The organism is Pseudomonas endophytica (genome assembly GCF_001411475.1).
In the GTDB taxonomy this organism is placed as follows: Bacteria; Pseudomonadota; Gammaproteobacteria; order Pseudomonadales; family Pseudomonadaceae; genus Aquipseudomonas; species Aquipseudomonas endophytica.
In genome coordinates this window covers 1-56,192 of sequence record NZ_LLWH01000046.1, presented here as the reverse complement: position 1 = coordinate 56,192, position 56,192 = coordinate 1, and the positions used below count along the sequence as shown (strand labels likewise).

Annotated in this window: 50 protein-coding genes, 2 tRNA genes and 3 pseudogenes (1 of these 55 running past the window's edge); 32 read left to right on the top strand and 23 right to left on the bottom strand. The window is 54.7% G+C overall.

Translation table 11 applies throughout. The features are described 5' to 3' along the window. Window positions 1-1,021, bottom strand: the 5' portion of a protein-coding gene (locus tag AQS70_RS04940) for a C4-dicarboxylate transporter DctA (protein WP_055101794.1). 293 nt of this gene lie to the left of the window's left edge; only the first 1,021 of its 1,314 coding nucleotides appear in the window; the start codon lies at window positions 1,019-1,021; the stop codon falls past the left edge of the window. A gap of 769 nt (window positions 1,022-1,790) precedes the next feature. Between AQS70_RS04940 and AQS70_RS04935 the strand changes: the two genes are divergently transcribed. Further along, window positions 1,791-2,042, top strand: coding sequence for a hypothetical protein (locus tag AQS70_RS04935; protein WP_055101793.1), 252 nt, complete (start codon window positions 1,791-1,793; stop codon window positions 2,040-2,042). A gap of 145 nt (window positions 2,043-2,187) precedes the next feature. Here AQS70_RS04935 and glyA read toward each other — a convergent pair whose 3' ends face one another. Next, window positions 2,188-3,441, bottom strand: coding sequence for a serine hydroxymethyltransferase (gene glyA, locus AQS70_RS04930; RefSeq protein ID WP_055101792.1), 1,254 nt, complete (start codon window positions 3,439-3,441; stop codon window positions 2,188-2,190). A 92-nt stretch (window positions 3,442-3,533) separates the two neighbouring features. Beyond that, window positions 3,534-6,518 (bottom strand): annotated as a pseudogene (locus tag AQS70_RS04925) (sensor domain-containing protein); the annotation flags it as partial. A gap of 1,164 nt (window positions 6,519-7,682) precedes the next feature. Here AQS70_RS04925 and ettA point away from each other — a divergent pair. Then, window positions 7,683-9,350 (top strand): energy-dependent translational throttle protein EttA, encoded by a 1,668-nt coding sequence (ettA, locus tag AQS70_RS04920; RefSeq protein WP_055101790.1) that lies wholly within the window; start codon window positions 7,683-7,685, stop codon window positions 9,348-9,350. Between the two features lie 386 nt (window positions 9,351-9,736). On the opposite strand, the gene AQS70_RS23560 is transcribed toward ettA, so the two are convergent. Beyond that, window positions 9,737-10,072 (bottom strand): hypothetical protein, encoded by a 336-nt coding sequence (locus tag AQS70_RS23560; protein WP_156355010.1) that lies wholly within the window; start codon window positions 10,070-10,072, stop codon window positions 9,737-9,739. Between AQS70_RS23560 and gdhA the strand changes: the two genes are divergently transcribed. After that, the gene (gene gdhA / locus AQS70_RS04915) at window positions 10,052-11,389 is read left to right on the top strand and encodes an NADP-specific glutamate dehydrogenase (protein ID WP_055101789.1); all 1,338 of its coding nucleotides are present in this window, start codon (window positions 10,052-10,054) and stop codon (window positions 11,387-11,389) included. The genes AQS70_RS23560 and gdhA overlap by 21 nt on opposite strands. Here gdhA and AQS70_RS04910 read toward each other — a convergent pair. The 4 genes from AQS70_RS04910 to AQS70_RS04895 all read right to left on the bottom strand — a co-directional run bounded on the left by AQS70_RS04910 (window position 11,374) and on the right by AQS70_RS04895 (window position 14,771). After that, window positions 11,374-11,880, bottom strand: coding sequence for a GreA/GreB family elongation factor (locus AQS70_RS04910; RefSeq protein ID WP_055101788.1), 507 nt, complete (start codon window positions 11,878-11,880; stop codon window positions 11,374-11,376). The genes gdhA and AQS70_RS04910 overlap by 16 nt on opposite strands. Before the next feature lie 161 nt (window positions 11,881-12,041). Beyond that, window positions 12,042-12,335: a chorismate mutase gene (locus AQS70_RS04905; protein WP_055101787.1), complete on the bottom strand. Its 294-nt coding sequence runs from the start codon at window positions 12,333-12,335 to the stop codon at window positions 12,042-12,044. Between the two features lie 15 nt (window positions 12,336-12,350). Next, the gene (locus AQS70_RS04900) at window positions 12,351-14,204 is read right to left on the bottom strand and encodes an Lnb N-terminal periplasmic domain-containing protein (RefSeq protein WP_055101786.1); all 1,854 of its coding nucleotides are present in this window, start codon (window positions 14,202-14,204) and stop codon (window positions 12,351-12,353) included. Between the two features lie 78 nt (window positions 14,205-14,282). Beyond that, entirely contained in the window at window positions 14,283-14,771 is a 489-nt protein-coding gene (locus tag AQS70_RS04895; RefSeq protein ID WP_055101785.1) for a DUF3015 domain-containing protein, read from the bottom strand. A 270-nt stretch (window positions 14,772-15,041) separates the two neighbouring features. Between AQS70_RS04895 and AQS70_RS04890 the strand changes: the two genes are divergently transcribed. Further along, on the top strand, window positions 15,042-17,480 hold the full coding sequence (locus AQS70_RS04890) for a Lon protease family protein (RefSeq protein WP_055101784.1): 2,439 nt from the start codon (window positions 15,042-15,044) through the stop codon (window positions 17,478-17,480). A gap of 233 nt (window positions 17,481-17,713) precedes the next feature. Further along, the gene (locus AQS70_RS04885) at window positions 17,714-18,031 is read left to right on the top strand and encodes a PA4575 family protein (protein WP_055101783.1); all 318 of its coding nucleotides are present in this window, start codon (window positions 17,714-17,716) and stop codon (window positions 18,029-18,031) included. Between the two features lie 8 nt (window positions 18,032-18,039). On the opposite strand, the gene AQS70_RS04880 is transcribed toward AQS70_RS04885, so the two are convergent. Next, window positions 18,040-19,872 carry a hypothetical protein gene (locus tag AQS70_RS04880; protein WP_055101782.1) on the bottom strand — a complete coding sequence of 611 codons (1,833 nt, stop codon included), beginning with the start codon at window positions 19,870-19,872 and terminating at the stop codon, window positions 18,040-18,042. Window positions 19,873-20,013: 141 nt separating this feature from the next. Between AQS70_RS04880 and AQS70_RS04875 the strand changes: the two genes are divergently transcribed. Both AQS70_RS04875 and AQS70_RS04870 read left to right on the top strand, forming a co-directional pair. Then, complete coding sequence (locus tag AQS70_RS04875) at window positions 20,014-20,502, top strand: TIGR00645 family protein (RefSeq protein ID WP_055101781.1); 489 nt, start codon at window positions 20,014-20,016, stop codon at window positions 20,500-20,502. A gap of 145 nt (window positions 20,503-20,647) precedes the next feature. Further along, window positions 20,648-21,265, top strand: a complete 618-nt coding sequence (locus tag AQS70_RS04870; RefSeq protein ID WP_055101780.1) for a BamJ family beta-barrel-assembly machinery protein — start codon at window positions 20,648-20,650, stop codon at window positions 21,263-21,265. A 96-nt stretch (window positions 21,266-21,361) separates the two neighbouring features. On the opposite strand, the gene AQS70_RS04865 is transcribed toward AQS70_RS04870, so the two are convergent. The 3 genes from AQS70_RS04865 to AQS70_RS04855 form a co-directional block, all read right to left on the bottom strand. Continuing rightward, window positions 21,362-21,634 carry a PA4570 family protein gene (locus tag AQS70_RS04865; protein ID WP_055101779.1) on the bottom strand — a complete coding sequence of 91 codons (273 nt, stop codon included), beginning with the start codon at window positions 21,632-21,634 and terminating at the stop codon, window positions 21,362-21,364. Window positions 21,635-21,812: 178 nt separating this feature from the next. After that, the gene (locus AQS70_RS04860; RefSeq protein WP_055101778.1) at window positions 21,813-22,154 is read right to left on the bottom strand and encodes a zinc ribbon domain-containing protein YjdM; all 342 of its coding nucleotides are present in this window, start codon (window positions 22,152-22,154) and stop codon (window positions 21,813-21,815) included. Window positions 22,155-22,417: 263 nt separating this feature from the next. Beyond that, window positions 22,418-23,386: a polyprenyl synthetase family protein gene (locus tag AQS70_RS04855; protein ID WP_055101777.1), complete on the bottom strand. Its 969-nt coding sequence runs from the start codon at window positions 23,384-23,386 to the stop codon at window positions 22,418-22,420. Between the two features lie 241 nt (window positions 23,387-23,627). Between AQS70_RS04855 and rplU the strand changes: the two genes are divergently transcribed. The 5 genes from rplU to AQS70_RS04830 all read left to right on the top strand — a co-directional run bounded on the left by rplU (window position 23,628) and on the right by AQS70_RS04830 (window position 27,395). Further along, the gene (gene rplU / locus AQS70_RS04850; RefSeq protein WP_003176051.1) at window positions 23,628-23,942 is read left to right on the top strand and encodes a 50S ribosomal protein L21; all 315 of its coding nucleotides are present in this window, start codon (window positions 23,628-23,630) and stop codon (window positions 23,940-23,942) included. A 34-nt stretch (window positions 23,943-23,976) separates the two neighbouring features. Beyond that, the gene (rpmA, locus tag AQS70_RS04845; protein ID WP_055101776.1) at window positions 23,977-24,252 is read left to right on the top strand and encodes a 50S ribosomal protein L27; all 276 of its coding nucleotides are present in this window, start codon (window positions 23,977-23,979) and stop codon (window positions 24,250-24,252) included. Window positions 24,253-24,449: 197 nt separating this feature from the next. Further along, entirely contained in the window at window positions 24,450-25,676 is a 1,227-nt protein-coding gene (cgtA, locus tag AQS70_RS04840; protein ID WP_055101775.1) for an Obg family GTPase CgtA, read from the top strand. 124 nt (window positions 25,677-25,800) lie between these two features. Next, entirely contained in the window at window positions 25,801-26,919 is a 1,119-nt protein-coding gene (gene proB / locus AQS70_RS04835; RefSeq protein WP_055101806.1) for a glutamate 5-kinase, read from the top strand. Between the two features lie 14 nt (window positions 26,920-26,933). Beyond that, window positions 26,934-27,395 (top strand): CreA family protein, encoded by a 462-nt coding sequence (locus tag AQS70_RS04830; protein WP_055101774.1) that lies wholly within the window; start codon window positions 26,934-26,936, stop codon window positions 27,393-27,395. A gap of 161 nt (window positions 27,396-27,556) precedes the next feature. Here AQS70_RS04830 and rpsT read toward each other — a convergent pair whose 3' ends face one another. Then, the gene (gene rpsT, locus AQS70_RS04825) at window positions 27,557-27,832 is read right to left on the bottom strand and encodes a 30S ribosomal protein S20 (protein ID WP_055101773.1); all 276 of its coding nucleotides are present in this window, start codon (window positions 27,830-27,832) and stop codon (window positions 27,557-27,559) included. Window positions 27,833-28,082: 250 nt separating this feature from the next. Between rpsT and murJ the strand changes: the two genes are divergently transcribed. The 6 genes from murJ (at window position 28,083) to ispH (ending at window position 35,471) form a co-directional block, all read left to right on the top strand. After that, window positions 28,083-29,621, top strand: a complete 1,539-nt coding sequence (gene murJ, locus AQS70_RS04820; RefSeq protein ID WP_055101772.1) for a murein biosynthesis integral membrane protein MurJ — start codon at window positions 28,083-28,085, stop codon at window positions 29,619-29,621. A gap of 118 nt (window positions 29,622-29,739) precedes the next feature. Further along, a complete protein-coding gene (gene ribF, locus AQS70_RS04815; protein ID WP_055101771.1) occupies window positions 29,740-30,690 on the top strand; it encodes a bifunctional riboflavin kinase/FAD synthetase in 951 nt (316 codons plus the stop codon). After that, window positions 30,687-33,518 carry an isoleucine--tRNA ligase gene (gene ileS, locus AQS70_RS04810; RefSeq protein ID WP_055101770.1) on the top strand — a complete coding sequence of 944 codons (2,832 nt, stop codon included), beginning with the start codon at window positions 30,687-30,689 and terminating at the stop codon, window positions 33,516-33,518. Before ribF ends, ileS begins: the two co-directional genes overlap by 4 nt. Then, window positions 33,511-34,029 (top strand): signal peptidase II, encoded by a 519-nt coding sequence (gene lspA / locus AQS70_RS04805; RefSeq protein ID WP_055101769.1) that lies wholly within the window; start codon window positions 33,511-33,513, stop codon window positions 34,027-34,029. Before ileS ends, lspA begins: the two co-directional genes overlap by 8 nt. Then, the gene (fkpB, locus tag AQS70_RS04800; RefSeq protein WP_055101768.1) at window positions 34,022-34,459 is read left to right on the top strand and encodes an FKBP-type peptidyl-prolyl cis-trans isomerase; all 438 of its coding nucleotides are present in this window, start codon (window positions 34,022-34,024) and stop codon (window positions 34,457-34,459) included. Before lspA ends, fkpB begins: the two co-directional genes overlap by 8 nt. Window positions 34,460-34,523: 64 nt before the next feature. Continuing rightward, window positions 34,524-35,471 (top strand): 4-hydroxy-3-methylbut-2-enyl diphosphate reductase, encoded by a 948-nt coding sequence (gene ispH, locus AQS70_RS04795; RefSeq protein WP_055101767.1) that lies wholly within the window; start codon window positions 34,524-34,526, stop codon window positions 35,469-35,471. On the opposite strand, the gene AQS70_RS04790 is transcribed toward ispH, so the two are convergent. Next, window positions 35,468-36,001 carry a GspH/FimT family pseudopilin gene (locus AQS70_RS04790; RefSeq protein WP_055101766.1) on the bottom strand — a complete coding sequence of 178 codons (534 nt, stop codon included), beginning with the start codon at window positions 35,999-36,001 and terminating at the stop codon, window positions 35,468-35,470. The genes ispH and AQS70_RS04790 overlap by 4 nt on opposite strands. A 238-nt stretch (window positions 36,002-36,239) precedes the next feature. On the opposite strand from AQS70_RS04790, the gene pilV reads away from it, so the two are divergent. The 5 genes from pilV to thiO are packed head-to-tail and all read left to right on the top strand — an operon-like array spanning window position 36,240 to window position 39,480. Beyond that, window positions 36,240-36,689, top strand: a complete 450-nt coding sequence (gene pilV / locus AQS70_RS04785; RefSeq protein ID WP_187331776.1) for a type IV pilus modification protein PilV — start codon at window positions 36,240-36,242, stop codon at window positions 36,687-36,689. Beyond that, window positions 36,686-37,381 (top strand): PilW family protein, encoded by a 696-nt coding sequence (locus AQS70_RS04780; RefSeq protein ID WP_082428032.1) that lies wholly within the window; start codon window positions 36,686-36,688, stop codon window positions 37,379-37,381. The genes pilV and AQS70_RS04780 overlap by 4 nt, the downstream gene beginning before the upstream one ends. A gap of 7 nt (window positions 37,382-37,388) precedes the next feature. Further along, window positions 37,389-37,931 carry a pilus assembly PilX family protein gene (locus AQS70_RS04775; RefSeq protein WP_055101764.1) on the top strand — a complete coding sequence of 181 codons (543 nt, stop codon included), beginning with the start codon at window positions 37,389-37,391 and terminating at the stop codon, window positions 37,929-37,931. A gap of 10 nt (window positions 37,932-37,941) precedes the next feature. Next, window positions 37,942-38,343 carry a type IV pilin protein gene (locus AQS70_RS04770; RefSeq protein WP_055101763.1) on the top strand — a complete coding sequence of 134 codons (402 nt, stop codon included), beginning with the start codon at window positions 37,942-37,944 and terminating at the stop codon, window positions 38,341-38,343. 33 nt (window positions 38,344-38,376) lie between these two features. Then, entirely contained in the window at window positions 38,377-39,480 is a 1,104-nt protein-coding gene (gene thiO, locus AQS70_RS04765) for a glycine oxidase ThiO (RefSeq protein WP_055101762.1), read from the top strand. 82 nt (window positions 39,481-39,562) lie between these two features. Here thiO and AQS70_RS04760 read toward each other — a convergent pair whose 3' ends face one another. Next, a complete protein-coding gene (locus AQS70_RS04760) occupies window positions 39,563-39,793 on the bottom strand; it encodes a PP0621 family protein (RefSeq protein WP_055101761.1) in 231 nt (76 codons plus the stop codon). A 117-nt stretch (window positions 39,794-39,910) separates the two neighbouring features. Next, window positions 39,911-40,924 (bottom strand): outer membrane protein assembly factor BamD, encoded by a 1,014-nt coding sequence (locus AQS70_RS04755; protein ID WP_055101760.1) that lies wholly within the window; start codon window positions 40,922-40,924, stop codon window positions 39,911-39,913. A 148-nt stretch (window positions 40,925-41,072) separates the two neighbouring features. Between AQS70_RS04755 and rluD the strand changes: the two genes are divergently transcribed. The 5 genes from rluD (at window position 41,073) to AQS70_RS04730 (ending at window position 45,923) form a co-directional block, all read left to right on the top strand. Beyond that, on the top strand, window positions 41,073-42,035 hold the full coding sequence (gene rluD / locus AQS70_RS04750) for a 23S rRNA pseudouridine(1911/1915/1917) synthase RluD (protein WP_055101804.1): 963 nt from the start codon (window positions 41,073-41,075) through the stop codon (window positions 42,033-42,035). Then, window positions 42,032-42,763 carry a peptidoglycan editing factor PgeF gene (gene pgeF / locus AQS70_RS04745; RefSeq protein WP_055101759.1) on the top strand — a complete coding sequence of 244 codons (732 nt, stop codon included), beginning with the start codon at window positions 42,032-42,034 and terminating at the stop codon, window positions 42,761-42,763. The genes rluD and pgeF overlap by 4 nt, the downstream gene beginning before the upstream one ends. Before the next feature lie 124 nt (window positions 42,764-42,887). Further along, on the top strand, window positions 42,888-45,455 hold the full coding sequence (gene clpB / locus AQS70_RS04740) for an ATP-dependent chaperone ClpB (RefSeq protein ID WP_055101758.1): 2,568 nt from the start codon (window positions 42,888-42,890) through the stop codon (window positions 45,453-45,455). Window positions 45,456-45,761: 306 nt separating this feature from the next. Then, window positions 45,762-45,837: transfer RNA gene (locus AQS70_RS04735), tRNA-Asn, on the top strand. Window positions 45,838-45,846: 9 nt separating this feature from the next. Then, window positions 45,847-45,923, top strand: a tRNA-Pro gene (locus AQS70_RS04730). A gap of 217 nt (window positions 45,924-46,140) precedes the next feature. Here the strand turns inward: AQS70_RS04730 and AQS70_RS23095 are convergent. Next, a pseudogene (locus AQS70_RS23095) lies at window positions 46,141-46,466 on the bottom strand (glutaminase). A gap of 320 nt (window positions 46,467-46,786) precedes the next feature. Between AQS70_RS23095 and gad the strand changes: the two are divergent. After that, window positions 46,787-48,184, top strand: a complete 1,398-nt coding sequence (gad, locus tag AQS70_RS04725) for a glutamate decarboxylase (RefSeq protein ID WP_055101757.1) — start codon at window positions 46,787-46,789, stop codon at window positions 48,182-48,184. A 64-nt stretch (window positions 48,185-48,248) separates the two neighbouring features. On the opposite strand, the gene AQS70_RS04720 is transcribed toward gad, so the two are convergent. The 6 genes from AQS70_RS04720 to AQS70_RS04695 all read right to left on the bottom strand — a co-directional run bounded on the left by AQS70_RS04720 (window position 48,249) and on the right by AQS70_RS04695 (window position 53,642). After that, complete coding sequence (locus AQS70_RS04720; protein ID WP_055101756.1) at window positions 48,249-49,550, bottom strand: NAD(P)/FAD-dependent oxidoreductase; 1,302 nt, start codon at window positions 49,548-49,550, stop codon at window positions 48,249-48,251. Window positions 49,551-49,834: 284 nt separating this feature from the next. Beyond that, window positions 49,835-50,464, bottom strand: coding sequence for a DUF1780 domain-containing protein (locus AQS70_RS04715; RefSeq protein ID WP_055101755.1), 630 nt, complete (start codon window positions 50,462-50,464; stop codon window positions 49,835-49,837). A 272-nt stretch (window positions 50,465-50,736) separates the two neighbouring features. After that, window positions 50,737-50,940, bottom strand: a complete 204-nt coding sequence (gene yacG, locus AQS70_RS04710; protein ID WP_055101754.1) for a DNA gyrase inhibitor YacG — start codon at window positions 50,938-50,940, stop codon at window positions 50,737-50,739. After that, window positions 50,937-51,560 carry a dephospho-CoA kinase gene (gene coaE / locus AQS70_RS04705; RefSeq protein WP_055101753.1) on the bottom strand — a complete coding sequence of 208 codons (624 nt, stop codon included), beginning with the start codon at window positions 51,558-51,560 and terminating at the stop codon, window positions 50,937-50,939. Before coaE ends, yacG begins: the two co-directional genes overlap by 4 nt. A 1-nt stretch (window position 51,561) precedes the next feature. Then, on the bottom strand, window positions 51,562-52,428 hold the full coding sequence (locus AQS70_RS04700; protein ID WP_156355006.1) for a prepilin peptidase: 867 nt from the start codon (window positions 52,426-52,428) through the stop codon (window positions 51,562-51,564). Next, a complete protein-coding gene (locus AQS70_RS04695; protein ID WP_055101752.1) occupies window positions 52,425-53,642 on the bottom strand; it encodes a type II secretion system F family protein in 1,218 nt (405 codons plus the stop codon). Before AQS70_RS04695 ends, AQS70_RS04700 begins: the two co-directional genes overlap by 4 nt. Window positions 53,643-53,863: 221 nt before the next feature. On the opposite strand from AQS70_RS04695, the gene AQS70_RS04690 reads away from it, so the two are divergent. From AQS70_RS04690 to AQS70_RS04680, 3 genes and pseudogenes are all read left to right on the top strand, one after another. Next, the gene (locus AQS70_RS04690) at window positions 53,864-54,271 is read left to right on the top strand and encodes a pilin (RefSeq protein WP_055101751.1); all 408 of its coding nucleotides are present in this window, start codon (window positions 53,864-53,866) and stop codon (window positions 54,269-54,271) included. Window positions 54,272-54,501: 230 nt separating this feature from the next. Further along, window positions 54,502-56,001 (top strand): DNA-3-methyladenine glycosylase 2, encoded by a 1,500-nt coding sequence (locus AQS70_RS04685; protein ID WP_055101750.1) that lies wholly within the window; start codon window positions 54,502-54,504, stop codon window positions 55,999-56,001. After that, window positions 55,998-56,192, top strand: a pseudogene (locus AQS70_RS04680) (methylated-DNA--[protein]-cysteine S-methyltransferase); the annotation flags it as partial. The gene AQS70_RS04685 and the pseudogene AQS70_RS04680, both read left to right, overlap by 4 nt.

Sequence of the window (56,192 nt, the reverse complement as noted above, 5' to 3'; positions counted from 1 at the left end):
AGGTGATTAAGGACACCAGCAAAATAGTCAGCAAATCGGTCATGGCCAAGGGCGTTCCCGTCGCGTTGGCGATAAACACGATGGCCAGCGTCAGGTAAATCGAGAAACCATCGAGGTTAAATGAGTAACCTGTGGGAATCACCAACCCTACGGTAGAACTGCCGATGCCTAAATGTTCCAGCTTGCGCATGATTTGTGGCAATACGGCGTCGGACGAGGCGGTGCCCAATACAATCGTCAGTTCTTCACGCAGGTACTTGAGCAGCGGCCAGAGACGCAGACCTGACGCACGCATCACCACGCCCAGAATCACCGAGACAAACCCGATGCAGGTCAAATAAAACAAAGCCACTAAGCTACCTAGATGTTGCAGTGAGTCTAAGCCGTAGGTGCTGGTCGTGAAGGCGATGGCACCAAAAACTCCAATGGGCGCCAAGCGCACAATCATACCCATGATGCGGAAAATCACATGGCTTAACTCGTCAATGAGTCGTGCGATACCTGACGCGGCCTCACCGACCAAATTGAGCGCGCTGCCAAACAGCACAGAAAACAACAGCACTTGCAGAATGTTGTTGTCTGCAAAGGCGCCTACCACTGAGGTCGGGATCAGATCCATTAAAAACTGAGCCGTGGTGTGCATATGTTCACTGCGCTGGGCGATGTCGCTGACGCCGGAATTAGGCAGTTGATCTAGATGAATATTGGCGCCTGTACCGATCCCCGTGCTGAATGCGAATATCAGCCCCACGACCAACGCAATAGTGGTCAATATTTCAAAGTAAATCACCGACTTAAGACCGATCCTCCCGACCTTCTTCAAGTCGCCTGCACCGCTGATGCCACTGACGACTACACAGAACACAATCAAACCGATCAACATTTTGATCAACTTGATAAAGCCGTCGCCCAAAGGTTTGAGGTGTGCAGAGTATTCGGGGAGCATTAGGCCGCAAGCGGCGCCTAAAAGAAGGCCGAGAACGACCTGGAAGAAGATTGACCGCGAGCACCATCTGATCATGGGAGGAATCCTGGTAGTGTCCTGGCAGGCGTACGCTGAGCGAATCGACTTCAGGACTTAATTATTGTGGTCTTACCGGTATGTCCAGTTCGCGTGCAGTTTAGGAGGCTTTTTTCGAGATAATCAAGTAAATATTATGGCTTTCAGTCGTCCGGTCTTACCGGTTGAGCGCAACCGTGCGGGCTAAAGCCTTTCTCGAATATTGGCTGGCGCTTACAGCCGGCCTGACCTCAGGCCAAATCCGCGCCAGCATCAGCAAGATGAGCTGTAGGAGCTGCCGCAGGCTGCGATCTTTGTTTTTAACGATCAAAAGATCGCAGCCTGCGGCAGCTCCTACCAAAAACAGAAGCAGCGCCGGTTGTAGCGCAGCAATGCAGGTGACACAAAAGAGATCAAAAGATCGCGAGCAAGCTCGCTCCTACATCGGGTGTGTGCGCTCACAAAATTGCGAGATGTTTCGTACAGCTTTGCTAATTGCTGCGGTTGTGGCCCGGCGCCTATAGTCAGCGCTCGCCCAAATGGGTGACCGGGTTTGGCGACTTGGCTTAATAATTTTTGCAGCAAGGTTGTTGTATTTGGCTAAGCGTGTATTTTGCTCGCTGTGCTTTATGGCAGCTGTGCGTGGGAGATCTTCGGGTCTGCCGGGTTTTGCTTAAATTTACCGGTTCGCCAACCCGCGTACAGCGGCCACCTGTTTTTGTTTGGCGACGAAAATGGGTGGCTTAAATCGTGAAATTTAAGAGATTCATTTATGACTCATTCACCGTAGATCCCGCTCACTGCCATCGACTGCACCATCCCCGCCTTACTCATCGACCGCAACGCCCCACTCGACGTCTTGCACGCCAACGCCACGGCTCGCGTACTGGCGGTGACGCAACTGATGGAAACCTTCTCCAGCCGCGACGTCCAGGACGCCGATGCTGTCGACCTCAAACAACTCGCGACCACCGCCATGATCTTGCTGCGTGACGGCTGCGATTTGCTCAACGTCTTGGGCTGGCGCTTACAGCCAACCTAACCCGGACTTATCACTATTTTTAGGAGCGAGCTTGCTCGCGAGCTTTTAAAATCAAAAGATCGCGAGCAAGCTCGCTCCTAAAATGGAACATCACCCACAAAAAAGCCCGACTCAAGAGCCGGGCTTTTTGTTCAACTATTTACTCTCAGTTGCCGTAAACAGGCAGCTTTTTGCAGATGGCTTTTACTTTTTCACGAACGGCATCAATCACAGCTTCGTTGTTGATGTCGTCCAGGATGTCGCAGATCCAGCCAGCCAGTTCACGGCATTCTTCAACTTTGAAGCCGCGGGTGGTCACAGCCGGAGTACCGAAACGCAGGCCCGAAGTGACGAACGGGGAGCGTGGGTCGTTAGGCACGGAGTTTTTGTTCACGGTGATGAACGCTTTGCCCAGTGCGGCGTCAGCGTCTTTACCAGAGATGTCTTGCTTGATCAGTGACAGCAGGAACAGGTGGTTTTCAGTACCGCCCGAAACCACGTCATAGCCACGCTCGATGAATACCGATGCCATGGCTTGGGCGTTTTTCACGACTTGCTGCTGGTAAACCTTGAACTCGGGTTGCAGTGCTTCTTTGAAGCACACAGCTTTACCCGCGATGACGTGTTCCAGCGGGCCGCCTTGACCACCCGGGAATACAGCCGAGTTCAGCTTTTTCTCGATCTCTGGGTTGGCTTTGGCCAAGATCAGGCCGCCACGTGGGCCGCGAAGGGTTTTGTGAGTGGTGGTGGTGACCACGTCAGCGAAAGGGACTGGGTTCGGGTATACACCCGCAGCCACCAGACCGGCGACGTGAGCCATGTCGACGAACAGGTAAGCGCCGACTTTGTCAGCAATAGCGCGGAAACGTGGGAAGTCTAGGATCTGCGAATAAGCAGAGAAGCCCGCCACGATCATTTTTGGCTTGTGCTCAACGGCCAGACGCTCAACTTCGTCGTAGTCGATCAAGCCGTTAGCGTCGATACCGTACTGAACGGCGTTATACAGTTTGCCCGAGGACGAAACGCTGGCACCGTGAGTCAGGTGGCCACCGTGAGCCAAGCTCATACCCAAGATGGTGTCGCCAGCCGACAGCAGAGCCAAGTAAACAGCGCTGTTGGCTTGGGAACCGGCGTGCGGTTGAACGTTGGCGTAATCGGCGCCGAACAGTTCTTTTGCACGGTCGATAGCCAATTGCTCAACCACATCGACGTATTCACAGCCGCCGTAGTAACGCTTGCCTGGGTAGCCTTCAGCGTATTTGTTGGTCAAGACCGAGCCTTGAGCTTCCATCACCGCTGGGCTGGTGTAGTTTTCCGAAGCGATCAGCTCAATGTGTTCTTCTTGGCGCTGAGCTTCTTGCTCCATAGCGGCAAAAAGGTCGGCGTCGAACTTGGCAAGTGTCAAATCACGGCTGAACATGGCGGTCCTCAAGGAGCGGGGGGCAGAAAAGGAGGGCATTCTAACCCAATGGGTATTAACTGGCATATGAAAGCGATTCACGGTGTCCGTGATTAGGTTGCAAGCTTGAAGCCGTACGCCTGCAATTGCTTGACCAGCAGGTGCGCGGGCATGGGGCGACCAAACAGGTAGCCCTGTACTTCATCGCAACCGTGCTCGCGCAGGAATTCAAGTTGATCTTGCGTTTCAACGCCTTCTGCGATGACCGCCAGATTCAGGCTGTGGGCCATTGCGATAATTGCACGGGCAATTTGCGCATCTTGCTCGCCAGAGGGTAGGCCGTCGACAAAAGTACGGTCGATTTTGAGCACGTCGATCGGGAACTGTTTGAGGTAGTTGAGCGACGAGTAGCCGGTGCCAAAGTCGTCAACAGCAATGCTCAATCCGAGGTTTTTAAGGCTGGCGAGAATTTGCAGCGCTTCGCTGACTTCGCGCATTAGGATGCTTTCAGTCAGCTCCAGTTCGAGGCACGCCGGTGATACCCCTGTTTCTTTGAGGATGCTGGCGATGCGGGTGCCAAGCTGGCCGTCCGAGAACTGCCGCGCCGAGATGTTGACTGAGATTTTAGGCACGCGCACTCGGTCTTGATGCCAACGCTTGAGCTGACGGCAAGACTCCGCCAGCACCCAATCGCCGACATCCACCACTAACCCCAACTCTTCCAGTACCGGAATGAAGTCGCCTGGCGGCACCAATCCGCGACGTGGATGGTTCCAACGCAGTAGCGCTTCAACCCCGGTCAGGCGTTTACCATCGCCACTGAATTGCGGTTGGTAATAAAGGATAAATTCTTGCTGCTCTAAGGCGTGACGCAGGTCGCTTTCTAGCTCCAAACGTTCCAAGGCGCTGGCGTTCATGTCGGCTTGGTAGAACTGGAAGTTGTTTTTGCCGCGCTCTTTGGCGTGGTACATCGCGGTATCAGCGTTTTTCATCAGTTGGCTGAGTTCATTGCCGTCCTGCGGGCTCAGTGCGATGCCGATACTGGCGGTGACGAAAAACTCGCGGCTTTCGAGGACGAACGGTTGCACCAAGCTGGCGAGTATCTGCTCAGCGACACCGACCGCACGGTTCAGCGCCATGACGCGGGTCGCGCGTGGTTGTAAGAGCAAGGTGAATTCGTCGCCCCCCATGCGCGCTACGGTGTCGTCTTCATCCACACAGCCTAATAGGCGCGTGGCCATGTCTTTGAGCATGCGATCGCCCGCCGCGTGGCCCAGCGAGTCGTTAATCGGTTTGAAGCGATCGAGGTCAAGGAACATCAGCACCACCCACGATTTGTTCCGCTCGGCCTGTTGCAGTGCAGTGTGCAGACGGTCTTGGAACAATGTGCGGTTGGGTAAGTGGGTCAGGGCGTCATAGTAGGCCAGCCGGTGGATACGCTGCTCGCTGGCCTTGCGCTCGCTGATGTCGCTGAAGAAGCACACGTAGCTGGCCAAGTCGCCATCATCGTCAAACACCGCCGTAATCCCGACCCACGCAGGGTAATGCTCGCCGTTACGACGTTTGAGCCACACTTCACCTTCCCACGTGTTGTGCTGGTTCAATTGTTTAATCACGTATTTCAAGTGCGCTTGTTGCTGTTCATCGACGGTCAGCAGATTGGGCAGTTGGTCGAGTACCTGCGACACCGAGTATCCACTGACCCGACTAAAGGCTTCGTTGGCTTGCACGATATAGCCAGCCGGGTCGGTGATTAGAATCGCGGAGGTTGAGTGCTCGAATACGGTCGCCGCCATGCGTAGGTCTTTTTCAGCACTGCGTTGCTGACTGATGTCACGGGCCACACCGAGAATACCTTCGAATTTATCGTGTTCGTTCCATACCAAGACCAAGCGCAACTCAATCGGAATTTTGCGACCGTCAGAGCGTTCACAGTCAAAGGTGAATAACTGGGTGGGTACTTGAGTGCGCAGGGCGGCCAACTGCTGAGGCTTGTCGAGTGCAGCTTTTATACGTTTTATCAGGTTGTAAACACCTGTTAGTTGTTGCGGGTTGGCAAGCGTGGTTTGCCAGCCATTGTTAAGGATCCAAGAGGGGTCATACCCCAGTACGGTTTCTATCGAAGGGCTCACGTAGTTAAGTTTGAGCACGCTGTTGGTGGAGAAAATCACGTCACTGATGCTTTCGGCCAGCATTCGGTAGCGGTGCTCACTGTCTCGCAGGGATTCGCTGGCTTCGATTTGTTGGGTGATGTCTTTGGCGACCCCCACAATGCGTTTGACTTGATCCCCCGTGCCAAGGGCCAAAGCCTGTTCGCGTATATCAAAGCAGCGCCATACGCCGCTCTGATGACGAAAGCGCAGTTGGCACTCCAACCGCTGTACATAACCGCCGTCACGCTGTTGCGGGCGCAGGCGCTGATAGTGGAGGGCGTCTTCGGGATGCAGCACCAGTTCCCAGAAGTAAGACCCCATTTGTTGCAGCTCGGAGCTGTTGTAGCCCAGGGTTTGCCCCAGATTATGGTTGCTGAAGATCATCCGTTGATTGATGACATCCTGCACATAGAGATGGTCGGGCACAGTACGAACGACGTCTGACCAAAAGCTTTCACGCTCTTGAAGCGATAATTCGATCAGTTTGCGACTCGTGATGTCGCTGATGCTCAGAATGACCGCGTGATAATCCTGCTGGTTCTCAGGCATTCGCAGCACCAGCCAAAAGTGCTGAGCGTTACCCTGCGCGTCAGTCAGTGTTATTTCCAGTTCAAGCTGTTGCAGTTTGAGGATCAGGGCTTTCACGACTTGATAGCCAATGGCCGAGCTATTATTCGGGCAGCTCCCGATCAGCTTCTGCCACGCCTCATTGCCGGATCTGATAGCCAGTAGCTGTAACGCCACTTGGTTCACTTCAGTGATGCGCAGATGTTCAAGTAATGCGCATTGGCGCTCGCCGTCGTTGTGCAGCCAATGTTTAAGTGCGTCGATGCGGTGTAGTTTTTCGCGTTCCAGAAAACCCGGCAAGCTGGACAGATCGAGCACGCACAAGGCTACGCCTGTGCCTTCGAAAATATCCTGGTAACGACGGCGACCTTCATGCAGTTGGCGTTGGCGGCGGCGCATATTGATTAGCGCCAGAATCGGCAGCGAGGAGAACAACAAGCCCAGCAAGCATTTGGCGATTAACCCCGGTAACAGGCTTGCAATAGCCTTATTACGATCAAACAGGCCGCGCAACTGCCAGCCGCTATGGCTTAGGGGCACTAGCAGTACCGTACAGTCTTGGTCTTCAGGGCTGAGGGTAGGGGACGATGAGCGGGTATCCATACGGCGCAGGACCGTGTCCGTTTGGCTGTTTTCGATCAGCCATTGCGCACGGTTCTTCTCAGCGGTTCGCCGCGTCAACTTTTGCAAGACGTCGGGGCTCAGGCGCAGCAGCCAATAACCAGTGTGAGTCCCTTGGGGTGGGCGCAACCGCAGGTATATAACGCTGGCATCACTGTTGTTGCCGTAGCGGTAGGGGGCGGATTGATCGTGCAGCGGATTGCTTAGAACCCAGTCTTTCAAGAAGGCTGCGTCAGGGCTGGCGCCGGTGCTGTCGAGCAAAATATCGCCCGCAGGGCTCAGCAAGGCCAAGCTTTGTAACGCTGGCAGGGTTGTGCGCAGTTGATTAGCCAACGCTTGTTGCTGGCTTTGATTACGCGGGAGTGGGTTGCTTTGCAGTTGATTGAGGGCTGTTTCGGCCTTCAACGCCAGACTCAAACTCAAGTAGTCGGCTAGATCAGCACTGTAATGAATGCTGGTTAAGCGTTCATGCTCAAGGGTTTCTTGAAACTGCTCGATAAGTAACCAAAACAGCAACCCGAGCAATAACAACACCAGCGACGCCAATGCACCTTTTAACGTTCCGCGCACGGGTGAACCAAGGGTTTGGCCTGGTACATGAGCAGGAGGGGGCGGGGCTGCGTAGGACAAGCTGTGATCCTGGGGTTGGCGGCGAGTATGCGGTGCCTATTATCAGCTGGACGGCTGTAGATCGGCTAGCATGCCTTGGGTCGTGGCAAAGTGCCAGTGTTGTGATGTGCGCTGGTTTGCCCTGTTACGCGCATTCAGGTAGCTTTGCCGGTTACGCGAGGGCATTTTAGCCCCTACACTCAGGCTTTTTCTGCGAGCAGGCATTGATTCGGTCAATTTCTGTCTTTGTGCTATGGCCTGATCCGGGCAACGCTCGCGCCTTATTCATCAGTCACTGACGCTAGGTTATCCATGGCTCAATACGTTTTCACCATGCATCGGCTGAGTAAGGTTGTTCCGCCGAAGCGGGAAATCCTGAAAAACATCTCCTTGTCGTTCTTCCCAGGCGCCAAAATTGGCGTGCTCGGCCTGAACGGTTCGGGTAAATCTACTCTGTTGAAAATCATGGCTGGCGTCGACACCGAGTTCGACGGTGAAGCCCGTCCAATGCCAGAGCTCAATGTTGGCTACTTGCCACAAGAGCCGCAACTGGACCCAAGCAAAACCGTTCGTGAAGTGGTCGAAGAAGCCGTGAGCGTGATCAAGGATGCGCAAGCGCGTCTGGATCAGGTTTACGCTGAATACGCCGACCCTGATGCTGACTTCGACAAGCTGGCCGCAGAACAAGCCAAGCTCGAAGCCATCTTGCAAGCTTCTGACGGCCACAACCTTGAGCGCCAGCTCGAAGTTGCAGCCGATGCCCTGCGCCTGCCTGCATGGGATGCCAAAATCGAACACCTGTCGGGTGGTGAAAAACGTCGTGTGGCTTTGTGCCGCCTGCTGCTGTCGGCTCCCGACATGCTGCTGCTCGACGAACCCACCAACCACTTGGACGCCGACTCGGTGGCCTGGCTGGAGCACTTCCTGCACGATTTCCCAGGGACCGTGGTGGCGATTACGCACGACCGTTACTTCTTGGATAACGTTGCTGGCTGGATTCTGGAACTCGACCGCGGCGCCGGAATTCCTTACGAGGGCAACTACTCGGGTTGGCTTGAGGCCAAGTCCGACCGTCTGGCCCAGGAATCCAAACAGCAGTCGGCCCATGAAAAGGCCATGAAAGACGAGCTGGAATGGGTTCGTAAAGGGGCCAAGGCGCGTCAGTCCAAGTCCAAGGCGCGTCTGCAACGCTTCGAAGAACTGCAATCGCAGGAGTTCCAAAAGCGTAGCGAAACGAACGAAATCTACATCCCGGCCGGTCCGCGCCTAGGTGACAAGGTTATCGAGTTCAAAAACGTGTCCAAAGGTTATGGCGATCGCGTGCTGATCGACAACCTGTCGTTCGCCATGCCTAAAGGCGCCATTGTGGGCGTGATTGGCGGTAACGGTGCCGGTAAGTCGACCTTGTTCCGCATGTTGATGGGCAAAGAGCAGCCGGATTCGGGGACCATCGAGGTCGGTGAAACCGTGCAGTTGGCGTGTGTTGATCAGAGCCGTGACGATCTGGATGGCAGCAAAACTGTATTCCAGGCCATTTCTGACGGTTCCGATGTTATCCGCATTGGTAACTATGAGATCCCATCGCGTACCTACGTAGGTCGTTTTAACTTCAAGGGCGGCGATCAACAGAAGTTCGTTAAGGATTTGTCCGGTGGTGAGCGTGGTCGCTTGCACTTGGCTCTGACCTTGAAAGAGGGCGCTAACGTACTGCTACTCGACGAACCGTCCAACGACCTTGACGTTGAGACTTTACGTTCCCTTGAAGAAGCGCTGCTGGACTTCCCGGGCGCTGCCATTGTGATCTCTCACGATCGGTGGTTCCTTGACCGCGTCGCGACTCACATCTTGGCGTACGAAGATGACTCGCAAGCGATCTTCTTTGAAGGTAACTATACCGAGTACGAAGCTGACCGTAAGAAGCGCCTCGGCGAAGCGGCCACCCAGCCGCACCGTGTGCGTCACAAAAAACTGGCCCAGTAAGGCTGGTGCTACAAAAAACGGAGCCCTCAGTGGCTCCGTTTTTTTTTGCTCGCCAAACACCACTCCCTCTGTGAGAGCGAGCTTGGCTCGCGGTCTTTTGATTGTTTAAAAGATCGCGAGCAAGCTCGCTCCTACAGGTTATGTTTGTGATTTTTTTTGTGTCATGGCGGCCTAGCGCGGCGCTGCTTCTGCTTTGGAGCTGCCGTGGGCTGCGATCTTTTGATTGTTTAAAAGATCGCGAGCAAGCTCGCTTCTACAGGTCATATTTGTGATTTTTTTTGTGTCATGGCGGCCTAACGCGGCGCTGCTTCTGCTTTGGTAGGAGCTGCCGTAGGCTGCGATCTTTTGATCGTTTAAAAGATCGCGAGCAAGCTCGCTCCTACAGGTTATGTTTGTGATTTTTTTGTGTCATGGCGGCCTAACGCGGCGCTGCTTCTGCTTTGGTAGGAGCTGCCGCAGGCTGCGATCTTTTGATTGTTTAAAAGATCGCTCGCTACAGTTAATGGATGTGTTGGTGGTGCAAGCGTGGACACAAGAATCACTTTTTTGGTGCGCAAAAACCCCTGAAAATCAGGTCTATTTATATAAAAGCACCATTTAAATTCATAACTGCGACATTTTGCGCTGTTGCGGTGCGCAATGAATTGATAGAGTTCCGGCCAATCTCCGTTTAACGACAACAAATTTGCCGAGACTTTTCTATGATCGAATCCGTCGACCACTTCCTTGCCCGCCTGAAAAAACGCGATCCTGACCAGCCAGAATTCCATCAAGCTGTAGAGGAAGTCCTGCGCAGTCTGTGGCCGTTTCTTGAAGCCAATCCGCACTATTTAACCTCGGGCATTCTTGAGCGCATCTGTGAACCTGAGCGCGCCATTGTGTTCCGTGTGTCGTGGGTCGACGACGAAGGTAAAGTGCGCGTTAACCGTGGTTTCCGCATCCAGATGAACAGCGCGATCGGCCCATACAAGGGCGGTCTGCGCTTCCATCCTTCGGTGAATCTGGGGGTTCTGAAGTTCTTGGCGTTTGAGCAGACCTTCAAAAACTCCCTGACCTCGTTGCCGATGGGCGGTGGTAAAGGCGGTTCGGACTTCAACCCTAAGGGCAAGAGCGATGCCGAAGTCATGCGTTTCTGCCAAGCCTTTATGAGCGAGCTGTATCGCCATATCGGTTCGGACGTGGACGTACCGGCTGGCGATATCGGCGTAGGTGCGCGCGAAATCGGCTTTATGTTTGGTCAGTACAAACGCCTTAGCAACCAGTTCACGTCGGTGTTGACCGGTAAAGGCATGAGCTACGGCGGCAGCCTGATTCGCCCGGAAGCCACCGGTTTTGGCTGCGTGTATTTTGCTCAAGAAATGCTCAAGCGCAGCGGTCAGCGCATTGATGGCAAGCGTGTGGCCATCTCCGGTTCAGGCAACGTGGCGCAGTATGCGGCGCGCAAGGTCATGGACCTGGGCGGTAAGGTGATCTCGCTGTCCGACTCCGAAGGCACGCTGTACTGCGAAGCGGGTATGGACGAGGCGCAGTGGGAAGCGCTTATGGAGCTCAAAAACGTCAAGCGTGGGCGTATCAGTGAACTGGCCAGCCAATTTGGTCTGGAGTTTCTGGCCGATCAGCACCCGTGGGGCTTGGCTTGCGATATCGCCTTGCCATGCGCCACCCAAAACGAACTGGACGCTGACGCGGCCCGTACGCTGCTGAGCAATGGCTGCGTGTGCGTAGCTGAAGGGGCGAACATGCCGACCACCCTTGAGGCGGTTGATCTGTTCATCGACGCCGGCATTTTGTTTGCGCCGGGCAAGGCTTCGAACGCGGGCGGTGTGGCCGTAAGCGGCCTTGAGATGTCGCAAAATGCTATGCGTCTGTTATGGACGGCGGGTGAAGTAGACAACAAATTGCACAACATCATGCAGTCGATCCACCATGCATGCGTGCACTACGGCGAAGAAAACGGTCGTATCAACTACGTCAAAGGCGCCAACATTGCAGGCTTCGTCAAAGTCGCTGACGCCATGCTGGCTCAGGGCGTGGTGTAAGCCGATTCAATGCTGAGGATCTCGATCTGCAGGTCACCTGCGGGTCGGATCCACAGCACGTCATCACCCCGTTGCGCCCCCAACAGCGCGCGACCCAGTGGTGAGCCCCAATTAATCAAGCCCTGCGCCGCATCGGCCTGATCCTCGCCCACCAATTGCACACGTTTTTGCGTATTGTGCTCATCGACGTACGTCACCCAACTTCCAATCTGTACCTTCTGCGTTGAGGTTGCGGGCGCTACCACGTGCGCGCTTTGCAGGCGCTGATTGAAGTAGCGCAAGTCGCGCTCTATATCGGCCAAATGCTGCGGGTCGGCGGAGTCTTTGCGCGCGGCTTCTTCACTGTGCTGGCGTTGCAACTCACTGACTTTGGCGTGTAGTTGCTCAAAGCCCGCCGCGGTCACGTAATTGGGTTGTTCGCTAACGTGGCGCTCAATTGTCGCAGTGGCCTGATTAGCGGCACTGTCTTCGTTTACAAACGCACGGCTCATGGTTGTTACCCCCAGTGATCGACAGGCGTTGGAGTCCTCGCAAGGATGAGGGTTCACTCCTCAGGTAGCAGTTGCGGCGGCCCGCAAGGCTAAGCTCGATGGCGCTGCAACATAAGTGCTGTGTGCCTGCCTTATCTGGAAAGCCATACAGTCGATTCGGACTATCGGGTAAGCGCCGAATGCTCAGCCAGTTCTTGTTGAATAAACCCAGCTATCATTGCGCGGTATACCGCTTCGGCGACCTCCGGGTTTGCCCCCAGTTCGTCTGCCAAGCCTCTCACTTTGTTGATTACTTGCTCAACCCGCTGCGGTGCCCGCACCGCGTTGCTGTCTTTTTTGAAGCGCGCTGCTTGTGAAACGTATACACCGCGCTCGGCTAACAGGCTGATGATTTGTCGGTCTAGACCGTCGATTTGCTCGCGTACGTGCTCAAGAGACTCACAGTTAACAGCCATGTTTTAAAACTCCATTCAGTACTGATACCACTTAAGTTCGAGCATCACTTCGTTGACCGGCGAACTTAGATGGCTGAACTCACGTTGAGCGGTTAATCGCAGGCCCAGATTACGCGAGATTTCCCATTGCTGGTTCAGGCTCAGGCTACGACGGACTTCTCCGTTGGTGAAGTAATCCGCCTTGGTTTCGAGGCTCAGGTTGCCTACCGGGTTACGCCAAAGTACGCCGGTGTTATAGCCTGCGGCGGGCGATACAAATGCAGCAAAGTCGTTGTTGTGCTCGACCCGCACGGTGCCTAATGCAAAGCCCAGTAGGTTGTCGCCTAACTGCCAAGTGCCACCTGCGCCGCCGTTGACGTGGGTCACCAGTCGCTCGTTACCATGTTTACCCAGTACTCGCTCAAGCCCGCCACCTACTTGCCATGACCACGGTTTTAGCAGTGCATTACGCGGGGTCAGGGAGCGGATGTTGGCCAAGTCCAGTTGTTGGACCTGCCATTTATTGCCCTCGTATTGGCGCAGCTTGAGTTGCAAGATTTCAATTTGTGCGCCCAGCGGGAAGCCCGGGGCGTTGTCGTTCAAGTCGTGATAAGCCATGCGCAGGCCATATTCGGCAAAGGCTTTGTCATCCCGGCTGCCGGCACCCAGTTGCCAAGTACGAGATTCGTGGCCGTTTTCTGGCAGTTCGGGGGTGTCGATTTGCAAGGTTGGCGCCGGGTTTTGGTTGATGGCACGCAGCAGTTCAAAGCTACGTTGCGAACGTCCGGTATCGCGCTCTAAGCCATTGGCGCGGTAGCGTTCCAAGCGATAGGCCGCGTCGATAATCAGGGCTTGACGCTCTTTTGGCAGTGCCTTGAAGGCTGGTTTTTGCAACTGGGTTTGATCAGCACTGACTTGAAGTACCCATTGCTGTTCTTCGGGGTCTAGAACTTTGGCGCGGTCTAGCAACTCACGTTCACGAGACGGGCGGTATTCGATACTCTCGACCAAGCCAGCTTCTTTGACCGCTTTCACGGTGTCAGTGGGGATCGCGGTCAGCGGGAATTGGGTGGTCAATTGTAAGCCGGGGCGTGCCACTTGCAGCAGTTCAAGCAGGCGATACGAGCAGTTTTCATCGAAGAAAAAGTAGTCAAACTGGATTTGTTTCAACTCCCACACATGTTCGACCATGCGCTGGGTTTCTTCAGGAGTTAGATTGAGTCGGTATTCCCACAGGTCACGGTTCTCAAGACTGCGGTACTCCGAGAGTTTTTCTTGGTAGGGCACCAAGGCGAATAAACCGGGGTAGCCACCGGCCAAGCCTTTCCAAGCATACAGAATGCTGTTGTCTGAACCTTCAATATAGGCGCCAAAGTTGATCGCATAGCTGAGCAACGAGGTTTTGTTGCTCTGTACATCGGCCTGGTCAATGCGCAACAAGGTGTGGCCAAACATTGATGACGGGCTATTGAGGTACGCGGCCGGAAAGATCATCACCGTGCTGTGCGGCGCAACGTCTGTGAACCATTGAGTGAACTCGGCGCACTCAACCTTGGGCAGATCGTTCAGGTTCAGTTGGGCTTTAAGCCAGCGGGTGCGGGCCGGGTACGCGCATTGCGGGTGTTTGTCGCCCAAGTTAGCTGGGGCGTACAGCGCCTGGACGGTGGCGCGCAGTTCGGCGTCGGGGTGCTGTGCACCGTCAGGGGCTAGAAAAAACTTATCGTCGCTGACATAGCTTCGCCAGCCACCTAGCTTGCGGGCTTCGTAATGCCCCAAAGAGATCCAGAATGGATCGTTGGCTAACTGCTGAACACGTTGATTATCAATATTGGGCGCGGCGTACAACGGGGCGCAGGCACAGAGCGCCAGATAGGCAAGGCGTTTGAGCATGGTGGGCAACTGTTGTCAGACGAAGAAAGATGAAACGCAAGCATACCCGCTCCGAGCGGAGCGGGCATGTCTCATGGGTTACGCAGCAGTCGCGTACTTGGACAGGCGTGCATCACTTTTCAGAACAGCCAGTGTGTTGGTGTGCACATCTTCAGCGGTTACGTCAGCTTTGCTGAAGATTTGCTGGAAGTGCTCGTGAGTGACGGCAGCGAAATGCTCGCGGTCTTCAGGGGCGACGCCGAGTACCACGGCATAGGTGGTCAGTGCTTCACCGTTACCTTTAGCCATGTCTTCAGACAGCTCGTTCATCATGCCATTCATGGCAATCCACGATTTGCCGCCGTAAGTCAGGGAGTCTTTAGTTGTACAGCCGTTGGTGCCGGAGGTCATACCGAACGTGGCATTACCCGAGGTGCCGTTGGTGGTTGAGGCCAGGAAGTGAGCCGGTGTTCCGCGCTGGCCTTCAAACAACATGTTGCCCCAACCGCAGTTTGGGCCGCCCGGTGCTTGTGCCATTGCATTGAGGGAAACAACTGTGAAGAGAGTACCAAGAAGAATCCGTTTCATAATCATTGTTCTCTTTGTGTGCAACCTATGGACAAGGGTGTCTGGCCCCGAAGCGCCAGAACGGGCCGGTTATTAATCCAGCCTCGTAACATTTAGGAGTCTAGGCACGATCAACAGGTTCCGTGGTTTTTTGTAAAACAATTGTTGGATGAGGGTATTTTTCACCCGTAAACATTGGGCTTTGAGAATTCGCGTGTTGCGCGCCTTGCCAGTGGTGTGCAGCCAGCGCCAGAATGCGGGCATCTGCCCTGCCCGATGTAAGGAAGCCCGATGCCTGATTCTGTTGCTGCCAGCTTGCGTCTAGCGCCTGACGCGCTAACCCGTCCGTTCTCCGCTGAACAGTTCAGCTTCTCGACCACCAATGATTTAGAACCTTTTCGCGGCATTCTCGGCCAGGAGCGTGCGGTCGAAGCCTTGCAGTTTGGTGTGGCTATGCCACGTCCGGGTTACAACGTATTTGTTATGGGCGAGCCGGGTACGGGGCGTTTTTCGTTTGTGAAGCGCTACCTCAAGGCTGAAGGCAAGCGCCTTACGTCACCCAGTGATTGGGTGTACGTCAATAATTTTGACGAGCCACGTGAGCCTCGCGCTCTAGAGCTGCCTGCGAGCACGGCTGGAGCTTTTATCGCTGACATAAATGGCTTGATCGACAACCTGCTGGCGACGTTTCCGGCGGTGTTTGAGCATCCGACTTACCAGCAGCGCAAAAGCGCCATCGACCGTGGTTTCAATCAGCGTTACGACCGTGCGCTGGATGTGATCGAGCGTTTGGCGCTGGAAAAGGGTGTAGCGCTTTACCGCGACAGCAGTAACGTGGCTTTTACTCCGATGAGTGAAGGCAAGGCGCTGGATGAGGCCGAGTTTTCACAATTGCCTGAGGAGGAGCGTGAGCGATTCCATGAAGATATTTCCGGGCTTGAGGAACGCCTTAACGAGGAATTGGCAAGCTTGCCGCAGTGGAAGCGCGAGTCCAACAATCAACTGCGTCAGTTGAACGAAGAAACCATCACCCTAGCCTTGCAGCCTTTATTGTCGCCTTTGTCGCAGAAGTACGCCGAAAACGGCGAAGTTTGCGGGTATTTGCAGGCGGTACAGGTGTACCTGCTTAAAACGGTGGTCGAGCAACTGGTCGATGACAGTAAGACCGATGCGCAGGCGCGCAAGCTGCTTGAAGAGCAGTACCTGCCAAGCCTGGTGGTCGGTCAGCCCATGAGCGGCGGCGCGCCTGTGGTGTTTGAGCCGCATCCGACTTACGACAATTTGTTCGGCCGCATTGAATACAGCACTGATCAAGGGGCGCTTTACACCACCTATCGGCAGCTGCGTCCTGGCGCCTTGCACCGTGCCAATGGCGGCTTTTTGATTCTTGAAGCCGAGAAGATGCTCAGCGAGCCGTTTGTCTGGGATGCGCTGAAGCGTGCGTTGCAATCGCGCAAGCTGAAAATGGAGTCGCCGCTGGGTGACTTGGGGCGTATGGCCACCGTGACCCTGAGCCCGCAAATGATTCCTTTGCAGGTCAAGGTCATCATCATTGGCGCTCGCCAGTTGTACTACACGCTGCAAGACCTGGATCCGGACTTCCAAGAGATGTTCCGGGTACTGGTGGACTTCGATGAAGACATCCCCATGGTCGACGAGAGCCTTGAGCAGTTTGCTCAGTTGCTGACCACTCGCACCTCGGAAGAGGGCATGGCGCCGCTGACGGCAGACGCGGTGGCACGTTTGGCGACTTACAGTGCGCGGCTGGCTGAGCATCAGGGACGTTTGTCAGCGCGTATCGGCGACTTGTTTCAACTGGTCAGTGAGGCGGACTTTATCCGCCATTTGGCTAACGATGAGATGACCGATGCGGGGCATATCGAACGTGCGCTCAAAGCCAAGGCGACTCGTACTGGCCGTGTTTCGGCACGTATTTTGGACGACATGTTGGCGGGGATCATTCTGATAGACACCGACGGTGCAGCGGTCGGCAAGTGCAATGGGTTAACCGTACTGGAAGTCGGTGATTCGGCGTTTGGCGTGCCAGCGCGTATTTCCGCCACGGTTTATCCGGGCGGGAGCGGAATTGTCGATATCGAACGTGAGGTTAATCTGGGGCAGCCGATTCACTCCAAAGGGGTGATGATTCTGACCGGCTACCTGGGTAGCCGTTATGCCCAAGAATTTCCGCTGGCGATTTCGGCGAGTATTGCGCTTGAGCAATCGTACGGTTACGTCGATGGCGACAGTGCGTCGCTGGGTGAGGCGTGTACGTTGATTTCTGCACTGTCTAAAACGCCGTTGAAACAGTGCTTTGCCATCACGGGCTCGATCAATCAGTTCGGTGAAGTGCAGGCGGTCGGCGGTGTTAACGAGAAGATCGAAGGCTTTTTCCGGCTTTGTGAGGCTCGTGGTCTGACAGGAGAGCAGGGAGCGATCATCCCGCAGGCCAACGTCGCGACCTTGATGCTGGATGAGAAAGTGCTGAAGGCGGTACGCGAAGGTATGTTCCACGTATACGCGGTGCGCCAAGCGGATGAGGCACTAAGCCTGCTGGTAGGAGAGCCTGCCGGTGAACCGGACGAAGAAGGTCAATTTCCAGAAGGCAGCGTCAATGCACGTGTGGTCGAGCGCTTGCGAGTGATCGCAGAAATGATCAACGACGATGACCTCAAAGAAGCGGAAAAAGAGCTGTTGGCGCAAGCCCTGGAGGCTAAAAAGCCTGCTTGATAGAAAGAGAAAAGATCGCAGCCTGCGGCAGCTCCGGGGCTGCGTTTCGCTTAGTTTCAGCTTTTTGTAGGAGCTGCCGAAGGCTGCGATCTTTTGCTGTTAAGGATCATAAGCTCGTAGCCTGCGGCAGCTCCGGTTTGGCCATCGGTCTGCAGGGCGTAGCGGGGGCGGGGTTTTCTTCTATGCTCAGGGTGAGCATGTTACCCCTGTGGTTTCTTACGAGGGTCGCCGCCATGTCGCGCAACCTTTGCCTTACCCGTCAATGCTTGGGCTTGGAAACGCGCATTGAATGCAGTATTCGACCCTTGGCAGGTAATAACGGGATGTGGACGTTGTTATTTGCGGCCGGCTTGTCCGGCGAGCAGCCTACGACGATCAAGTCCCAAGGCCCTTTCCCCGGCCCGTTCGTGGCTGAAACCATTCTCGATGCCATTGTTGAAAGCCTGACGTTGCACGGCTATCGGTTGGCTGATGCGCCGCAAATCTGGTGCCTGCATGTGCAGGCCCAGTTGCGTCAGATCAATGGTCAGCGCTGTCACGCCTCGCACTAGGCCATTTGTCAGTGCGGTGGTGCCACTTCCGGGACTTTGTCTAGCTTGACCTCAAAGCCGTATTCGACAGGCGTCAATGCTGTGCGTGCATAGCTTTCTAGGTGCGTTGGCTGCCCGTAAAAGTAATGCACGTTAAATAGCGTCGGGCCATAGAGCTTGGCACTGTGGCTGACAGCAAGAACTTCCTTGAGGTAGTTGCCCGTGTCGTCTTTGGCATAAAAGCGCCACGCGTCGGCAGGGAACAGTGCTTGATCAACGATCAATGCGTTGCCTTTGAGTTCAAGGCCTTTGGGCAGGCGGGCAACGTCCAGGCTTTGTTTGTCGACAGTGGCCACAAACAGTGGCATTGAGCCGATGGCGTAGGTCGGGGTTTCGGGGAACAAGTTGAGGTCGTAGGTTATAACGCCGGTTTTTGGGTTGGTATCGAAGGCTTCAATGGGCAGCTCCAGAGGCTCGCCACGTTTGCCGTTGACATCCTCTGCAAAGAAGGTGACTGGAGAGACAGTTGAGTCGGGGAGTTCGCCCACGAGTTCGTCATTGAAAGTGGGTGGGTGACTAAACTCAAGAGTGGCAGCACTGGCTTCGTCCACTGATTGGCTGATAACCACGCTTTTCTTCAGCTTTTCAGGGGCCAAGGTGGCGTCTTTCAAATAGCTGGCGGCTTGATCGTCATACACGACGACTGATAGCGGCAGGGGCGTGACCTCTTTACCGACGATGTTTTTGTCGAGCGGCCACACGGGCAGGTCGAGTGTTTTACGGGTGACGTTGGCTGTCGAGAAGTCGAGAACGCTGATATCGACGTTTTCAATCTCCCCGTTGAAATACACCTTGCTGTAATGGTTGGGGTGTTTGCTATCGAAGGCTTTTTGTTCGTCGTCCAGTTTCTGACTAAGTGCGTCGCTCCAGGCCGTTTGCTTGAGCATCTGCGCCAGTTGCTGTTGGTAGAAGGCTACTTGCTCAGTATTTTCTTCGATTGAACCTGCACGTGACAGAAACTGCCCGGTCGAATCGCGAGCTTGAATGATCAGTGGGTTGAGGTCGGTATCGCGTACTTCTTCAGCCAGCGGTGCGCTGTTGTTGATGTCGACTTCGGCAAAGTTTTTACCCAGTGACAGTAAGGTAACGCTGATATTTGCGTCGGACAGGGTTCGGCCTACGTCTTTGCGGGTCAGGGTAAAGTTGACCACTTTGCCGGGAGCGATCACTTCAGCCTCGCCGTGCAGCGTGATAGGTTGAGGCTGTTGAGAGTTGGTGGTTTGAACGCCATCTACAATCGGGTAAGTGATGGTCAGATCGTCTGGGTTGCTCAAGTTGGCGCTTGAAGGGCTGAGCTGGATCCCGGAATCGGTTTCTGACCACTCGGCCTGAAAAGGCACTACCTGTTTGTTACTCAACGTGACCGACTGCCATTCCAGCGCGTGAGGGAAGGGGAAGTAGGACGTATTGCTCTGGGAGAACGGGAAGACTGGCTCCAAGTCGGTCAAGTAATCGGAGCTTGAGTTCTTGCGCACGACAAACAGGCCATTGAGGTAGGTGTCGCTCAAGGCTTGGCTGTTGGGGTAGTGCTTTAGCTGCGCGAGCTCGTCGGTGCCGTATTCGGTTTCGATCGCTCGGTCTTGCAACCTGATACGCGCGCGCTCTAGCAGTAATAACGAGCCACCGAGGTCGGCCACTGCGTCTTTGAGTGCCGGATCCTGAATGCTGTCGAGGCTCTTTTCGAACGCTGCGGTCCTTTCTTTAAGGCTGGCCTGCGGGTGTTTTTCGTCAGGTGAGCAACCGCCTGCCATGAGCAAAGCCGTTGAAAGCCCGAGACAGATCCAAGGGGATCGCAGATACATGGTTCAGTCTTCCTGTCCGCAAACGATGCTAGAGGGTTGGACACTAGCAGAAAATGTTTTTACAGGCTGTTTCTACAGCTTTATCTCTGTTCGAGAGTGACTGATATACTCACGCCCATTTTTTACACCCTGTGAGACTCAATGGAACGCTTTATCGAAAATGCAATGTACGCCTCGCGCTGGATTTTGGCGCCGATTTACTTTGGTCTGTCGCTGGGTTTGCTGGCTCTGGCGTTGAAGTTCTTTCAGGAGGTGTACCACGTTCTTCCTAACGTGTTTTCGCTCACTGAGTCGGACTTGATCCTGGTTATTCTGTCGCTGATCGACATGGCGCTGGTGGGCGGGTTGTTGGTAATGGTGATGATTTCGGGCTACGAGAACTTTGTCTCGCAACTGGACATCGACTCGAACAAAGAGAAGCTGAGCTGGCTGGGTACGATGGACTCGACCTCGCTGAAGATGAAAGTCGCAGCGTCGATTGTGGCCATTTCTTCGATCCACCTGCTGCGTGTGTTCATGGATGCACGCAATATCGAAACCGAGTACCTGATGTGGTACGTGATCATTCACATGACCTTTGTGGTGTCGGCTTTTGCCATGGGCTATCTCGACAAGCTGACCAAGCACTAAGGCTTTGTCGGTACGGGCAGCACACGAACCCGGGCTGCGAAGGCTTTGGGGGCTGTGATAGGCTGCTCGCCCTTTTTGGTTTTGGGTGACTGAAAAAAGCAGTTGAATACGGCTTTTTTGAGTCGCTCTATAACGGAGCAGTGTTATGTCCGAAGTAAATCTGTCGACCGACGAAACTCGTGTTAGCTACGGCATTGGCCGTCAACTGGGCGACCAACTGCGTGACAACCCACCACCGGGCGTGAGCCTAGATGCAATTGTGGCTGGCCTTACCGACGCTTTCGCGGGCAAAGAAAGCCGTGTTGGCCAAGAAGAAATGTCTGCTAGCTTCCAAGTGATCCGCGAGATCATGCAAGCAGAAGCGGCTGCCAAAGCAGAAGCTGCTGCCGGTGAAGGCAAGGCTTTCTTGGTTGAAAACGCCAAGAAAGACGGCATCACCACCCTGGCTTCTGGCTTGCAGTTCGAAGTTGTAACGGCTGGTGAAGGCGCCAAGCCTACCCGTGAAGACACCGTACGTGTTCACTACCACGGTACTCTGATCGACGGCACTGTATTCGACAGCTCCTACGAGCGTGGTCAGCCTGCTGAGTTTCCAGTGGGCGGCGTGATCGCTGGCTGGACCGAAGCCCTGCAACTGATGAATGCCGGTAGCAAATGGCGCATCTACGTGCCGAGCGAGCTGGCTTACGGCGCGCAAGGCGTTGGTGGTATCGCACCGCACAGCGTTTTGGTATTCGACGTAGAGCTGCTGGACGTTCTGTAAGCGCACAGCGTTATAGCAGTGACCGCGGGCTTGCTGACGATGGAAACGACGTAATGGCGTCGACGTCGGGAGCAAGCCCGCGGTGCGTTTGGCGCATCATATTGCTATTTTGGCGTGATGTTCGTGAGGCTCAGTCGTGCTGATGGGGCGCAATGCTCGGGCATAGCAAAACAGGAACAGATTACGCACCAACTCTTTGAGTACCAGCGGCTCGCTTGAGTTGAGGCCGTTGAAATCCAAGTCACCTTGGTCCTGAAGCTCGTTGAGCGCTTCTTCTTCGAGTACCGCGCAGACTTCGCCGGTTTCCCGATGCAGGATGCGCAGGTAAGGGTGTGGACGGTCTAGCCAAGCATCAATTAAATAAGTCATGGTCGTCATCTCCTAGATGAATGACAATGAGAATAATTCTTATTCAGTTAATAGCAAGTGCCTATTGGCGGATTTCTGATTTTCGGCGTAAAAACTGCGGTGGATCAACGTCGCAGGCTTTTTGATATTGCGGGGCGGTGCGCCTTCCTGCGCGGACGCAGGAAGGTAGGCGGGCTGATCAGACCTTGCGAACGAACTCAGACTTGAGCTTCATTGGGCCGATGCCGTCGATTTTGCAGTCGATATCGTGGTCACCTTCGCACAGGCGAATATTCTTAACCTTAGTGCCCACTTTGACTACTAGGGACGTGCCTTTGATCTTCAGGTCTTTGATCACGGTGATGGTGTCACCGTCGGTCAGAACCGTGCCTGCGGAGTCTTTGTAGACTTTTACATCGCTGGCTTCTTCAGCGTCACCGCTGGCAGACCACTCATGGGCGCATTCCGGGCAGATCAGCTGGGCGCCGTCTTCGTAGGTGTATTCGGAATTGCATTTTGGGCAGGGTGGCAACGTGCTCACTAAAGCTCCTTAAACATCAGGGTGGCGAAAAGGCACGCATTATATAGGGTTTTTGCGGTGCAGGGGTGGGAGTGACCTAGCAAGACGCGTCACTGTTACTGGAGAGGCTGTTTTATATCTGTAGCGACTATGTTCTCAAGCCAAATGCGCGCCAGATGACGACACAAAAAAGTCTCAAGATGGGCTGAGCTGCCGTAGGCTGCGATCTTTTGATTAAAGCAGCTACACCACGCCTCAGCATTGTGTAACTGCCTTGATAGCCTTTAGTGCGTACGTGCTACCGCAAACTCGCTCAGTTCAACCAGCGCATCGCGATACTGGCTTGGCGGTAAGGTTTCGAGGCAAACAATCGCACGGGCGACGTAGTCACGCGCCAATTGTGCGGTGTATTCCAGTGAGCCCGACGCTTCAACGGCTGTGCGAATGCTTTCGAGGTCTTCAATGCCACCTTTTTGAATGGCTTTGCGAACCAGAGCAGCTTGTTCGGGTGTGCCTTCGCGCATGGTGTAGATCAGCGGCAAGGTCGGCTTGCCCTCTGCCAGATCGTCACCCACGTTTTTGCCCAAGGTCTCGGCGTCACCGCGGTAATCGAGCAGGTCGTCTACCAGTTGGAATGCCACGCCCAAGTGGTCACCAAACGTGCGCAGGGCTTCGCTTTGCTCAGGCGTTGCACCGGCCAGCGCTGCGGCGCTGTGAGTCGATGCTTCAAAGAGCATGGCGGTCTTGCCGCGGATGACTTCCATGTAGGTTTCTTCGGTGGTGCTGGCGTCCCGAACTTTGGACAGTTGCAACACTTCGCCTTCGGCAATGATGCGGGTGGCCTTGGACAGGATTTGCATCACTGGCATCGAGCCCAGCTCTACCATCATTTCGAAGGAGCGCGAGTACAGGAAGTCCCCGACCAAAACGCTAGGAGCATTGCCCCACGTTGCGTTGGCGGTCTTGCGGCCACGGCGCATGCCGGACATGTCGACTACGTCGTCGTGCAGCAGGGTGGCGGTGTGCAGGAACTCAATAGTCGCGGCCAGCAAGCGCAGATCGTCGCCTTCGCGACCCAGCGCCTTACCACATAGCAACACTAATAAAGGACGAAGGCGTTTACCGCCGGCCGAAGTGATGTAATCGCCGATTTTTGAGACCAGCGGTACGCGTGACGTCAGCTGCTTCTTGATGATGCCGTCGACGGCGCTAAAATCGTCCGCCACCGCGCGGTAGAAAGCTTGGGGTTGCATCAGCGACAGGTGCTCCAGAAGGGTTGCGCGGCATGCTAGGTCGGGGGGCATGGCCTGTCAAGGCGCGATGGGCGGCCCCTTGCAACCCAAGCGAGGCTTGCGTACAATCGCGCACCCTGAACTTCCTGGGCAGCACCTGCCTTACGCAATTGCACTTGGGCCGTTCCAGCCCCATGCAGCCATGCCAGCCAATACCTTTACCTATAAAGCGCTGGGTGAGCAGGATTATCGGAGAAATACCATGTCGTACGCAGTAATCGTTACTGGTGGCAAGCAATACAAAGTAGCACCAGGTGAATACCTGAAGATCGAGAAACTGGAAATCGCTACTGGCGAATCCGTCACTTTTGATCGCGTTCTGTTGGTCGCCAATGGCGACGACGTAAACATCGGCGCTCCAGTTGTTGCTGGCGCCACTGTTGTTGCTGAAGTGATTTCCCAAGGTCGTCACGACAAAGTCCGCATCATCAAGTTCCGTCGTCGTAAGCACCACATGAAGCGTATGGGCCACCGCCAGTGGTACACCGAGATCAAAATCACCGGTATTCAGGCTTAATTTCAGCCTAATTCCTCACTAGGAGAATTGACTCATGGCACACAAAAAAGCTGGTGGTAGTACCCGTAACGGTCGCGATTCAGAAGCCAAACGCCTTGGCGTGAAGATGTATGGCGGCCAGGTAATCGTTCCGGGCAACATCATCGTGCGTCAGCGCGGCACCCAATTCCACGCTGGCTACGGCGTTGGTATGGGCAAAGATCACACTCTGTTCGCGAAAGTGGAAGGCGTGATCAAGTTCCAAGTTAAAGGCGCCTTCGGTCGTCGCTATGTAAGCATCGTTCCGAAGACTGAAGTCGTCGCGGCGTAATAGCTTGATAGCTGGAAGAGCCCTGTCTTGCGACGGGGCTTTTTCGTTTGTGGGGTGAGTCTCTTGCAAAACTGTTTGTATGGGCTTTTGGCGCTGGATTTAACGGCTGTTGATTGAGGTCGCTGCGCTCATTTTTGCAAGAGTCTTATGTCTAAGTTTTTATCGGCTCGTCCTGATGACGAGAGGCGCGTTTTGTTATGAAGTTTGTAGATGAAGTATCGATCAAAGTAAAAGCAGGCGACGGTGGCAACGGTTGCATGAGTTTCCGTCGTGAGAAATTCATCGAAAATGGTGGTCCGAACGGTGGTGATGGGGGTGATGGTGGCTCGATCTATATGGTCGCCGACGAAAACCTCAATACCCTGGTTGACTACCGTTATACCCGTCACTTTGATGCGCAGCGTGGTTCTAATGGTGGCAGCACTGACTGCACTGGCCGTAAAGGTGAAGACCTGATCCTGCGTGTTCCAGTGGGTACCACGGTGATTGATGCCGGTACTCAAGAAATCATTGGTGACCTGACGACGGCGGGTCAGCGTTTGATGGTTGTGCAGGGCGGTTGGCACGGTCTGGGTAACACTCGTTTCAAATCCAGTACTAACCGTGCGCCACGCCAGACCACTCCGGGTAAGCCGGGTGAGCAGCGTGACCTCAAGCTGGAATTGAAAGTGCTGGCTGACGTAGGTCTGCTGGGTTTGCCGAACGCAGGCAAAAGTACCTTCATTCGTTCGGTGTCTGCGGCTAAGCCCAAAGTGGCTGATTACCCGTTCACCACGCTGGTGCCAAACTTGGGTGTGGTGAGTGTTGATCGCTGGAAGAGCTTTGTCATTGCTGATATTCCAGGCTTGATCGAAGGCGCTTCCGAAGGGGCGGGGCTGGGGATTCGCTTCCTTAAGCACTTGTCGCGTACCCGTCTGTTGCTGCATCTCGTAGACATGGCGCCGGTTGAAGGCACTGACAGCGCTGCTGATACCGCCGAAGTGATTGTTAATGAGCTGATCAAGTTCAGCCCTTCGCTGGCCGAGCGTGATCGTTGGTTGGTGCTGAACAAATGCGACTCGTTGCCAGAAGACGAGCACGATGCGCGGGTTAAAGAAGTTGTTGATCGCTTGGAGTGGACCGGCCCTGTGTATGTGATTTCGGCGATTGCCAAAATCGGTACCGACAAGTTGTGCCACGACATCATGCGCTATCTTGAAGATCGTGCAGATCGTCTGGCCAATGACCCGGCTTACAAAGAAGAGCTGGCTGACCTCGATCAGCGCATTGAAGATGAAGCACGTGCACAGCTTCAGGCGTTGGATGACAAGCGCGCATTACGTCGCAGCGGCGTGAAGAGCGTCCATGACATGGGCGACGATGACTGGGATGAAGAAGATGTTGATGACGAAGATGGTCCAGAAATCATTTACGTCCGCGACTGATTCGTTGCAGTAAACTACAACGCCGCTCACTTGAGCGGCGTTTTAGTATCTGTGAAACGGTAATCAAGAATAACTCCACGGGTGGCGCTCGGTCGCGCTGCTCTCAGGCATAGGTTGGATGATGATGCGGAGCAAGGTGACAGGTGCGCAGCGCTGGGTCGTGAAAATCGGCAGCGCATTGCTGACAGCAGATGGCAAGGGCCTGGATCGCGCAGCAATGGGCGTTTGGGTCGAGCAGATGGTGGCCTTGCATGAGGCTGGCGTTGAGTTGGTGTTGGTGTCCTCGGGCGCTGTTGCGGCCGGCATGAGCCGCTTGGGCTGGACCGTGCGACCCAGTGCGATGCATGAGCTGCAAGCGGCCGCTGCTATCGGTCAGATGGGTTTGGTGCAGGCGTGGGAGTCGAGTTTTGCTGAGCATTCTCGGCACACGGCGCAAATTCTGCTGACGCATGACGATTTGTCTGATCGCAAGCGCTATCTGAACGCTCGCAGCACCTTGCGCGCACTGGTTGAGCTGGGCGTCATTCCAGTGATCAACGAAAACGACACTGTGGTTACAGATGAAATCCGCTTTGGTGATAACGACACGTTGGCCGCGTTGGTGGCTAACTTGGTCGAGGCTGATTTGCTGGTGATTCTGACTGACCGTGACGGCATGTTTGATGCTGATCCGCGGAACAATCCTGATGCTCAGATTATCTATGAAGCACGTGCGGATGATCCGGCGCTGGATGCGGTGGCAGGTGGTACGGGCGGTGCGCTGGGTCGTGGTGGTATGCAGACAAAGTTGCGTGCAGCGCGTCTAGCGGCGCGTTCGGGAGCGCATACGATTATCGTTGGCGGACGTTTGGAGCGTGTGCTTGATCGCCTTAAGGTGGGCGAGCGACTGGGAACGTTGCTCTCTCCGGAGCGTGGCATGTTGGCTGCTCGCAAGCAGTGGCTGGCGGGTCATCTGCAGACCCGCGGTACGTTGGTGCTGGATGATGGTGCGGTGGCGGCGTTGTCCAAGGGGAATAAAAGCTTATTGCCCGTCGGTGTCAAAGCTGTGCAGGGTGGTTTCCGTCGTGGAGAGATGGTGGTCTGTATAGCGGCTGATGGGCGCGAAATTGCCCGTGGCCTTGCCAATTACAGTGCGGCAGAAGCGCAAAAAATTATAGGGCAGTCGTCAGATGCGATTGTCAGTTTATTGGGCTACATGGCTGAGCCTGAATTGGTTCACCGTGACAACCTGATTCTGGTGTGAAATTGAGGTGTTGAATGCGCTTGTTTGGCGGTCTGTTGGGTTTGATCTTGGCGGTGCCATTATTGGCGTCGGCAGAAGAAATTGGCACGGTATCGACCGTGTTCAAATTGGTTGGGCCGAACGACCGTATTGTGGTCGAGGCATTCGATGACCCTAAGGTTGACGGCGTGACGTGCTATCTGTCGCGAGCCAAGACCGGTGGTATGAAAGGCGGGTTAGGGTTGGCAGAAGATCGCGCCGAGGCATCTATAGCGTGTCGCCAGACCGGGCCGATCAGCTTTAAGGGTGAGTTGAAGGATGGTGATGAAGTGTTCAAAGAGCGCACTTCGCTGGTCTTTAAAACTATGCAGGTTGTTCGTTTCCTCGACAAAAAGCGCAATACGCTGGTGTATCTGGTGTATAGCGATCGCCTGATCGAGGGCAGCCCACAGAATGCGGTCACCGCCATTCCGATCTTGCCGTGGCCGCAGCAATAACCAAAACAACCTTGTAGGAGCTGCCGAAGGCTGCGATCTTTTGATCTTTAAAAGCACAAGATCGCAGCCTGCGGCAGCTCCTACGGATCCTGATGGATTTCTAACAAATCGCGGGCAATAAAAAACCGACCCTAAGGTCGGTTTTTTTAAAAGCTTATCGCTTAAGCAGCTGCAAGGTTCAGAGCCTTGACGTGGCCATTCAGGCGGCTCTTATGACGTGCAGCTTTGTTCTTGTGGATGATGCCTTTATCGGCCATACGGTCGATAACAGGAACAGCCAGAACATAAGCAGCTTGCGCTTTAGCAGCGTCTTTTGCGTCGATGGCTTTAACTACATTCTTGATGTAGGTACGAACCATGGAACGCAGGCTGGCGTTGTGGCTGCGACGCTTCTCAGCCTGTTTTGCACGTTTTTTGGCGGAAGGTGTGTTGGCCACCGTCGAGCTCCTCGAAAGACTTTTGGAATTAACAAACAAAATAGGCCGCGAATCATGCCGATGACGACAACTCTTGTCAAGGGTGATTGATTCGAACCGCTGAGTGGTTGATCGAGGGAGACGGGAGATTTATTTCCGGCGCTTGACCTGTAAACTCGCGAGCTTGGCTCTGTGCTGTTGCGGCGCGCAGTATCGCATAAGTGAACGCTTTGTTCGCCTGCTCTTTCTCTCTAAGGCAAAAACTCTTTCAATGAATTTGCTCAAGTCGTTGGCTGCTGTTAGCTCTATCACCATGATTTCGAGGGTTCTGGGCTTTGTCCGAGACACCATCGTGGCGCGAATGTTTGGCGCGGGAATGGCCACGGATGCGTTCTTTATTGCCTTTAAGCTCCCCAATCTGCTGCGCCGGATTTTTGCCGAAGGTGCTTTTTCCCAAGCGTTTGTGCCGATTTTGGCGGAATACAAAAATCAGCAAGGTGAGGAGGCTGCACGCACCTTTGTTGCGTACGTCGCCGGGCTGCTGACGCTGGTCCTGGCGATCGTAACGGTGCTGGGCATACTGGCCGCGCCTTGGGTGATCTGGGCCACGGCCCCCGGCTTTGTAACAACGCCTGAAAAGTTTGAGCTCACCACCGATATGTTGCGGGTTACCTTCCCTTATATATTGCTGATCTCACTGTCATCGCTGGCAGGGGCGATTCTCAATACGTGGAACCGCTTCTCGGTGCCTGCATTTGTGCCGACCTTGCTTAACGTCAGCATGATTCTCTTTGCCCTATTTCTCACGCCTTACTTTGATCCGCCGGTCATGGCGCTGGGGTGGGCAGTGTTGGCGGGTGGCCTTGCACAATTGTTGTTTCAGCTCCCGCATCTGAAAAAAATCGGCATGTTGGTGCTGCCGCGCCTTAATTTACGCGACACCGGTGTATGGCGAGTGATGAAGCAGATGGTTCCGGCCATTTTGGGAGTGTCGGTCAGCCAGATCTCGCTGATCATTAATACGATTTTTGCGTCCTTCTTGGTAGCCGGGTCGGTGTCCTGGATGTACTACGCAGACCGCTTGATGGAATTGCCATCCGGTGTGCTGGGTGTCGCATTGGGCACAATCCTGCTGCCAACACTGTCCAAAACCTACGCCAATAAAGACCGGCAGGAGTACTCAAGAATTCTCGATTGGGGCCTGCGTCTGTGCTTTTTACTGGTGCTGCCATGTGCATTGGCCTTGGCCATCTTGGCGGAGCCGCTGACCGTATCGTTATTTCAATACGGCGAGTTCAGTGCCCTAGATGCGGCAATGACCCAGCGGGCATTGGTGGCTTATTCGGTAGGTTTGCTCGGATTAATTCTGATCAAGGTGCTGGCTCCGGGGTTTTATGCACAGCAAAACATCCGCACGCCGGTAAAAATTGCGGTGTTCACCTTGGTGGTAACGCAATTGCTTAATTTGGTGTTTATTGTGCCGCTGCAACACGCAGGGCTTGCCTTGGCGATTAGTGTGGGAGCTTGCATTAACGCGGGTTTGCTGTTTTGGCAGTTGCGTAAGCAAAGGCTATTTATCGCCCAAGCGGGCTGGCCGCAATACCTGTTCAAATTGGTGTTGGCGGCTGCCGTAATGTCAGCCGTATTAGTGGGGTTGATGCACGTAATGCCTGCATGGGATCAAGGTCATATGCTTCAGCGCTTTGCGCGTCTAGGTGCGCTGGTGGTTGCGGGTGTGGTGGCTTATTTCGGTGTATTGCTACTGCTGGGCTTGCGTTTGAAGGATTTCGCCCGCAAGTCCCTGATGTAAGGAAAATTGCGGTCAAACGTCTATTTTGTCGGTTTGACCTGATTTGCCTTGCGCTGTTGCCTGTCGTCATGGGCTGGGTGTGGTTATAATCGGCCACTTTATGAGCAAGAAGCGCGTTATGCAGCTGGTTCGAGGCCTTCACAACCTGCGGCCCCAACATCGGGGCTGTGTCGCCACTATTGGCAACTTTGACGGTGTACACCGTGGTCACCAGGCTATTCTGGAGCGGCTGCGTGAGCGTGCACTGGAGTTGGGCGTGCCCAGCTGCGTGGTGATTTTTGAGCCCCAGCCGCGCGAATTTTTTGCCCCTGAAACCGCCCCGGCGCGTCTAGCTCGCTTGCGCGATAAATTACAGCTTTTGGCTGATGCAGGGGTTGATCGGGTGCTGTGCCTAGCGTTCAATCAACGCCTTTGCAAGCTCAGCGCTGCCGAGTTTGTTGACACAATTTTGGTCGATGGCCTTGGCGTTTGTCACTTGGAGGTCGGTGACGACTTCCGTTTTGGGTGTGATCGGCTCGGTGATTTTGATTTCCTGCAACAAGCAGGCGTCATGCAGAACTTTACCGTTGAAGCCGCGCAGACCGTTGAGCTTGATGGCGTACGTATCAGCAGCACGCAGGTACGTGATGCCTTGGCCAAAGGTGATTTCACCCAGGCAGAGCGTTTACTGGGGCGTCCTTTTCAAATCGCGGGCCGAGTATTGCATGGTCAAAAACTGGCGCGTCAACTGGGCACGCCAACGGCTAATATCCAGCTCAAGCGACGTCGTGTTCCATTGACCGGTGTGTATTTGGTCAGCGTCGACATCGACGGTAAAACTTGGCCTGGCGTTGCCAATATAGGTGTCAGACCAACCGTAGCAGGAGATGGCAACGCCCATCTTGAAGTTCATCTATTGGATTTCGCTGGCGATTTATATGGCCGGCGATTGACGGTGGCATTCCACCACAAGCTGCGTGATGAGCAGCGTTTCGCCTCACTTGAGGCGCTCAAGACGGCGATCAATGCGGACGTCGCCGCCGCCCGAGCCTTTTGGCTGGGTCAACCGCTTAAAAAGAGCCTGAAATGACCGACTACAAATCTACGTTAAACCTTCCGGACACAGCCTTCCCAATGAAGGCCGGCCTGCCACAGCGCGAACCGCAAATTTTGCAGCGCTGGGACAGCATTGGCCTGTACGGGAAGTTGCGCGAGATTGGTAAGGATCGTCCGAAGTTCGTACTTCACGACGGTCCTCCGTATGCCAACGGTACGATTCACATCGGTCATGCGCTAAACAAGATTCTCAAAGACATGATCGTGCGCTCGAAAACTTTAGCGGGTTTCGATGCGCCGTACGTGCCGGGCTGGGACTGCCACGGTCTGCCGATTGAGCACAAGGTTGAAGTGACTCATGGCAAAAATCTGCCTGCGGATAAAACCCGCGAGCTTTGCCGTGCTTACGCGACCGAGCAAATCGAAGGTCAGAAGTCCGAGTTCATCCGTTTGGGTGTGTTGGGCGACTTCGCCAACCCGTACAAAACCATGGACTTCAAAAACGAGGCCGGTGAAATCCGCGCCTTGGCCGAAATCGTCAAAGGCGGTTTCGTCTTTAAAGGCTTGAAGCCTGTGAACTGGTGCTTCGATTGCGGCTCGGCTCTGGCTGAAGCAGAAGTTGAATACCAAGACAAAAAGTCTTCGGCCATCGACGTTGCCTTCCCGGTCGCCGATGACGCTAAGCTGGCGGACGCTTTTGGCTTGGCCGCTTTGAGCAAACCAGCCTCTATCGTGATCTGGACCACCACCCCGTGGACCATCCCGGCTAACCAAGCGCTCAACGTGCATCCGGAGTTCACCTACGCGCTGGTCGACGTAGGCGACAAACTGCTGGTGTTGGCTGAAGAGCTGGTTGAATCCAGCTTGGCCCGTTACAACCTGCAAGGTTCAGTGATCGCGACCACGACCGGTTCGGCACTAGAGCTGATCAACTTCCGTCATCCGTTCTACGACCGTCTGTCGCCTGTTTATCTGGCTGAGTACGTCGAGTTGGGCGCAGGCACTGGCGTGGTTCACTCTGCACCGGCATACGGCGTGGACGACTTCGTGACCTGCAAAGCCTACGGCATGGTCAATGACGACATCATCAACCCTGTCCAAAGCAACGGCGTATACGTGCCGTCGCTGGAGTTCTTCGGTGGCCAGTTCATTTGGAAGGCCAACCAGAACATCATCGACAAGCTGACCGAAGTCGACGCGTTGATGTTTAGCGAAACCATCAGCCACAGCTACATGCACTGCTGGCGCCACAAGACACCGCTGATCTACCGCGCCACGGCGCAGTGGTTTATCGGCATGGACAAAGAGCCAACTGCGGGCGATACCCTGCGTACTCGCGCACTTCAAGCGATCGAAGACACACAGTTTGTTCCGGCTTGGGGCCAAGCGCGTCTGCACTCGATGATTGCCAACCGGCCTGACTGGTGCATCTCGCGTCAACGTAACTGGGGCGTGCCGATCCCGTTCTTCCTGAACAAAGAAAGCGGTGAGCTGCATCCGCGCACCGTCGAAATGATGGAAGAAGTGGCCAAGCGCGTTGAAGTCGAAGGTATCGAAGCCTGGTTCAAAATGGACGCGGCTGAATTACTGGGCGACGAAGCGCCGCTGTACGACAAGATCAGCGACACGCTGGACGTGTGGTTCGATTCGGGGACTACCCATTGGCACGTGCTGCGCGGTTCGCACCCAATGGGTCACGAGACGGGGCCGCGTGCCGATCTGTACCTTGAAGGTTCCGACCAACACCGTGGCTGGTTCCACTCGTCCTTGTTGACCGGTTGTGCCATCGACAACCACGCGCCGTACCGCGAACTGCTGACCCATGGCTTCACCGTGGACGAAGCGGGCCGCAAAATGTCCAAGTCGTTGGGCAACGTGATTGCGCCGCAAAAGGTCAACGACACACTGGGCGCTGACATCATGCGCCTGTGGGTTGCATCGACCGATTACTCGGGCGAAATCGCGGTTTCAGACCAGATCCTGCAACGCAGTGCGGACGCCTACCGACGTATCCGTAACACCGCGCGCTTCCTGCTTTCCAACCTGACCGGTTTCAACCCGGCCACTGACCTGCTGCCTGCGGATGAAATGCTGGCGCTGGACCGTTGGGCTGTAGACCGCGCATTGCTGCTGCAACGTGAGCTGGAACTGCATTACGGCGAATACCGCTTCTGGAACGTGTACTCCAAAGTGCATAACTTCTGCGTGCAGGAGCTGGGTGGTTTCTACCTCGACATCATCAAAGACCGTCAGTACACCACGGGCGCCAACAGCAAGGCCCGTCGTTCGTGCCAGACCGCACTGTTCCACATCTCTGAAGCGCTGGTGCGCTGGATCGCTCCGATCCTGGCCTTCACTGCTGACGAGCTGTGGCAATACCTGCCGGGCGAGCGCAACGAGTCGGTCATGCTCAACACTTGGTATGACGGCCTGAGCGAGTTGCCTGAAGGCACCGAGCTGGATCGCGACTACTGGGAGCGGATCATGGCGGTCAAGGTTGCGGTTAACAAAGAAATGGAAAACTTGCGCGCTGCCAAAGCCATTGGCGGCAACTTGCAGGCCGAAGTGACCTTGTTTGCCGAAGATGAACTGGCTGTTGACCTGTCCAAATTGAGCAACGAGCTGCGCTTTGTACTGATCACTTCTACCGCCAGCGTAGCGCCGTTTGCGCAGGCTCCGGCTGATGCAGTGATCACCGAAGTGCCGGGCCTCAAGCTCAAAGTCGTCAAGTCGGCACACGCCAAGTGCGCTCGCTGCTGGCATTGCCGTGAAGATGTAGGTGTGAACCCGGAGCATCCGGAAATCTGCGGTCGTTGCGTCGACAACATCAGCGGCGCCGGTGAGGTACGTCACTATGCCTAACACCAGCACTGCCGGGCGCTTCGGGCGCCTGGGCTGGCTTTGGTTGACTGTGCTGGTCTTGGTCATTGACCTGACCAGCAAGGTCTATTTCGACAACGCCTTGCAGATGTATCAGCAGATCGTGGTCATTCCTGACCTATTCAGTTGGACGCTGGCCTACAACACCGGCGCGGCCTTTAGCTTTTTGGCCGACAGCGCAGGCTGGCAGCGTTGGCTTTTTGCACTGATCGCGATTGTGGTCAGTGGCGTTTTGGTGGTCTGGCTCAAGCGTCTTGGACGCAATGACACGTGGTTGGCAATTGCGTTGGCGCTGATTTTGGGCGGCGCGCTAGGTAACCTGTATGACCGTATCGTTTATGGTCATGTCGTCGATTTCATTCTGGTGCATTGGCAAAATCGCTGGTATTTCCCGGCTTTCAACTTCGCCGACAGTGCGATTTGCGTGGGCGCGTTGATGCTGGCACTGGATATGTTTAAAAGTAAAAAGTCTGGAGAACCGGCTCATGACTGAGCAACGTATTGGCCAGAACACGGAAGTCACGCTGCATTTCGCTTTACGCCTGGAGAATGGCGATACCGTCGACAGTACGTTCGACAAGTCCCCGGCCACCTTCAAGGTTGGTGATGGCAGCTTACTGCCTGGGTTTGAAGCGGCCTTGTTTGGCTTTAAGGCGGGCGATAAGCGCACTTTGGAGATCCTTCCAGAAAACGCTTTTGGCCAGCCTAACCCGCAAAACGTGCAGATCATTCCACGTTCGCAGTTTAAGGACATGGACCTGTCTGAAGGTTTGCTGGTGATCTTCAATGACGCGGCCAACACCGAGCTACCCGGTGTAGTCAAAGCCTTTGATGACGAGCAAGTAACCATCGACTTTAACCACCCGTTGTCAGGTAAGACCCTGACCTTCGACGTGGAAATTAAAGACGTTATAGCGCTGTAATTCAGAGCCCGGCCAATGCCGGGCCTGATTGGCATTATTTTCTGCGCGACCCACGAGGCCAAGCATGCAAATCAAACTCGCCAACCCCCGTGGCTTCTGCGCTGGGGTGGACCGAGCGATTGAGATCGTCAATCGCGCTCTGGAAGTCTTCGGTCCGCCTATCTATGTGCGCCATGAAGTGGTGCATAACAAATTCGTTGTCGAAGATCTGCGCTCCCGTGGCGCAATCTTTGTTGAAGAGCTGGACCAAGTGCCGGATGACGTCATCGTAATTTTTAGTGCGCATGGTGTTTCCCAAGCCGTGCGTGCCGAAGCCGCAGGTCGTGGCCTTAAAGTGTTCGATGCAACTTGCCCGCTGGTGACCAAGGTGCATATCGAAGTGGCGCGCTATAGCCGTGACGGTCGTGAGTGCATCCTGATTGGTCATGCTGGTCACCCTGAAGTCGAAGGCACCATGGGGCAGTACGACTCAAGCAACGGCGGCGCGATTTACCTGGTTGAAGATGAAAAAGATGTCGCCAACCTGCACGTCAACAACCCGGAAAAACTAGCATTTGTGACCCAGACCACCTTGTCGATGGACGATACTAGTCGCGTAATCGACGCACTTCGTTCGCGTTTCCCGGCGATTGGTGGCCCGCGTAAAGATGACATCTGCTATGCCACACAAAACCGTCAGGATGCGGTCAAGCAATTGGCTGATGAATGCGACGTGGTGTTAGTCGTGGGAAGCCCGAACAGCTCCAACTCTAATCGTTTGCGCGAGTTGGCCGAGCGCATGTCAACCCCTGCTTACCTCATTGATGGCGCCGAAGACCTGCAAAAAAGTTGGTTTTATGGCGTGCAGCGAATTGGTATTACAGCGGGCGCTTCGGCGCCAGAGGTGTTGGTGCGCGGCGTTATTCAGCAGTTGCACGCTTGGGGTGCAACAGGCGCAGATGAACTGGCAGGGCGTGAGGAGAACATAACGTTCTCGATGCCTAAAGAGTTGCGCGTTCGCTCGTTGATTTAAGCCACACCACACAATGCCTGCGCCGCCTGATCGCTGCGCAGGCTAATTCGACCGCTCTTGGCGAGTACCACCTGATGGTGGCTCAGGGCGGTTTTGGCTTGGCAAATATGCAATGTCCCCGCCTGAAATGCTCCGCCACTCAACAAAGGCTCACCCAACGGAGTGAACCGTACGTAATGCTTGACCGGCGTATTACCGGCAATCGGTATCTGAGTATTGCCTTGTCTTTGAGCTAATACCGGGTTGCTCTGATCGAGATGACCCTGACCGCTCACGTCCAGAATGATCCTCCAGCCCTTACCCCAATCCTCGTCTAGGGCGTGCACAACCACATATTGATGCCGAACCAGCGCCTCGGTACGAGCGTTGCGTAAACTGCTGGCCAGTTGTTCTGCCATGACCTGAAGGCGTTGCTGTTCAACCAAAACGCCGTAGGCCGGGGCTGCAAACTGAGCTGCAATCGCGACAATCGCCAACGTAAACAACAGTTGGATCAAGCTCATGCCGTGTTGATACACGCTGTCCTCCATGGATATGTCTGCGCGCAATCCTTGCGCTTCAAAAGGTATAGCTCATCAAATATCGGGGTCGTTCAAGCAACGATGTCAGCATGTTTAAGCTCCAGTCACCGACATTTTTCTTACTTAAGTGGGAGATGAGTCTTGGTGTTTAGCCAGTCAGATCCCACAAATGAGATGCCCTTGCACAGCTAGGCTTTTGATATTGCGACACAGGACGTGTTGGCGAGTGAATGCAGGGATAGCGCATATGATCCGATCTGATAAACGCCTGCAAAGCGGATGGAGTTTGATTGAGGTGCTGGTGGCGACGGTCATTTTAGCGAGTGGGCTGTTGGGCGCTGCGGCCGTTCAGTTGAGTGCCTTGAAACACACTGACAGCGCATTGATGACCACGCAGGCCAGTTTTATTGCCTACGACATGCTAGATCGAATTCGGGCAAATCCTGCGGCTGATTACCGCGTATCGCCTGCAGGAGTCGGGTTGAACAGTGTGCTGGGCCAAGATCTGAACGACTTTAAAAATAATATTCGCCAGTTTGGCGGAGAGTATGCCAGTGGACGTATTGCTATCAGTGGTGGTCAGGTAGCCATCACTCTGGAGTGGGATGACACTCGGGCCAGTCAGCAGAAGGGGGCTTTGCAAACGTTTACCCTGACCAGTCAGGTCGAAGTCAGCCCGGCAGTAAGAGCGTCGTGAAGCTCACGCATAGAGGTTTTGGCCTGATAGAACTAATGGTCGCCTTAGCATTGGGTGTGATGTTGGCATTGGGTGCAGCGCAGATTTTTCTAAGCGCCCGTGAGACTTACCTGGCGCAATATGCCGCTGCAGTTGCGCAAGAGGACGCCCGTTTTGTACTTAGCAAAATTGCGCAGGAGGTGCGAATGATCGGCATGTTCGGCTGCCAGTCGACTGACAGCATCATTAATGCGCCCGCTGCATTCAAAGCACCTATCGTCTGGCAAGGCAGTGCAGGTTCGAGATCCTGGCGATTTGTAAGTGGCGATGTTGGGTTGCAAGGGAGCAGGCCGGATTGGACGGTGGTATCTGACTGTAAAAGTTATGCACAGGCTTATTCGGGTCACCCTGGGCCAGTGGCGCCCGGCGAAACCGCTTTTGCGCTTCGCCACATCGTTTATTGGTTTGAAAACGGACAGCTCAAGGTTGGTCCTAATAAGGCCGTGCTTTTGGACAATGTGGTGGCGTTTGAAGTCAGCTTTGGCGTCGCCAGCTCGGCCTGGGGCCACTCGGTTTGGCGGTATGAAGAGAGCCCGCGCGACTTGGCCAGTATCCGTAGCTTAAAAGTCGCCCTGACATTACGAGATCCAAAAGCGCGTGTGAAAGATCAGTCTTATCACCTCGTCGTGGCTCTGCGTAATCGAACGGGATAGGCAGCTTATGGACTATTTATCGAGCAAGCAGTCCGGCATGGTACTTGTGGTGTGTCTAGCGTTTTTGTTGTTGCTCAGCTTGATAGGTCTTTCCTCCCTGCAGAGCGCAGTACAGCAAGAAAAAATGGCAGGCAGTGTGTGGTTTGCCAATCAATCGCTACAGGCGGGCGAAACAGGGCTGCGGCTAGGTGAGACGCTGGTTCAGGTCCAGTGGCCTGAGCTGATAGCGTGCAACACGCTCGCTCGATGTGAACCGCCGTTATCCGCTCGAACCCAAATGTTACCCGGCGTCGATCCGACGTCAGGTGTTCTCTGGCTTCAAGCTCCTGACGGTTTGTATGGTGTTCAAAGTTTGGGTGTGGGCCTGACACCCGCTCATTTGCCAGGCATTGCCTCGGCCTATTTCTACAGAGTGACCGCCATCGGCATGCGAGGACCATCGCGTACGGTATTGGAGAGCGTGTATGCCCGATACCAACCGCCAAGTCTTGTGCTAGACGAGCCATCGCATCAGCAATTTCGAAGAATCATGTGGCGGCAAATACAGTAAGGACAATCGAATGAATCGACATGGAGCAGGGTTCACCATCATTGAGCTTATGATCGTGGTGGCGATCATTGGAATTCTGGGTGCCTATGTATATCCGCTTTACAGCGACTCAGTGACGCGCGGCCACCGTACTCAAATAGTGGCGTTGTTATCGGAGCAATCCCAAAGTCTTGAGCGTTTTTATACAAAAAAAGGTTTATACAGTGGGGCGGATAATGTCAGCCCAGGTAATCAGCACTACCGCATTACCTCTGACCTTGCCGATAACACCTACTTGTTAACGGCGACGCGGCGAGAAGGCACGCCCATGGCGAATGACGCTTGTGGTAACTACACGTTGGACCACATGGGCTTGGCAGCCAACACAGATGCCGCCCCGGACCTGACACAGCAGCAGTGTTGGGGGCGCTAACGATTAATATTCATTTTTGAGCTGAGTTGATAGATGGCTAAGCAGCAACGAGTGGTGATTGTAGGCGGTGGTGTTATTGGGCTTTTGACGGCGTTCAACTTAGCCGCCGAAGTAGAGCACGTGGTCTTGCTGGATCGCGGTGAGGTAGGGCAGGAGTCATCGTGGGCGGGAGGGGGAATTGTTTCGCCGCTGTACCCATGGCGCTACAACTCGGCCGTTACCGCGTTGGCGCATTGGTCCCAAGACTTTTATCCACAACTGGGGGAACGTCTATTCACTGCCACAGGAATTGATCCCGAAGTGCACACCACGGGCCTGTATTGGCTGGACCTTGAAGACGAAGAGCAAGCTTTGGCGTGGGCTCAACGTGAAGGTCGACCACTGATGTCGGTTGAAATGTCTGCGGTTGAACACGCTGTTCCAGCCTTGGGCAGCGGCTACTCGCGTGCGATTTATATGGCTGATGTGGCTAATGTGCGTAATCCGCGCCTAGTGAAGTCGCTAAAAGCGGCGCTGCAATCCATAACCAACGTGACGATCCATGAGCACTGCGAGGTAAAAGGGTTTATTCACGAGGGTAATAACGTTGTCGGAGTCAATACCGGGCAGGGCGAAGTTCACGGTGATGAAGTGGTGCTATCGGCGGGTGCTTGGAGTGGTGAGTTACTGAACCTTCTGGGCTTGGAGCTACCCGTAGAGCCTGTAAAAGGGCAGATGATTTTATACAAATGCGCATCAGACTTGTTGTCTAGCATGGTTCTGGCAAAAGGGCGTTATGCAATTCCTCGCCGAGATGGGCACATCTTGATCGGCAGTACGCTGGAGCATGAGGGCTTCGACAAAACGCCAACAGACGTAGCGCTTGAAAGTCTCAAAGCATCAGCCATTGAGCTTGTTCCTGCGCTGGCCGCCGCCGAGCCAGTTGCGCATTGGGCGGGCTTACGGCCAGGTTCACCCGAAGGTATTCCTTATATTGGCCGGGTTAGTGGTGTAGGTGGTTTGTGGCTCAACTGCGGTCATTACCGCAATGGCCTGGTGCTGGCCCCAGCGTCCTGTCAGTTATTTGCAGACTTGTTGTTGGGGCGAGAGCCCATTATTGACCCAGCACCTTATGCACCAGCCGGGCGGATTTCGTAAGTGTCGCTGTAAAGAGCGCAGCCTTTGTGCCTTGTCAGCTTCTGCAGAGACGTGACTAGCCAGAGGCTGCGATCTTTTGCTCTTAGCGTTGCGCTTTTGGGCCTTGTAGCAAATGTTCTTGTGAGCAAAACCATTCTTGCTGTTTGCTAAGGGCGCGATCACGCGGCAAATGCACGCCGCAATGGGCGCAACGCACCATCGGCTGAGCGCCCGGGTCGACTGGTTTTTTTGTCGTCTTCAAGCTGGTTTTGAATTTTCGCCAAAACCACACGCCAGCAGCAATCAGTCCAGCCCAGATCAGTAAACGAAGCATGGTTATCCGCTATTTGAGAAAAGGTTCGCCAGTTTAGCCGTGGACTGAGTAAGCGCACAGCACCAAATGACAGACACAAAAAAAGCTCCGAGGAGCTTTTTTTGTGTGGCCGAAGTATCAGTCGAATAGACCAAAGGTCATGTAGCTGAACCATGAGCGACTGTTACTGCTGTCTTCAGGCTCTTCGATGATGTTGCCATCAGCGTCTTTAGCTTTCAGCTCCGCCGGAATCGCATCCTTAGCATCTTGATATTGCTTCTGGATATCGAGGTTGGCACGGGTTTCACCCGGTGGCAGCGGCGTGGAAGACTCGATCAGACCTAAGGTCGCCTTGCTCAACCAAGAGCGGTTGTCAGATTCGGAGACCTGCGGCACAAACTGACCGTCTACCAAGCTTGGGTGGTTAGGGTAGTTGTCTTTAAGCACTTCAAGGCTGGTGGCGGCCAACTGATCGAGGTGCATGCGCTGGTAAGACTCAACCATCACCGCAAGGCCGTCGCCGACTGAAGGGGTTTCTTGGAAGTTTTCAACTACATATCGACCACGGTTGGCAGACGCTACATAAGCCTGGCGGGTTAGGTAGTAATCGGCTACGTGGATTTCGTACGCTGCCAGCAAGTTACGCAGGTAAATCATGCGTTGCTTGGCGTCAGGTGAATAACGGCTATTAGGGAAGCGACTGGTGAGCTGAGCGAATTCGTTGTAAGAGTCACGCGCAGCGCCCGGGTCACGCTTGGTCATGTCTAGCGGCAAGAAGCGCGCCAGCAAGCCAACGTCCTGGTCAAACGAGGTCAAGCCTTTGAGGTAATAGGCATAGTCGACGTTTGGATGCTGTGGGTGCAGACGAATAAAACGCTCGGCGGCAGACTTGGCCGCTTCGGGTTCAGAGTTTTTATAGTAGGCATAGATCAGTTCGAGCTGGGCTTGGTCGGCATAGCGACCGAACGGATAGCGCGACTCTAGGGCCTTCAGTTTAGTGGTGGCACTGGTATAGCTGTGGTTGTCCAGGTCGGCCTGCGCCTGCTGGTACAGCTCGACTTCACTCAAGTTTTCGTCAACGACTTCCTTAGTCGACGAACAAGCGGCGGTCAGTGCGAGGATGGCGATCAGCAGCAGGTGTTTCACTTGCATGGCGGCTTGCGTCCCTATGACGGCCGCTGTCTTGGGCGGGTCCGTCCTGTTATGATGAGCGCCCCGTGAAAAGCCTCGGGGCAAAAGACGCCGTATTTAACCACAAGCGCGCAGCCGAAACCAAAGGCTTGGCGCGGTCCTGATGAGCATGTCCGAGAAAATTCAACTTCGCGAAGAGGTGCCGTCCGAACTGGGTGGCCAACGCCTCGATCAAGTCGCAGCACAATTATTCGCTGAGCACTCGCGCTCGCGCCTTTCCGCCTGGATCAAAGACGGCCGCCTGACAGTGGACGGAGCCGTCATACGGCCCCGTGACATTGTTCACGGTGGTGCCATCCTGGAGCTGACTGCAGAGCAGGAAGCCCAGGGTGAGTGGGTCGCTCAAGACATCCCCCTAGATATCGTTTACGAAGACGATGACATTCTTGTGATCAACAAGCCCGCAGGCTTGGTCGTTCACCCGGCTGCCGGGCATGCCGACGGCACGTTGCTTAATGCCTTGCTGCACCACATACCGGACATTGTTAATGTGCCGCGTGCGGGGATCGTGCATCGCCTCGACAAAGACACCACGGGTTTAATGGTGGTCGCCAAGACTATCCAGGCCCAGACGCAATTGGTTGCACAGTTGCAGAGCCGCAGTGTCAGCCGTATCTACGAATGCATCGTGATTGGTGTCGTCACCGCCGGGGGCAAGATCAACGCGCCTATCGGCCGTCACGGCCAGCAGCGCCAGCGCATGGCGGTTATGGAAGGCGGCAAACAGGCGGTGAGTCACTACCGCGTGCTTGAGCGTTTCCGTTCCCACACTCATGTACGGGTGAAGCTGGAAACCGGTCGTACGCACCAGATTCGTGTCCATATGGCGCACATTAACTTCCCGCTGGTCGGAGATCCTGCTTATGGCGGTCGCTTCCGTATTCCGCCGGCAGCGAATGTGAACATGGTCGAATCCCTTAAAAACTTCCCGCGTCAGGCCCTGCATGCGCGCTTCCTTGAGTTGGATCATCCGACGAGCGGTGTGCGCATGAGTTGGGAGTCGCCACTGCCAGACGACTTCGTTTGGTTGTTGACGCTGCTTAAGCAAGACCGTGAGGCATTCATCGGATGAACACATCTCTGATCCCTGACTGGCCTGCGCCGGCAGGCATCAGAGCCTGTGTGACTACCCGTGCGGGCGGCGTCAGTCTGGAGCCGTTCGACAGCCTCAACCTGGGCGATCACGTGGGCGACGACCCCGTCAGCGTTGCCCAAAATCGTCAGTGCCTTACCAAGTTTTTTGAGGTACAACCCGCTTGGCTTAGCCAAGTTCACGGGGTTGTCGTTGCCCCCGCCAACCCTGATCAAATCGCTGAAGCCGATGCCAGCTGGACGGCCACGCCTGGTATCGCCTGCACGGTGATGACGGCCGACTGCTTACCTGCGTTGTTCTGCGATCGTGCGGGTACTCGGGTAGCAGCTGCCCATGCCGGTTGGCGCGGTTTGGCCGCCGGGGTGCTTGAGGCCGCAGCAAAAAGCCTGCATGTAGAGCCACACGACATATTGGTTTGGCTGGGGCCGGCCATCGGCCCGAAGGTTTTTGAAGTCGGAGGCGAGGTGCGCGAGGTCTTTGTTCAAGACTTGCCTGACGCCGCAGCCGCCTTTGTCCCCAGTATTAATGAAGGCCGCTATATGGCAGATATTTACGAGCTAGCGCGCCTACGTTTAGCCCGTAGTGGCATTACAGCGGTATATGGCGGTGGTTTTTGCACCGTGACCGACCCGCGTTTCTTCTCTTATAGGCGCAGCCCTCGAACTGGCCGCTTTGCCTCTTTGGTCTGGATCGAAAAGACCGTCTAGCTGATCTACGTCATTTCTCAGTGGCTTGAAACTCTCGAAACTGCCCGCATCTACTAAGGTATCTGGCAGGTTTCTTCATTCAGGAGTTTCCATCCCTCCGGCCTGCTCATAAGGAAGGTGACGAATGCGTATAGATAGATTAACTAGCAAGTTGCAATTGGCGTTGTCCGATGCCCAATCACTGGCTGTTGGCCTTGATCATCCGGCTATCGAGCCCGTGCACTTGATGCAAGCATTGTTGGAGCAGCAGGGCGGTTCGATCAAGCCATTGCTGATGCAAGTCGGGTTTGATGTAAACAGCTTGCGTAAAGAGCTGACTAAAGAGCTGGACCAACTGCCAAAAATTCAGAATCCAACCGGCGACGTGAACATGTCGCAGGACTTGGCGCGCTTGCTGAATCAGGCAGATCGCTTAGCGCAGCAAAAAGGCGACCAGTACATCACCAGCGAACTGGTATTGCTGGCCGCGTTAGACGATCACAGCAAGCTGGGCAAGTTGCTGCTGGGCCAAGGCGTTAGTAAAAAAGCGCTGGAAAATGCGATCAATAACTTGCGCGGCGGCGAAGCGGTCAATGACCCGAATGCCGAAGAGTCGCGTCAGGCGTTGGACAAATACACCATCGACCTGACCAAGCGTGCTGAAGAAGGTAAGCTCGACCCGGTCATTGGGCGTGATGACGAAATCCGTCGCACCATTCAGGTCTTGCAGCGCCGGACAAAAAACAACCCTGTGTTGATTGGTGAGCCTGGTGTGGGTAAAACCGCGATTGCTGAAGGCTTGGCACAGCGGATCATCAACGGCGAAGTGCCAGACGGCCTAAGAGGCAAGCGCTTGCTGTCGCTGGATATTGGCGCACTGATTGCGGGTGCCAAGTTCCGAGGTGAGTTTGAGGAGCGTCTGAAAGCATTGCTCAATGAGCTGTCGAAGCAGGAAGGGCAAATCATCCTGTTTATCGACGAACTGCATGTGATGGTAGGCGCCGGTAAGGGCGAGGGCGCTATGGATGCGGGCAACATGCTCAAGCCAGCGCTGGCCCGTGGCGAGTTGCATTGCGTCGGTGCGACCACGCTCAACGAGTACCGCCAATATATAGAGAAGGATGCAGCGCTTGAGCGCCGCTTCCAGAAGGTATTGGTCGATGAACCGAGCGAAGAAGACACCATCGCGATTCTGCGAGGGCTAAAAGAGCGCTATGAAGTTCACCACAAAGTCGCGATTACCGACGGTGCGATCATTGCCGCAGCCAAGCTCAGCCATCGCTACATAACCGATCGTCAACTGCCTGACAAGGCGATTGACCTGATTGACGAAGCGGCCAGCCGCATCCGCATGGAGATCGACTCTAAGCCCGAAGTGCTGGATCGTCTTGAGCGCCGCTTGATTCAACTCAAGGTTGAAGCACAAGCGCTGAAGAAAGAAGAAGATGAGGCAGCAAAAAAACGTCTTGAGAAACTTCAGGAAGAAATCGAGCGCCATGAGCGTGAGTATTCTGATCTTGAGGAAATCTGGACGTCTGAAAAAGCTGAAGTACAGGGCTCTGCCCAGATCCAGCAGAAGATTGAGCAGGCACGCCAAGAGCTGGAGGTCGCGCGTCGTAGCGGCAACCTCAATCGCATGGCCGAGTTGCAGTACGGGGTGATCCCTGACTTGGAACGCAGCCTGCAAATGGTCGACGAGCACAGCAACAAAACTGAGAATCAGTTGTTGCGCAGCAAAGTGACCGAAGAGGAAATCGCTGAAGTTGTTTCGAAGTGGACCGGTATCCCCGTGTCGAAGATGCTCGAAGGCGAGCGCGAAAAACTGATGAACATGGAAAACCTGCTGCATCAACGCGTTATTGGTCAGCACGAAGCCGTGGTTGCCGTGGCGAACGCGGTGCGTCGCTCACGTGCAGGTTTGAGTGACCCGAATCGTCCAAGCGGCTCGTTCATGTTCTTGGGCCCAACCGGTGTGGGTAAAACCGAGTTGTGCAAGGCGCTGGCTGAGTTCCTCTTTGATACAGAAGAGGCCATGGTGCGGATCGACATGTCTGAGTTCATGGAGAAACACTCCGTGGCTCGTCTGATTGGTGCTCCACCAGGTTATGTAGGCTATGAAGAAGGCGGTTATCTGACAGAAGCTGTGCGACGCAAGCCTTACTCGGTGGTGTTGCTGGACGAAGTCGAGAAAGCTCATCCAGATGTGTTCAACGTGTTGTTGCAAGTGCTTGAAGACGGTCGCTTGACTGACAGCCACGGCCGTACAGTGGACTTCCGTAACACGGTGATTGTGATGACGTCCAACTTGGGCTCAGCACAAATCCAGGAGCTGGTAGGTGATCGCGAAGCACAGCGGGCTGCGGTCATGGATGCCGTCAGCACGCACTTCCGCCCGGAGTTTGTGAACCGGATCGACGAAGTGGTGATCTTCGAGCCTTTGGCGCGTGATCAGATCGCAGGCATTGCGCAGATTCAGTTGAGTCGTTTGCGTAGCCGTTTGGCTGAGCGTGACCTGAGGCTCGAACTGAGCCAGGAAGCACTGGATAAGTTGATTGCGGTAGGTTACGACCCAGTTTACGGCGCACGGCCACTCAAACGTGCGATCCAACGCTGGATCGAAAACCCTCTGGCACAACTGATTCTTTCCGGTCAGTTCCTGCCAGGCACAACGGTTGTTGCCAACGTGGAAGATGACGAAATCGTCTTCGCGTAAGGCCCTAAGGCCGTGTTTTAAAAAAGGCCTCGCTTAGCGAGGCTTTTTTTACTTAGGGTGTTGATCTGTAAGGAAAACGCTTGTAAGATGCGCCCCGCAGTAAGTCACCCGCAACGGCAACTTGGCCCAAACCAAGAAGCCACTTAGAAGAGCTAAATCATTGTCTTCTAAGGAAAAAAAAGGGTTGACAAGGGTTTGAAAGGTTGTAGAATGGCCCGCCTCAGAGACGCCAACGCAGCGATGCGATGAAGTCAAAGAGAGTTTCAAAGATGTAAAGCAGTAATGTTGTAAATTGAAATATGTAGTTCCGCGATAGCTCAGTTGGTAGAGCAAATGACTGTTAATCATTGGGTCCCTGGTTCGAGTCCAGGTCGTGGAGCCATTTTCAAGCCGGGGTATAGCGCAGTCCGGTAGCGCGCCTGCTTTGGGAGCAGGATGTCAGGAGTTCGAATCCCCTTACCCCGACCATTTTCTGCCCAGCAGTAATGGGTGTGAAAAATAAGGTACTGATGCCAATCGCATCAGAAGCCATTAAAAAAAGCGTCCTTATGGACGCTTTTTTTATGCCTGAAGAAAAACTTATTCGCGCCGAAAGTTGTAGTCGCTGCCGAAGGCTGCGATGGACCTCATTGCGGTCCTGTGTAGATCGAAAGCGAAGGCGCTTTGGACCTTATCGCAGCCTGCGTTAGCGACTACAGGTTGGCAGCATCAAGCCTTCGTTAACTTGGCGTCTGCGTCCTGCAGGTCTTGTAAGGCAGCTGAATATTGATCGGATTTCACTTTTGACCTCTACAGCGCGTTTTCCGGTGATCGGGTTCACTCCGCCGTTAGCCAATGTCACGCCCATCGTGACCAAGTCATGACACGTGATCGACACCGAGCATTGGCGGGATAAACGGAGCAAACTTCCATCGGATCGGCGTACATGTAGCCGTAACTTAGTAGCAGCCAAGCTATACCGCGATTGTGCTGATTGCTTTCGGCCTCGGAAGTGTTCGCCTCTTCGTTCACGCTCAATTCTCGACCGGCAAAGGCGTTATAAGTTGTCTGAATCTTCTCCCGGCATGCTTATTCATTCTCGGCCTTTGTGCAGTTCCAGAGCGACAACTGAATTGAAAGGTTCGCCGGTGTCGTCGACAGCCGTGACTTTTCGCTTCATTACGCTCGCTACGTGAGGGCATCACACGAGCGATGACTATAGTTCGAAAAAATCACATTGATCGTTAATCGAGCAGCAAACCTCAAATGCTTAGCTATGCTGCCTTAGCCGTGACTGAGTCAGTGAGATGCACAGGCTCAGTTGTGTTGGTTATTACTCAAGGAGAGTTTTCATGGCACTGCACCGAGTCAAGCGTCACTGCGCGACGGATCCTATTTTCGGTTCATCCACTCTGGATCACGCCGCTGCAATCAAACGCTTCCCAGAGTCAGAGCAGGCTGCAAGCGAGGTTTATCAGCTGGTCCATGACGAGCTGTATCTGGACGGTAATTCCCGTCAAAACCTCGCTACATTCTGTCAAACGTGGGAAGAGGACGAAGTCCACAAGTTGATGGATCTGTCGATCGACAAGAACATGATCGACAAAGACGAGTACCCGCAATCTGCGGAGCTCGAGAGCCGCTGCATTCATATGCTGGCCGATCTGTGGCATGCACCTGACGCGGCTAATACCTTGGGTACGTCCACCGTAGGTTCCAGCGAGGCTTGCATGCTGGGCGGCTTGGCAGCACTTTGGCGTTGGCGTGCTGCGCGTAAAGCGGCTGGTAAATCGACCTCAACGCCGAACATGGTGTGTGGGCCGGTTCAGGTGTGCTGGCATAAATTCGCCCGCTATTGGGACGTCGAAATTCGTGAAGTGCCGATGTCGGAAGGGCATTGGTTCATGACGCCGGAAGACCTTGATGGCCGGGTCGATGAAAATACCATCGTGGTGGTGCCAACCTTTGGCCAAACCTTTACGGGTTTATATGAAACGGTAAAACCGTTATCAGACGCGCTCGACGAGTTGGAAAAACGTACCGGTTTGAGCGTTGACATTCACGTCGACGGCGCCAGTGGTGCATTTTTGGCCCCATTCTGTGCGCCTGAAGTGCTATGGGACTTCCGCGTTGCTCGGGTCAAATCCATTAGCACCTCGGGTCACAAATTCGGTTTAGCGCCATTGGGCGCAGGCTGGGTAGTTTGGCGGGACATTAAAGACCTGCCAGAAGGGCTGATTTTCCACGTGAACTACTTGGGCGGTGATATGCCGACCTTCGCCCTTAACTTTTCGCGACCTGCTGGGCAGATTATTGCTCAGTACTACAATTTCTTACGTCTGGGACGTGAAGGGTACGAGCGTATTCACTCGGAGTGTTACGCAACGGCACAGTTTTTGGCGCGAGAACTGGTGAAGATCGGGCCTTTTGAAATGCTCTTCAGCGGCGATCCAAAGCTAGGGATTCCGGCGCTGACGTGGCGTTTGAAACCGGGTGCGCAGACCAACTACACCCTCTATGACTTGGCTGATCGCTTGCGCATACGTGGCTGGCTGGTGCCCGCGTACAGCTTGCCCGCGAATGTCGAAGACATCGTAGTGCAGCGGATTCTGGTCAGGCAGGGCTTGTCGATCGACATGGCCAAATTGCTGCTCGAAGACTTCGCCCGTAATGTTAAGTTTTTTGAAGACCACGAGCCGCACGGCTTTAAAGGCCGTGAAGCAGAGGCGGGGAATCACGCTGGGCGTTGAAGCCTAACGCCTGCGGGAGCGAGCTTGATCGTGAGGCAAGCTCGCTTCCACAGATGAGAGAGGTTTAATGCAGTTTCAGGCGCGGCTCGGTGCCGCGTCCGATTCTGCTGCCTAGCATCAGCATCAAGGTGCGGAACGTCCCATACAGCGCCATTTGGTGCATGCGATACAGCGATATATAGAACATCCGTGCCAACCAGCCTTCCAGCATCACCGTGCCCATCAGGCTACCCATCAAGTTACCCACCGCCGAAAAACTCGACAGTGAGATCAGTGAGCCGTAATCGCGATAGCGGTAATCCGGTAATTGCGATTGACCTTCCAGACGCTGTTTCAACGACTTAGCCAGTAGCGACGCTTGCTGGTGAGCCGCTTGTGCGCGTGGCGGCACCAGTTTGTCGGTGCCCGGTTGCGGGCAGGCCGCGCAATCGCCAAAAGCAAAAATATTGTCGTCGCGGGTGGTTTGCAGAGTCGGACGCACGACCAACTGGTTGATCCGGTTAGTTTCCAGGCCTGCCAAGTCCTTGAGGAACCCCGGCGCACGAATGCCAGCGGCCCATACTTTTAAGCTGGCAGGGATCTCTTGGCCATCAGCCGTCACCAAACTGTGCGCAGTGACTTCACTGACGGCGGAGTTGGTTAGCACTTTGACCCCAAGTTTTTCTAGGGTTTTATGGACAGGGCCGCCAATACGCTCAGGCAATGCAGGCAACACTCGTGGGCCGGCTTCGATCAACGTGATGTGCATGTTTTCAGGCTTGATGCGATCTAAACCATAAGCGGCCAGTTCGTGTGCGGCGTTATGCAGCTCGGCGGCCAGCTCGACCCCGGTCGCACCCGCTCCGACGATGGCCACGCTGATGGTTTCGATCGCGTCGGTTTGCCCAGCATGAGCGCGCAGATAATGGTTTAGCAATTGCTGGTGAAAACGCTCAGCCTGTTTGCGGGTGTCCAAAAACAAGCAGTTCTCAGCTGCACCCTTGGTGCCGAAATCATTGGTGGTACTGCCCACGGCAATGACCAGTGTGTCGTAACTCAGCTCACGCGCAGGCACTAACTCTTGACCGTTTTCGTCGAGGGTCGCCGACAATGATATCTTTTTCAGCTCGCGGTCCAACCCGCTCATGCGCCCCAACTGGAACTCGAAGTGATTCCATTTGGCTTGGGCCACATAGTTGAGTTCGTCTTCTGAAGAGTTCAGAGAACCCGCTGCAACTTCATGCAGCAGCGGTTTCCAGATATGGGTCAAGTTCGCATCCACCAGCGTCACGCTGGCTTTGCCGCGCTTGCCCAAGGTCTTACCCAAGCGGGTCGCCAACTCTAGACCGCCAGCGCCGCCGCCGACGATAACAATACGATGGGTCATAGGTATCACTCACAAGGCTTAAAAAAATCGGTGCGCGAGTCACCCGAGCGAGCGCAAAGCAGCTCAAAGCATCGGATAACTGAGAAGTCGATAAGCTACTGATCATCTGGGTCCTGGAGGCCAAGCATAAAGATTGCCCCGTCAGATAGACGTTTCAAGACGTGTAAAAGCTACAGCATTTGCGCCTTCAGGATCAAAGCCAGCATAGCGATAGATGCTCAACGGCTCGACGCTCGGTTTGTCGTGTAGACGAACGAGGGTGTTTTCAATTAACCCCCTCAGCTTCACAAGCTGATACCTACATCAAAAATAATGCTGCGGCCCAAATTATTGCGCAAAAAATCGGGCGCATCCGGTTGTGCAAACAACACGCGGGCGAAGGTTGGGCCCACCAAGGACAGCGAGCGCCAACCTTGACGCAAGTATTCAGTCGGCGGTGGAAAGTGGCTATTTAAGTCCAATACTTCGCGTTTGAGACTGGAGAAAGCGACGATGTCCAACTGCCCTAAATCAATATCACGCTCTTGATAGTTCTTGGCTTTTTTATGCAGCGTGGGGCCAAGACGTTGTAGCAATTTACTGGCCGGGATCCGCTTGGGCCGCGCTTCACGGCGCACCAGTTGGCTTAATGAATAGGCACTACGGCGACGCTGGAGTTCTTCACGCCACTCATCGTTTAGTCGCCGACCTTCATCAAGTACAAAAAAAACTTCAAAACGAGCTTCACCAAACAACACGTCAGGGGGTTCTTGGCTGGCTTGAGTAAAGTCTTCAGTGTGATAAGGAATGTTCAACCCTTGAAGCAGGCGCTGACAGACCCAACGCTCACGCTCCCATTTGCGGGCATTGGATAAAAAGGCATTGGCTTGTTCGGCCTGAATCGTAAGCAGGCGCAAATAATCAGAGTCGTCCATGCACGCAGCTTAGCCTTGAAACAGCGATGACTGAAAGTGTGGAGTTAAAAGGGGATCGCACCCGTGTAGGAGCAGCCATAGACTGTGATCTTTTGACCTTCAAAAGCAAAAGATCGCAGGCTGCGCCAGCTCCTACAAAAGCAGAGAAGCCCCCAAACAGCGTACGCGATGGTGTTACGACAGCGCGGCGTCTGGACGACAGGGAATCCCTTATCAAAAGCAAAAGCAGCGGCTGTAACTCGAATGCGCCCCACATGATCTAGCCTGCGTTATCAATGCAGGCGTTGTGGCAAGTCCTCTGAAAACAAATCATCTTCCGCGTCCGGGCTAACCGGGATTTTGTGTTCTTCGCTGGCCCAAGCGCCAAGGTCGATCAGCTTGCAACGGTCCGAACAGAAAGGTCGGAAAGCGCTGTTGGTGTTCCATGCCACTGCGCCGCCACAGGTTGGGCAGTCTACGGTCATAGGTTTGGTCATGGTTGGCCTCCACGCAAAGTTAAATAAAAGTGATGTAAACGCTCAACTTCGGTTTTGAGCACTTTCAAGTCGGTGTCGTTCACTAACACGTCATCAGCATGGCGCAAGCGTTCCTCGCGGCTGGCTTGGGCGTTGAGAATAGCCTGCACTTGCTCCTCACTGGTTTTATCGCGTAACAACGTGCGTTGAATTTGTAGCGTTTGCGGTGCGTCGATTACCAATACGCGTTGTGTAGTCGTGTATTGCCCCGATTCAATCAACAGTGGCGAAACCAAAATGGCGTAGGGTGATTGAGCCTGAGCCAGATTTTGAGCGATCTCTTCACGCACCAGCGGATGCAGCAAGGCCTCCAGCCACTGGCGTTGCTGCGGGTCGCTAAAGATGATGTTTCGCAGAGCGCTGCGATTGAGCTGCCCGTCGGCCATCAGCACTGCGTCGCCAAAGTGTTCAGCAATTTCGATCAGCGCCGGGCGCCCAGGCTCAACCACCCAGCGCGCTGCGTGATCAGCATCTACGACATGCACTCCTAATGACGCGAAGTGTTCGGCGGCGGCACTTTTACCACTGCCAATGCCGCCGGTTAAACCGAGAATCCAAGGCTTGGAAGAGAGGGTATTCATTTCAAACCGAAAGCTGCCAATAGAAGTCGGTTATTTGACCACCCCAGAGCAATGCAATCCACCCAGCAATTGCCAGATATGGTGCAAAGGGGATGGCCGTAGAGCTGTGGGCCCTGCGCAACGCTAAAAGGCTAAGCCCGACAATGGCGCCCAGCAGCGATGACAGCACGATAGTCAGCGGCAAAACGGCCATGCCACCCCATGCTCCAAACAGCGCGAGCAGTTTGAAGTCACCATAGCCCATGCCGTCCTTGCCAGTGAACAGTTTGAACAGCCAGAAAATGCACCACAGGCAAAGATATCCCAGAGCGGCGCCCCACACAGCTTGAGTCAAGCTGGTAAAGGTATTAGCCGTGTTGAGTAACAAGCCCAGCCAAAGCAGCGGCAACACCAGTACATCGGGCACGATCTGATGCTTGAGGTCAATAAGGCAAATACCCAGCAACCCCCAAGTTAGCAGCAGCATCCAGCCCGTTTGTGGGCTAGAGCCGAAGTGCCAAGCCACAAACGCCGATAACACACCGCACGTGAGCTCTGTTGCGGGGTAGCGCAGACTGATAGCCGTTTTGCACTGCGAACACTTACCGCGTAGCAGCAAATAGCTCAGTAGCGGGATGTTTTCCCGCGCGCGCAACGGATGCTGGCAGTGCGGGCAATGGGAGCGGGGCAACATTAAGTTATAGGCAGGTCCTTTGATTTGGGCGGGCAACCCAAGCACTTCGCGAGCCTGTGCCTGCCAATCCTGCTCGAGCATCTTGGGTAGGCGCCACGCCAGCACATTGATAAAACTGCCCACCAGCAGGCCAAGCAGCAAGGCACAGACAATAAAGCTCGTTGAAGACAGGTTTAAAAAATTGTTGGTGATCAAATGACTTGGCCCAGTTTGAAAATCGGTAAATACATGGCAATCACCAGCCCGCCCACCATGACCCCCAGAACCGCCATGATTAGCGGCTCCATCAACGTTGTCAGGTTATCGACTAGGCTGTCGACCTCGGTTTCATAATAGGTTGCGACGTGATTAAGCATGTCATCCAATGTGCCGGATTCTTCGCCAATTGCTGTCATCTGAATCGCCATATTCGGAAACACGCTTATCGTGCTCATTGCCACATGAATCTGACTACCCGTTGCGACTTGCTTCTGAAGCTGGAGCACCGCGTCTTTGTATACCTGATTACCGGTGGCACCGGCCACGGCATGCAACGCCTCAAGCAGCGGTACCCCGGCTGCAAAGGTGGTGGCAAGGGTGCGTGCAAAACGGGCGATGGCTGACAGATGCAGCAGATTACCGATGACCGGCAGTTTCAATAACCAACGATCAACCTGATGGCGCAACGCTTGGGAGCGTTTATAGCGATACCCCAAAGCGAAAAGTCCGATGCCAAAACTGCCGAATAGCCACAACCCGAATTGGACTAACCACTCAGATAGGGCAATAACGGTCAACGTGAAAGCAGGAAGCTGGGCATCAAAAGAGCTAAAAATGCCCTGAAACTGCGGCACGACTTCAACCAGCAATATACCGCTGACCACCAATGCCACCAGCACAACAGCGATGGGGTAAATCATGGCCTTCTTGATTTTCTTTTTTAAGGCTTCGGTTTTTTCTTTGTAGGTCGCCACCCGCTCCAGCAAAACATCCAAAGCACCGGCTTGTTCCCCTGCATCAACGAGGTTGCAAAACAATGCGTCAAACTGGAGCGGCTTTTTACGCAGCGCCGCAGCTAGGCTGGTCCCCGCGCTGATGTCCTGCTTCAGCTCTGTGACCATGTGGCGCATCGCTGGGTGCTCAAAGCCATTGGCGATGACCTCAAGGGCCTGTAACAGTGGGATTGCAGCTTTGATCAGAGTGGCCAATTGGCGAGTAAACAATGCGATTTCGTGCGCTGTAATAGGTTTGCCCAAGCGCGGTGTGCGAGCGTTTTGGCGTTGGATTTTACCTGCGGTAATACCTTGGCGGCGTAGCTGAATACGGGTCATAGCCAAGCTTTCAGCGGTGAGTTCGCCCTTTACCTTAGTCCCTATGAGGTCTGTCCCTTCCCAGCGATAAACCTCAGTTTTGACTGGCCGTGTTGCCATGTATCCATCCTTGAAGAGCGACGAGCCCTGTTGTGCAGTTAGCCTCCAAGGCTAGATGTGCTGAGCGATGAGCTACCCATTGGTGAGTGTCCAAAGGTGTCAGCCAAGCAGTTGTGGAGCATCCGCCCGCTAACCTTGATAGCCTGTGCGCACTTTTTAGCTGGCTAAGCACGGTTTTGACGTTTGGCCGCTGGGCCACGTCCCACGTTTGGAGACTTCTTGTGAAACAACAAAACGGCTTCACCCTGATCGAAATGATGATCGTGGTTGCGATCATTGGCCTGATCGCCTCATTCGCGTTACCGGCGTATCACGAGCACACCATGAAAGCTCGCTTTGCCGAACTCAACGCCATCAGCAACACGTATAAAACCGCTGTGGCCCTGTGCTACAGCGAGAGCAATAACTTGAGCGTCTGCGACGCAGGCACTCAAGGCATTCCTGGGCCAGCAGACCCAACGGGCAACTTGGCGGCGGGCATGACCGTGATTGATGGGGTGATTACCATGACCAGCACTGAGGCGGCAGGTAACTGGACCAGCGTCATGACTCCCTCGTTAAGTAGCTCAGGCAGCACGCTGGTATGGAGCCAAAGTGGCACGTGTCTAGAGAAAGGAGCGTGCAAGTAGTCCGGGGCTATCCTCGTCGAGCACAGGTTTTGTGGCAGACACAAAACCTGTAGGGACGAGCTAGCTCGCGATCTTTTGATCTACCTGGCAGACCCTGCCGCACCGCCTCTTCTGTGGTCCGTGCAGACCTACGCGTTTAGAGTAGGTCGTTTATAAAAGAGGCTTCGGCTCAAACATTAATGTCCGAAAATGGCGAGAAGCGCTAAAAACGCGGTGCTATTCTGCGGCTCATGAGCACACATGACGGCCTTACCACACCCAGTACCACAGCCTGCGAAATCGCTCGTTTAAGCCGGGATGCACGATTTGACGGGGTATTTTTTACGGCTGTTCTTAGCACTCGAATTTACTGCCGCCCGGTGTGTCCGGCGCGGCCGCCCAAAGCCGAAAACGTGGTGTATTACCCCAGCGCGGCGGCTGCTCAAGCCCAAGGCTTTCGCCCATGCCGGCGTTGTCGGCCCGAGTTGGCGCCGGGGAATCAGTTCTGGCTGCACGGCGAGCATTTGGTGTCACGGGCGCTCAAGCTCATTAATGAAGGCTATTTAGCCGACCACTCCTTAGAGAAGCTGGCCGAGCGACTGCACGTTGGCGCTCGGCAATTACGTCGCTTATTCGTCCAGTACTTAGGTGCGCCGCCTAGGGCGGTGCATGCCACTCAACGTTTACTCTTCGCCAAGCAGTTACTGACTGAGACAGGCCTGTCGATTACCGAAGTGGCAATGGCTTCCGGGTTTCGTAGTCTGCGCCGTTTCAATGCCGCGTTTGCCGAAGCCAACCACGCCGAACCGCGCGCTTTGCGGCGCAGCCCGAAAACCCGCGTCGACAAAGCGTTGGTGCTGCGTTTGGGCTATCGCCCTCCCTACGACTTCCAAGCGTTATTGGGGTTTTTACAGACCCGGGCCTTACCGGGGATCGAACAGGTGGATGCTGAGAGTTATCAGCGGGTGTTTGGCGATCCACTCGCGCCCTGTTGGTTACGGATCAGCGCGTGGCCAGGGGAGCAGGATGCGCTGCAACTTGAACTGCAGAACGTGCCACCGAGCCAAATGCTCAGTGTGGTCACGCGGATTCGCCGCATGTTTGATCTGGACGCCGACCCGCTCGCCATCGCCCAGACACTCTCTAACAGCCCGCTGCTGGCGCCGGTTATCGAACGCTATCCAGGCTTGCGCTTACCGGGCGGCTGGGACGGTTTTGAAGTGGCAGTGCGAGCCGTGTTGGGCCAGCAAGTCAGCGTGGCGGCGGCGCGCACGCTCGCCAGCCGTATTGTGCAGCGTTACGGCATTACGATTGATCCGGTTGCAGACGCTGGCTTGAACCGGCTGTTCCCCGGCCCCGAGCAATTGGTACAGGCAGACTTGGGGCAAATGGGCATTACCCAAGCCCGAATCAACACCATCCAAGGCATTGCTCGGGCCTTGATCGAGGGGCGCGTCGACTTTGCTCTGGAGCAACCGTTACAAAGCTTTATCAGCCGTTGGGTGCAATTGCCGGGGATTGGTGACTGGACCGCGCACTACATTGCCATGCGCGTGCTTAAACACCCTGATGCGTTCCCAGCGTCAGACTTGATATTGCGCCGTGAAGCCAACCCTCTTGGAACCCCGGTCAGCACAAAGGCGTTGCAAGCGCTGGCTGAAAGCTGGCGCCCGTGGCGTGCCTACTCAGTGATCTATTTATGGCGTGCCGCCAACGATTCGGCTGCCGCACGCAAGGAGCCATCGACATGACACAGATCTATTACGAGCAAATGCCATCACCGATTGGCCCGCTGTTTTTGGTTGCCGATGATGAGGGGCTTCGTGAAATCCGCTTTGAATTGGAGCGGCGAGCGCACACACCGCAAGCGCACTGGGAGCATGCGCCGCATAAACTGGCCAAAGTGCGTCGTCAGCTCGACGAGTACTTCGCGGGTGAGGGT

What these genes read in the sequence shown, in the direction of transcription:
- glyA (WP_055101792.1), bottom strand. Translation starts at nt 3,441, where the DNA reads ATGTTCAGCCGTGATTTGACACTTGCCAAGTTCGACGCCGACCTTTTT.
- ettA (WP_055101790.1), top strand. Translation starts at nt 7,683, where the DNA reads ATGGCTCAATACGTTTTCACCATGCATCGGCTGAGTAAGGTTGTTCCG.
- gdhA (WP_055101789.1), top strand. Translation starts at nt 10,052, where the DNA reads ATGATCGAATCCGTCGACCACTTCCTTGCCCGCCTGAAAAAACGCGAT.
- AQS70_RS04910 (WP_055101788.1), bottom strand. Translation starts at nt 11,880, where the DNA reads ATGAGCCGTGCGTTTGTAAACGAAGACAGTGCCGCTAATCAGGCCACT.
- AQS70_RS04905 (WP_055101787.1), bottom strand. Translation starts at nt 12,335, where the DNA reads ATGGCTGTTAACTGTGAGTCTCTTGAGCACGTACGCGAGCAAATCGAC.
- AQS70_RS04900 (WP_055101786.1), bottom strand. Translation starts at nt 14,204, where the DNA reads ATGCTCAAACGCCTTGCCTATCTGGCGCTCTGTGCCTGCGCCCCGTTG.
- AQS70_RS04895 (WP_055101785.1), bottom strand. Translation starts at nt 14,771, where the DNA reads ATGAAACGGATTCTTCTTGGTACTCTCTTCACAGTTGTTTCCCTCAAT.
- AQS70_RS04890 (WP_055101784.1), top strand. Translation starts at nt 15,042, where the DNA reads ATGCCTGATTCTGTTGCTGCCAGCTTGCGTCTAGCGCCTGACGCGCTA.
- AQS70_RS04885 (WP_055101783.1), top strand. Translation starts at nt 17,714, where the DNA reads ATGTCGCGCAACCTTTGCCTTACCCGTCAATGCTTGGGCTTGGAAACG.
- AQS70_RS04880 (WP_055101782.1), bottom strand. Translation starts at nt 19,872, where the DNA reads ATGTATCTGCGATCCCCTTGGATCTGTCTCGGGCTTTCAACGGCTTTG.
- AQS70_RS04875 (WP_055101781.1), top strand. Translation starts at nt 20,014, where the DNA reads ATGGAACGCTTTATCGAAAATGCAATGTACGCCTCGCGCTGGATTTTG.
- AQS70_RS04870 (WP_055101780.1), top strand. Translation starts at nt 20,648, where the DNA reads ATGTCCGAAGTAAATCTGTCGACCGACGAAACTCGTGTTAGCTACGGC.
- AQS70_RS04865 (WP_055101779.1), bottom strand. Translation starts at nt 21,634, where the DNA reads ATGACTTATTTAATTGATGCTTGGCTAGACCGTCCACACCCTTACCTG.
- AQS70_RS04855 (WP_055101777.1), bottom strand. Translation starts at nt 23,386, where the DNA reads ATGCAACCCCAAGCTTTCTACCGCGCGGTGGCGGACGATTTTAGCGCC.
- rplU (WP_003176051.1), top strand. Translation starts at nt 23,628, where the DNA reads ATGTCGTACGCAGTAATCGTTACTGGTGGCAAGCAATACAAAGTAGCA.
- rpmA (WP_055101776.1), top strand. Translation starts at nt 23,977, where the DNA reads ATGGCACACAAAAAAGCTGGTGGTAGTACCCGTAACGGTCGCGATTCA.
- cgtA (WP_055101775.1), top strand. Translation starts at nt 24,450, where the DNA reads ATGAAGTTTGTAGATGAAGTATCGATCAAAGTAAAAGCAGGCGACGGT.
- proB (WP_055101806.1), top strand. Translation starts at nt 25,801, where the DNA reads ATGCGGAGCAAGGTGACAGGTGCGCAGCGCTGGGTCGTGAAAATCGGC.
- AQS70_RS04830 (WP_055101774.1), top strand. Translation starts at nt 26,934, where the DNA reads ATGCGCTTGTTTGGCGGTCTGTTGGGTTTGATCTTGGCGGTGCCATTA.
- murJ (WP_055101772.1), top strand. Translation starts at nt 28,083, where the DNA reads ATGAATTTGCTCAAGTCGTTGGCTGCTGTTAGCTCTATCACCATGATT.
- ribF (WP_055101771.1), top strand. Translation starts at nt 29,740, where the DNA reads ATGCAGCTGGTTCGAGGCCTTCACAACCTGCGGCCCCAACATCGGGGC.
- ileS (WP_055101770.1), top strand. Translation starts at nt 30,687, where the DNA reads ATGACCGACTACAAATCTACGTTAAACCTTCCGGACACAGCCTTCCCA.
- lspA (WP_055101769.1), top strand. Translation starts at nt 33,511, where the DNA reads ATGCCTAACACCAGCACTGCCGGGCGCTTCGGGCGCCTGGGCTGGCTT.
- fkpB (WP_055101768.1), top strand. Translation starts at nt 34,022, where the DNA reads ATGACTGAGCAACGTATTGGCCAGAACACGGAAGTCACGCTGCATTTC.
- ispH (WP_055101767.1), top strand. Translation starts at nt 34,524, where the DNA reads ATGCAAATCAAACTCGCCAACCCCCGTGGCTTCTGCGCTGGGGTGGAC.
- AQS70_RS04790 (WP_055101766.1), bottom strand. Translation starts at nt 36,001, where the DNA reads ATGGAGGACAGCGTGTATCAACACGGCATGAGCTTGATCCAACTGTTG.
- pilV (WP_187331776.1), top strand. Translation starts at nt 36,240, where the DNA reads ATGATCCGATCTGATAAACGCCTGCAAAGCGGATGGAGTTTGATTGAG.
- AQS70_RS04775 (WP_055101764.1), top strand. Translation starts at nt 37,389, where the DNA reads ATGGACTATTTATCGAGCAAGCAGTCCGGCATGGTACTTGTGGTGTGT.
- AQS70_RS04770 (WP_055101763.1), top strand. Translation starts at nt 37,942, where the DNA reads ATGAATCGACATGGAGCAGGGTTCACCATCATTGAGCTTATGATCGTG.
- thiO (WP_055101762.1), top strand. Translation starts at nt 38,377, where the DNA reads ATGGCTAAGCAGCAACGAGTGGTGATTGTAGGCGGTGGTGTTATTGGG.
- AQS70_RS04760 (WP_055101761.1), bottom strand. Translation starts at nt 39,793, where the DNA reads ATGCTTCGTTTACTGATCTGGGCTGGACTGATTGCTGCTGGCGTGTGG.
- AQS70_RS04755 (WP_055101760.1), bottom strand. Translation starts at nt 40,924, where the DNA reads ATGCAAGTGAAACACCTGCTGCTGATCGCCATCCTCGCACTGACCGCC.
- rluD (WP_055101804.1), top strand. Translation starts at nt 41,073, where the DNA reads ATGTCCGAGAAAATTCAACTTCGCGAAGAGGTGCCGTCCGAACTGGGT.
- pgeF (WP_055101759.1), top strand. Translation starts at nt 42,032, where the DNA reads ATGAACACATCTCTGATCCCTGACTGGCCTGCGCCGGCAGGCATCAGA.
- clpB (WP_055101758.1), top strand. Translation starts at nt 42,888, where the DNA reads ATGCGTATAGATAGATTAACTAGCAAGTTGCAATTGGCGTTGTCCGAT.
- gad (WP_055101757.1), top strand. Translation starts at nt 46,787, where the DNA reads ATGGCACTGCACCGAGTCAAGCGTCACTGCGCGACGGATCCTATTTTC.
- AQS70_RS04720 (WP_055101756.1), bottom strand. Translation starts at nt 49,550, where the DNA reads ATGACCCATCGTATTGTTATCGTCGGCGGCGGCGCTGGCGGTCTAGAG.
- AQS70_RS04715 (WP_055101755.1), bottom strand. Translation starts at nt 50,464, where the DNA reads ATGGACGACTCTGATTATTTGCGCCTGCTTACGATTCAGGCCGAACAA.
- yacG (WP_055101754.1), bottom strand. Translation starts at nt 50,940, where the DNA reads ATGACCAAACCTATGACCGTAGACTGCCCAACCTGTGGCGGCGCAGTG.
- coaE (WP_055101753.1), bottom strand. Translation starts at nt 51,560, where the DNA reads ATGAATACCCTCTCTTCCAAGCCTTGGATTCTCGGTTTAACCGGCGGC.
- AQS70_RS04695 (WP_055101752.1), bottom strand. Translation starts at nt 53,642, where the DNA reads ATGGCAACACGGCCAGTCAAAACTGAGGTTTATCGCTGGGAAGGGACA.
- AQS70_RS04685 (WP_055101750.1), top strand. Translation starts at nt 54,502, where the DNA reads ATGAGCACACATGACGGCCTTACCACACCCAGTACCACAGCCTGCGAA.